The 55,741-nt window shown below is 71.2% G+C and carries 55 protein-coding genes (2 of these 55 running past the window's edge); 25 read left to right on the top strand and 30 right to left on the bottom strand.

Features of this window, described 5'->3' with window-relative positions:
• The 3 genes from ACFYX0_RS00265 to ACFYX0_RS00275 all read right to left on the bottom strand — a co-directional run.
• On the bottom strand, positions 1–167 hold the 5' end (the start) of the coding sequence (locus ACFYX0_RS00265) for an ABC transporter permease (protein WP_388964702.1). It extends 1,291 nt beyond the left edge of the window; only the first 167 of its 1,458 coding nucleotides appear in the window; it begins with the start codon at positions 165–167; its stop codon lies off the left edge, out of view.
• A gap of 204 nt (positions 168–371) precedes the next feature.
• On the bottom strand, positions 372–1,619 hold the full coding sequence (locus ACFYX0_RS00270; protein WP_388964705.1) for an Ig-like domain-containing protein: 1,248 nt from the start codon (positions 1,617–1,619) through the stop codon (positions 372–374).
• Positions 1,620–1,897: 278 nt separating this feature from the next.
• Positions 1,898–2,230, bottom strand: a complete 333-nt coding sequence (locus ACFYX0_RS00275; RefSeq protein WP_355919917.1) for a hypothetical protein — start codon at positions 2,228–2,230, stop codon at positions 1,898–1,900.
• Between the two features lie 109 nt (positions 2,231–2,339).
• On the opposite strand from ACFYX0_RS00275, the gene ACFYX0_RS00280 reads away from it, so the two are divergent.
• Positions 2,340–2,720 carry a hypothetical protein gene (locus ACFYX0_RS00280; RefSeq protein ID WP_388964708.1) on the top strand — a complete coding sequence of 127 codons (381 nt, stop codon included), beginning with the start codon at positions 2,340–2,342 and terminating at the stop codon, positions 2,718–2,720.
• 80 nt (positions 2,721–2,800) lie between these two features.
• Here the strand turns inward: ACFYX0_RS00280 and hutH are convergent, their stop codons facing one another.
• The 3 genes from hutH to ACFYX0_RS00295 form a co-directional block, all read right to left on the bottom strand.
• Positions 2,801–4,339 (bottom strand): histidine ammonia-lyase, encoded by a 1,539-nt coding sequence (gene hutH / locus ACFYX0_RS00285; RefSeq protein WP_388965295.1) that lies wholly within the window; start codon positions 4,337–4,339, stop codon positions 2,801–2,803.
• A gap of 103 nt (positions 4,340–4,442) precedes the next feature.
• Complete coding sequence (locus ACFYX0_RS00290; RefSeq protein WP_388964711.1) at positions 4,443–5,585, bottom strand: diguanylate cyclase domain-containing protein; 1,143 nt, start codon at positions 5,583–5,585, stop codon at positions 4,443–4,445.
• Positions 5,586–5,712: 127 nt separating this feature from the next.
• Positions 5,713–6,519: an enoyl-CoA hydratase-related protein gene (locus tag ACFYX0_RS00295; protein ID WP_355919925.1), complete on the bottom strand. Its 807-nt coding sequence runs from the start codon at positions 6,517–6,519 to the stop codon at positions 5,713–5,715.
• A gap of 230 nt (positions 6,520–6,749) precedes the next feature.
• On the opposite strand from ACFYX0_RS00295, the gene ACFYX0_RS00300 reads away from it, so the two are divergent.
• A complete protein-coding gene (locus ACFYX0_RS00300; RefSeq protein ID WP_388964714.1) occupies positions 6,750–7,343 on the top strand; it encodes a hypothetical protein in 594 nt (197 codons plus the stop codon).
• Positions 7,344–7,346: 3 nt separating this feature from the next.
• On the opposite strand, the gene ACFYX0_RS00305 is transcribed toward ACFYX0_RS00300, so the two are convergent.
• Together ACFYX0_RS00305 and ACFYX0_RS00310 are read right to left on the bottom strand one after the other, a co-directional pair.
• Positions 7,347–8,486, bottom strand: a complete 1,140-nt coding sequence (locus ACFYX0_RS00305) for an adenylate/guanylate cyclase domain-containing protein (protein WP_388964717.1) — start codon at positions 8,484–8,486, stop codon at positions 7,347–7,349.
• Positions 8,487–8,599: 113 nt separating this feature from the next.
• Positions 8,600–9,493 (bottom strand): biotin--[acetyl-CoA-carboxylase] ligase, encoded by an 894-nt coding sequence (locus ACFYX0_RS00310; protein ID WP_388964720.1) that lies wholly within the window; start codon positions 9,491–9,493, stop codon positions 8,600–8,602.
• 147 nt (positions 9,494–9,640) lie between these two features.
• On the opposite strand from ACFYX0_RS00310, the gene ACFYX0_RS00315 reads away from it, so the two are divergent.
• From ACFYX0_RS00315 to ACFYX0_RS00330, 4 genes are all read left to right on the top strand, one after another.
• Positions 9,641–11,233 carry an acyl-CoA carboxylase subunit beta gene (locus ACFYX0_RS00315; protein WP_355919938.1) on the top strand — a complete coding sequence of 531 codons (1,593 nt, stop codon included), beginning with the start codon at positions 9,641–9,643 and terminating at the stop codon, positions 11,231–11,233.
• Positions 11,234–11,257: 24 nt separating this feature from the next.
• Entirely contained in the window at positions 11,258–11,467 is a 210-nt protein-coding gene (locus ACFYX0_RS00320) for an acyl-CoA carboxylase epsilon subunit (protein ID WP_355919941.1), read from the top strand.
• A gap of 338 nt (positions 11,468–11,805) precedes the next feature.
• Positions 11,806–11,934: a morphogenic membrane protein MmpB gene (gene mmpB, locus ACFYX0_RS00325; protein ID WP_355919944.1), complete on the top strand. Its 129-nt coding sequence runs from the start codon at positions 11,806–11,808 to the stop codon at positions 11,932–11,934.
• A gap of 22 nt (positions 11,935–11,956) precedes the next feature.
• Positions 11,957–12,577, top strand: coding sequence for a Maf family protein (locus ACFYX0_RS00330; protein WP_388964722.1), 621 nt, complete (start codon positions 11,957–11,959; stop codon positions 12,575–12,577).
• 85 nt (positions 12,578–12,662) lie between these two features.
• Here ACFYX0_RS00330 and ACFYX0_RS00335 read toward each other — a convergent pair whose 3' ends face one another.
• A complete protein-coding gene (locus ACFYX0_RS00335) occupies positions 12,663–13,196 on the bottom strand; it encodes a hypothetical protein (protein ID WP_388964725.1) in 534 nt (177 codons plus the stop codon).
• 363 nt (positions 13,197–13,559) lie between these two features.
• On the opposite strand from ACFYX0_RS00335, the gene ACFYX0_RS00340 reads away from it, so the two are divergent.
• Positions 13,560–15,332 (top strand): biotin carboxylase N-terminal domain-containing protein, encoded by a 1,773-nt coding sequence (locus tag ACFYX0_RS00340; protein ID WP_355919953.1) that lies wholly within the window; start codon positions 13,560–13,562, stop codon positions 15,330–15,332.
• 136 nt (positions 15,333–15,468) lie between these two features.
• Here ACFYX0_RS00340 and ACFYX0_RS00345 read toward each other — a convergent pair whose 3' ends face one another.
• Both ACFYX0_RS00345 and ACFYX0_RS00350 read right to left on the bottom strand, forming a co-directional pair.
• Positions 15,469–16,434 carry a DeoR/GlpR family DNA-binding transcription regulator gene (locus tag ACFYX0_RS00345; protein ID WP_311701179.1) on the bottom strand — a complete coding sequence of 322 codons (966 nt, stop codon included), beginning with the start codon at positions 16,432–16,434 and terminating at the stop codon, positions 15,469–15,471.
• A 180-nt stretch (positions 16,435–16,614) separates the two neighbouring features.
• Positions 16,615–18,063, bottom strand: coding sequence for an NAD(P)H-quinone dehydrogenase (locus ACFYX0_RS00350; protein ID WP_388964727.1), 1,449 nt, complete (start codon positions 18,061–18,063; stop codon positions 16,615–16,617).
• A gap of 95 nt (positions 18,064–18,158) precedes the next feature.
• On the opposite strand from ACFYX0_RS00350, the gene ACFYX0_RS00355 reads away from it, so the two are divergent.
• From ACFYX0_RS00355 to ACFYX0_RS00370, 4 genes are all read left to right on the top strand, one after another.
• A complete protein-coding gene (locus ACFYX0_RS00355; protein WP_388964730.1) occupies positions 18,159–18,596 on the top strand; it encodes a gamma-glutamylcyclotransferase in 438 nt (145 codons plus the stop codon).
• 53 nt (positions 18,597–18,649) lie between these two features.
• A complete protein-coding gene (locus ACFYX0_RS00360; protein WP_311701182.1) occupies positions 18,650–18,937 on the top strand; it encodes a hypothetical protein in 288 nt (95 codons plus the stop codon).
• Between the two features lie 135 nt (positions 18,938–19,072).
• Entirely contained in the window at positions 19,073–19,897 is an 825-nt protein-coding gene (locus ACFYX0_RS00365; RefSeq protein ID WP_311701183.1) for a purine-nucleoside phosphorylase, read from the top strand.
• 229 nt (positions 19,898–20,126) lie between these two features.
• The gene (locus ACFYX0_RS00370) at positions 20,127–21,758 is read left to right on the top strand and encodes a phospho-sugar mutase (protein WP_388964731.1); all 1,632 of its coding nucleotides are present in this window, start codon (positions 20,127–20,129) and stop codon (positions 21,756–21,758) included.
• Positions 21,759–21,958: 200 nt separating this feature from the next.
• On the opposite strand, the gene ACFYX0_RS00375 is transcribed toward ACFYX0_RS00370, so the two are convergent.
• Complete coding sequence (locus tag ACFYX0_RS00375; protein WP_388964733.1) at positions 21,959–22,624, bottom strand: PH domain-containing protein; 666 nt, start codon at positions 22,622–22,624, stop codon at positions 21,959–21,961.
• A gap of 128 nt (positions 22,625–22,752) precedes the next feature.
• On the opposite strand from ACFYX0_RS00375, the gene deoC reads away from it, so the two are divergent.
• The 3 genes from deoC to ACFYX0_RS00390 are packed head-to-tail and all read left to right on the top strand — an operon-like array spanning position 22,753 to position 26,060.
• The gene (gene deoC, locus ACFYX0_RS00380; RefSeq protein ID WP_388965298.1) at positions 22,753–23,709 is read left to right on the top strand and encodes a deoxyribose-phosphate aldolase; all 957 of its coding nucleotides are present in this window, start codon (positions 22,753–22,755) and stop codon (positions 23,707–23,709) included.
• A 16-nt stretch (positions 23,710–23,725) separates the two neighbouring features.
• Positions 23,726–25,162, top strand: a complete 1,437-nt coding sequence (locus ACFYX0_RS00385) for an aldehyde dehydrogenase family protein (protein WP_388965301.1) — start codon at positions 23,726–23,728, stop codon at positions 25,160–25,162.
• The gene (locus ACFYX0_RS00390) at positions 25,155–26,060 is read left to right on the top strand and encodes an aldehyde dehydrogenase family protein (RefSeq protein ID WP_388964736.1); all 906 of its coding nucleotides are present in this window, start codon (positions 25,155–25,157) and stop codon (positions 26,058–26,060) included. The genes ACFYX0_RS00385 and ACFYX0_RS00390 overlap by 8 nt, the downstream gene beginning before the upstream one ends.
• A gap of 102 nt (positions 26,061–26,162) precedes the next feature.
• On the opposite strand, the gene ACFYX0_RS00395 is transcribed toward ACFYX0_RS00390, so the two are convergent.
• A complete protein-coding gene (locus ACFYX0_RS00395) occupies positions 26,163–26,561 on the bottom strand; it encodes a hypothetical protein (protein WP_388964739.1) in 399 nt (132 codons plus the stop codon).
• A 128-nt stretch (positions 26,562–26,689) separates the two neighbouring features.
• Here ACFYX0_RS00395 and ACFYX0_RS00400 point away from each other — a divergent pair, with 128 nt between their 5' ends.
• Positions 26,690–27,328 carry a uridine kinase gene (locus ACFYX0_RS00400; RefSeq protein WP_388964742.1) on the top strand — a complete coding sequence of 213 codons (639 nt, stop codon included), beginning with the start codon at positions 26,690–26,692 and terminating at the stop codon, positions 27,326–27,328.
• 207 nt (positions 27,329–27,535) lie between these two features.
• Here ACFYX0_RS00400 and ACFYX0_RS00405 read toward each other — a convergent pair whose 3' ends face one another.
• Positions 27,536–28,273 (bottom strand): SigE family RNA polymerase sigma factor, encoded by a 738-nt coding sequence (locus tag ACFYX0_RS00405; protein ID WP_355921422.1) that lies wholly within the window; start codon positions 28,271–28,273, stop codon positions 27,536–27,538.
• 262 nt (positions 28,274–28,535) lie between these two features.
• Between ACFYX0_RS00405 and afsQ1 the strand changes: the two genes are divergently transcribed.
• From afsQ1 to ACFYX0_RS00430, 5 genes are all read left to right on the top strand, one after another.
• Positions 28,536–29,213: a two-component system response regulator AfsQ1 gene (afsQ1, locus tag ACFYX0_RS00410; RefSeq protein ID WP_388964745.1), complete on the top strand. Its 678-nt coding sequence runs from the start codon at positions 28,536–28,538 to the stop codon at positions 29,211–29,213.
• A complete protein-coding gene (locus ACFYX0_RS00415; RefSeq protein WP_355921419.1) occupies positions 29,210–30,772 on the top strand; it encodes a HAMP domain-containing sensor histidine kinase in 1,563 nt (520 codons plus the stop codon). The genes afsQ1 and ACFYX0_RS00415 overlap by 4 nt, the downstream gene beginning before the upstream one ends.
• On the top strand, positions 30,769–31,383 hold the full coding sequence (locus ACFYX0_RS00420; RefSeq protein WP_388964748.1) for a hypothetical protein: 615 nt from the start codon (positions 30,769–30,771) through the stop codon (positions 31,381–31,383). The genes ACFYX0_RS00415 and ACFYX0_RS00420 overlap by 4 nt, the downstream gene beginning before the upstream one ends.
• A 94-nt stretch (positions 31,384–31,477) precedes the next feature.
• Positions 31,478–32,029 (top strand): VanZ family protein, encoded by a 552-nt coding sequence (locus tag ACFYX0_RS00425; protein WP_388964750.1) that lies wholly within the window; start codon positions 31,478–31,480, stop codon positions 32,027–32,029.
• A gap of 148 nt (positions 32,030–32,177) precedes the next feature.
• Positions 32,178–32,384: a PspC domain-containing protein gene (locus tag ACFYX0_RS00430; RefSeq protein ID WP_355921410.1), complete on the top strand. Its 207-nt coding sequence runs from the start codon at positions 32,178–32,180 to the stop codon at positions 32,382–32,384.
• A gap of 94 nt (positions 32,385–32,478) precedes the next feature.
• Here the strand turns inward: ACFYX0_RS00430 and ACFYX0_RS00435 are convergent, their stop codons facing one another.
• Positions 32,479–32,817: an ATP-binding protein gene (locus ACFYX0_RS00435; RefSeq protein WP_355921407.1), complete on the bottom strand. Its 339-nt coding sequence runs from the start codon at positions 32,815–32,817 to the stop codon at positions 32,479–32,481.
• A 131-nt stretch (positions 32,818–32,948) separates the two neighbouring features.
• Positions 32,949–34,103 carry an adenosine deaminase gene (locus ACFYX0_RS00440; protein ID WP_388964753.1) on the bottom strand — a complete coding sequence of 385 codons (1,155 nt, stop codon included), beginning with the start codon at positions 34,101–34,103 and terminating at the stop codon, positions 32,949–32,951.
• Positions 34,104–34,216: 113 nt separating this feature from the next.
• Here ACFYX0_RS00440 and ACFYX0_RS00445 point away from each other — a divergent pair, with 113 nt between their 5' ends.
• Positions 34,217–34,978: an alpha/beta hydrolase gene (locus tag ACFYX0_RS00445; RefSeq protein WP_355921401.1), complete on the top strand. Its 762-nt coding sequence runs from the start codon at positions 34,217–34,219 to the stop codon at positions 34,976–34,978.
• A 15-nt stretch (positions 34,979–34,993) separates the two neighbouring features.
• On the opposite strand, the gene ACFYX0_RS00450 is transcribed toward ACFYX0_RS00445, so the two are convergent.
• Positions 34,994–35,956: a LysR substrate-binding domain-containing protein gene (locus tag ACFYX0_RS00450; protein ID WP_311698211.1), complete on the bottom strand. Its 963-nt coding sequence runs from the start codon at positions 35,954–35,956 to the stop codon at positions 34,994–34,996.
• Positions 35,957–36,019: 63 nt separating this feature from the next.
• On the opposite strand from ACFYX0_RS00450, the gene ACFYX0_RS00455 reads away from it, so the two are divergent.
• The 3 genes from ACFYX0_RS00455 to ACFYX0_RS00465 all read left to right on the top strand — a co-directional run bounded on the left by ACFYX0_RS00455 (position 36,020) and on the right by ACFYX0_RS00465 (position 39,684).
• Positions 36,020–37,294 (top strand): MFS transporter, encoded by a 1,275-nt coding sequence (locus ACFYX0_RS00455; RefSeq protein WP_388964756.1) that lies wholly within the window; start codon positions 36,020–36,022, stop codon positions 37,292–37,294.
• Positions 37,295–37,412: 118 nt separating this feature from the next.
• Positions 37,413–38,558 carry a DNA polymerase III subunit beta gene (gene dnaN / locus ACFYX0_RS00460; protein ID WP_388964758.1) on the top strand — a complete coding sequence of 382 codons (1,146 nt, stop codon included), beginning with the start codon at positions 37,413–37,415 and terminating at the stop codon, positions 38,556–38,558.
• A 109-nt stretch (positions 38,559–38,667) separates the two neighbouring features.
• On the top strand, positions 38,668–39,684 hold the full coding sequence (locus ACFYX0_RS00465) for a sigma-70 family RNA polymerase sigma factor (RefSeq protein ID WP_388964761.1): 1,017 nt from the start codon (positions 38,668–38,670) through the stop codon (positions 39,682–39,684).
• Here ACFYX0_RS00465 and ACFYX0_RS00470 read toward each other — a convergent pair.
• The 10 genes from ACFYX0_RS00470 to ACFYX0_RS00515 form a co-directional block, all read right to left on the bottom strand.
• The gene (locus ACFYX0_RS00470; protein ID WP_388964764.1) at positions 39,577–39,963 is read right to left on the bottom strand and encodes an STAS domain-containing protein; all 387 of its coding nucleotides are present in this window, start codon (positions 39,961–39,963) and stop codon (positions 39,577–39,579) included. The genes ACFYX0_RS00465 and ACFYX0_RS00470 overlap by 108 nt on opposite strands.
• 24 nt (positions 39,964–39,987) lie before the next feature.
• Entirely contained in the window at positions 39,988–40,572 is a 585-nt protein-coding gene (locus ACFYX0_RS00475) for a Uma2 family endonuclease (protein ID WP_388964767.1), read from the bottom strand.
• 98 nt (positions 40,573–40,670) lie between these two features.
• The gene (locus ACFYX0_RS00480) at positions 40,671–41,954 is read right to left on the bottom strand and encodes a thymidine phosphorylase (protein WP_311698216.1); all 1,284 of its coding nucleotides are present in this window, start codon (positions 41,952–41,954) and stop codon (positions 40,671–40,673) included.
• Between the two features lie 73 nt (positions 41,955–42,027).
• Positions 42,028–42,429, bottom strand: a complete 402-nt coding sequence (locus ACFYX0_RS00485) for a cytidine deaminase (protein WP_355921384.1) — start codon at positions 42,427–42,429, stop codon at positions 42,028–42,030.
• Positions 42,426–43,688, bottom strand: a complete 1,263-nt coding sequence (locus ACFYX0_RS00490; protein ID WP_355921381.1) for an ABC transporter permease — start codon at positions 43,686–43,688, stop codon at positions 42,426–42,428. Before ACFYX0_RS00490 ends, ACFYX0_RS00485 begins: the two co-directional genes overlap by 4 nt.
• The gene (locus ACFYX0_RS00495) at positions 43,688–44,812 is read right to left on the bottom strand and encodes an ABC transporter permease (RefSeq protein ID WP_388964770.1); all 1,125 of its coding nucleotides are present in this window, start codon (positions 44,810–44,812) and stop codon (positions 43,688–43,690) included. The genes ACFYX0_RS00490 and ACFYX0_RS00495 overlap by 1 nt, the downstream gene beginning before the upstream one ends.
• Positions 44,809–46,491 (bottom strand): ABC transporter ATP-binding protein, encoded by a 1,683-nt coding sequence (locus ACFYX0_RS00500; protein WP_388965304.1) that lies wholly within the window; start codon positions 46,489–46,491, stop codon positions 44,809–44,811. Before ACFYX0_RS00500 ends, ACFYX0_RS00495 begins: the two co-directional genes overlap by 4 nt.
• Positions 46,492–46,703: 212 nt before the next feature.
• Positions 46,704–47,753 (bottom strand): BMP family protein, encoded by a 1,050-nt coding sequence (locus ACFYX0_RS00505; protein WP_388964773.1) that lies wholly within the window; start codon positions 47,751–47,753, stop codon positions 46,704–46,706.
• Positions 47,754–48,108: 355 nt separating this feature from the next.
• Complete coding sequence (locus ACFYX0_RS00510) at positions 48,109–49,143, bottom strand: BMP family ABC transporter substrate-binding protein (RefSeq protein WP_355921372.1); 1,035 nt, start codon at positions 49,141–49,143, stop codon at positions 48,109–48,111.
• 369 nt (positions 49,144–49,512) lie between these two features.
• Positions 49,513–50,733 (bottom strand): amidohydrolase, encoded by a 1,221-nt coding sequence (locus tag ACFYX0_RS00515; RefSeq protein WP_355921370.1) that lies wholly within the window; start codon positions 50,731–50,733, stop codon positions 49,513–49,515.
• Between the two features lie 515 nt (positions 50,734–51,248).
• Here ACFYX0_RS00515 and ACFYX0_RS00520 point away from each other — a divergent pair.
• On the top strand, positions 51,249–51,932 hold the full coding sequence (locus ACFYX0_RS00520; protein WP_388964775.1) for a class I SAM-dependent DNA methyltransferase: 684 nt from the start codon (positions 51,249–51,251) through the stop codon (positions 51,930–51,932).
• Between the two features lie 200 nt (positions 51,933–52,132).
• Here the strand turns inward: ACFYX0_RS00520 and pstB are convergent, their stop codons facing one another.
• The 3 genes from pstB to ACFYX0_RS00535 all read right to left on the bottom strand — a co-directional run.
• Positions 52,133–52,948 (bottom strand): phosphate ABC transporter ATP-binding protein PstB, encoded by an 816-nt coding sequence (pstB, locus tag ACFYX0_RS00525; protein WP_388965307.1) that lies wholly within the window; start codon positions 52,946–52,948, stop codon positions 52,133–52,135.
• Positions 52,949–53,019: 71 nt separating this feature from the next.
• On the bottom strand, positions 53,020–53,928 hold the full coding sequence (locus tag ACFYX0_RS00530) for a sortase domain-bontaining protein (protein ID WP_311698224.1): 909 nt from the start codon (positions 53,926–53,928) through the stop codon (positions 53,020–53,022).
• 94 nt (positions 53,929–54,022) lie between these two features.
• Positions 54,023–55,741, bottom strand: the 3' portion of a protein-coding gene (locus ACFYX0_RS00535) for an Ig-like domain repeat protein (RefSeq protein WP_388964778.1). Its footprint extends 276 nt past the window's final position; 1,719 of the gene's 1,995 nt are visible here — the last part of the coding sequence; its start codon lies beyond the right edge, outside the window — the gene reads right to left on this strand; the stop codon is at positions 54,023–54,025.

Genomic DNA, 55,741 nt, shown 5'->3' on the forward strand with positions numbered 1-55,741 from the left:
CCCAGCCCGTACAGCGACTGGAGCACCTTGTCCTGCGCCTTCCCCATGCCGGACGACACGGAGTTGACCACGATGACCAGGGCGATGCCCAGGGCGAGCCCGGAGGCGACGACGAAGGCCGCCTTTCTACGGCGGCGCAGTTCGCGCCTCAGGTAGGTGAAGAACATGGCGGCAAGCTAGGGATGCAGACTGATGAACCCATAAACCGGACATAAGAGAACGATGAGAAGCCCGTAGCGCGCCTCTAGTTGGTCCGCGCGGGACCCCGCGGACCCGTCCGCCGGTCCGTACCGGGGGGAGAACGGCGATGCCGCCGGCCGCCCGGGTGGGCGGCCTGCGGCATCGGCAGGGAGGTGTCGGCGGCCGGTGGGTCAGGCGGCGGAGCCGGCCTTCCACTGGTCCCAGCTCATGTTCCAGCCGTTGAGGCCGTTGTCCGGGGAGACCGTCTTGTCGCCGGTGTTGGAGACGACCACGACATCGCCGATGAGCGAGTGGTTGTAGAACCACGCGGCGGGCGTGTCCGGGTCGCTCGCGCCCTTCTTGTCCTGGAGGCCGACACAGCCGTGGCTGGTGTTGACGCTGCCGAAGACGGAGGGCGCGCCCCAGTAGTTGCCGTGGATGAAGGTGCCGGACGTGGTAAGGCGCATGGCGTGCGGCACGTCCTTGATGTCGTACTCGCCCTTGCCGTCGGAGTCCTTGAAGCCGACCGTCGCGCCGTTCATCCGGGTCTGGGTGAACTTCTCGGAGATCACCATCTGGCCCTGGTACGTGGTGTGGTCGGGCGCGCCCGCGGAGATCGGGATGGTCTTGACGGTCTTGCCGTCCTGCGTGATCTTCATCTCCTTGGTCTTCGCGTCGACGTAGGAGACCTGGTTGCGGCCGATCTTGAAGGTGACCGTCTTCTGCTGCACACCGTAGATGCCGCTCGTGCCCTCGACACCGTCGAGGTTGAGCTTCATCGTGACGGTGGAGCCTTCCTTCCAGTAGCTCTCGGGGCGGAAGTCGAGCCGGTTGGCGCCGAACCAGTGCCCGACGACCTCCTGCCCGCTGCTGGAGGTGACGGTGACCCCCTTCTGCACGGCCGCCTTGTTGGTGATGGCCTTGTCGAAGTTGATCGAGACCGGCATGCCCACGCCGACGGTGGAGCCGCTCTCCGGAGTGAAGTTGCCTATGAAGGAGTGGGCCGGGGCCACGGTCGTGAACGAGGCGTTCTCGTGGGCGTCGCGGCCCTCGGAGTCCGTGGCGGTCGCGGCGACCTTGTAGGTGGTCGCCCGGTCGAGCTGGCCGGTGGGCGCCCAGCTCTTCTTGTCGGCGGATATCTGGCCCGTGACGGGTGTGCCGGCCGCCGTGGTCATGGTGACCTGGGTCAGAGTGCCCTTGGTGACCGTCACCTTGGCCGCGTTGTTGATGGAGGCGTTGTCGGAGCCGTCGCCCGGCGTGATCTTGATCTGTGCCTGGGAGCTCTTCTGGGCGGCCGCCTCGTCGACCTTGGCCTGCGAGGTGGAGTCCCCGCCGCCGCTGGCCGCCTTGCTGCCCCCGCTGCAGGCGGTGAGCACCAGCATTCCGCCGAGCAGTGCGGACGCGGCCACCAGGCCCTTGCGCCGCTTACTGTTCGTCATCACACGCTTCTCCATCGTTGCCGAATCCCCAAAACCCCGTACTGGCCCCCGTAAGAACTTTCAACGCTACGGCCGGTTCGACCCGTTCCACATCCGGCCGATATGTGGTCCACACCACGTCTCCGCGTCTGCCCCACCCGTCCCCGGGCAACCCCGCGTCGTCTCCGGTCACGGCAGAGCGCCGCTGGCGACGACGGACCCCCGGGCGCCGGTTGCCGCCCGGGGGTCACGATTGTCCCAAGACTCATCCGTCGAGCCCGGCCCCTTGTCGGTGCGCGTCAGTACTCCTCCCCCTCGCCCTCGTCGTCCTCGTCGAGGACCCAGTCCGGCGAGTCCGGGTCGTAGTCGATCTGCTCGCTGCTCCAGGACGCCTGGGCCAGCTCCAGCCCCGGCACCGGGCCGAGCAGGTCGGCCGGGTCGACGAGGTACGCGAGCGCCTCGGCGGTGTCCTCCGTCACGGCGGTCTCGGTGTACATGCGCTCCGCCTCGGGCATGTCCGTGTCCTCGGCGGTTCGCTGCAACGCGGCCTTGGTGACGGCGTCGGGATCGGCGACCTCGACGATCAGCTCCACGCGGAGCCGGACAAAACGTGATGTCTCAGAAGTGCTCATGGCGGGAGCGTACGGCCCACGGGGGCCGCGACTTTCCCACGACCCGCGCCTTTCACTAGCATCGCTGTACACGGCCAATTCGCAAGCGCCTCAGGGGGATCGGTATTTCGTGTCCGCCGCACGTCGATCGTCGTCCACCGCACGCCGGACCTTGTTGACCGCCACAGCAGCGGGAACCCTGCTGGGTGCCCTGTGGTTCGTCCCGTCCGCCCACGCGACACCCACCGCACCCGATCACCACCCGGCGGTCTCCACGCGGGCGTCCACGGATCAGGACGCCACGAGGAACGTCCTGGCGGACGGCGCGACGGACACCGGCTTCGCGCGGACGGCCTCCACGGCGACGGACGAGACGGCGACCGGCACCCAACTCGCGGACACCGGAAGCGTGGACACCACGCCCTACGTGGTGGGCGGCGCCCTCTCCCTGTGCCTCGGCGCGGGCTTCGTGACGTACTCGGTGCGCCGCGAGCGCATGGAGGCCTGCTAGGGCCTGCCGGCTGAGAGGCCGAGGGGCCGCCGCCATCGGAATGGCGGCGGCCCCTCGGTCCCTGCTCAGGTCCCCGGCCCTCAGGCCAGCGGCCCGGTGACGCCTTCCACGGCCGTCACGAGCTGTCCCGCCCGCACGAAGGCGTCCGCCGCCGCGAGGTCCGGGGCCAGGAAGCGGTCCGGGCCCGGGCCCTCGGCGCCCGCCTCGCGCAGGGCCGCGATCGCCGCACGGCTGGCGGGGGCCGGGGTCAGCCCCTCGCGCAGTTCCACGGCGCGGGCCGCCGCGTACAGCTCGATGGCCAGCACCCGGGTCAGGTTGTCCACGGCGGTGCGCAGCTTGCGCGCCGCCGACCAGCCCATCGAGACATGGTCCTCCTGCATCGCGGAGGACGGGATCGAGTCGGCGGAGGCCGGCACGGCCAGCCGCTTCATCTCGCTGACCAGCGCCGCCTGCGTGTACTGAGCGATCATCAGACCGGAGTCGACCCCCGCGTCGTCCGCGAGGAACGGCGGCAGGCCGTGCGAGCGGTTCTTGTCCAGCAGCCGGTCGGTGCGGCGCTCCGCGATCGACGCGAGGTCCGCCGCCGCGATGGCCAGGAAGTCCAGCACGTACGCCACCGGGGCGCCGTGGAAGTTGCCGTTGGACTCCACGCGTCCGTCGGGCAGCACCACCGGGTTGTCCACCGCCGCCGCCAGCTCCCGCTCGGCGACCAGGCGGGCGTGCGCCAGGGTGTCCCGGCCGGCGCCCGCGACCTGCGGGGCGCACCGCACCGAGTAGGCGTCCTGGACCCGCGGCGCGTCGTCCTGGTGGTGGCCCGTCAGTTCCGAACCCTGGAGCACCGCCAGCATGTTGGCGGCCGAGGCGCCCTGACCGGGGTGCGGGCGGATGGCGTGCAGCTCCGGCGCGAGCACCTTGTCCGTGCCGAGCAGCGCCTCCAGCGAGAGCGCGGCCGTGACGTCGGCCGACTTGTACAGCGTCTCCAGGTCCGCCAGTGCCATGACCAGCATGCCGAGCATGCCGTCGGTGCCGTTCAGGAGCGCGAGGCCCTCCTTCTCGCGCAGCTCGACGGGCGTGATGCCGTGCTCGGCGAGGAGTTCGGCGGCCGGCCGTACGACGCCGTCGGGACCCTCGGCGTCACCCTCGCCCATCAGCGCGAGCGCACAGTGGGACAGCGGGGCCAGGTCGCCGGAGCAGCCGAGCGAGCCGTACTCGTGCACGACCGGGGTGATGCCGGCGTTGAGGAGGTCCGCCATGGTCTGCGCGACCTCGGGGCGCACCCCGGTGTGGCCGGAGCAGACGGTCTTCAGCCGCAGGAACATCAGGGCGCGCACGACCTCCCGCTCCACCCGCGGGCCCATCCCGGCCGCGTGCGAGCGGACGATGTTGCGCTGCAGCTGGGTGCGCAGCTCCTGGCTGATGTGCCGGGTCGCCAGGGCGCCGAAGCCGGTGCTGACCCCGTAGACCGGTTCCGGCTTCGCCGCCAGCGCGTCCACGATCTCGCGGGCCGCCGCGAGGGCCGTCAGGGCCTCCTGCGAGAGTTCGACCCTTGCGTCCGCCCGCGCCACGGCGAGCACATCGGACGCGGTCACGCCGGACGTCCCCACCACCACAGTGTGCATATCCATATTCAGGAGCGTACGCAGTGAATTCAGGGATGTCACTAGGGGTCGCGTCACGAGTGGATAGCGGGTTGACCCCTTACCGCCCGCTCCCGGGCGACCCTCAGTGACGACCGCGGATACGGCGGCGCTCCCCCGCCGCGGGAGGCGGTGCGTCGGCCAGGCGTACGACCGGGTCGTCGGGCCCCTCACGGCCCGCGACCACGGGCTTCGCGGCCCGCAGCGCCTTGGCGCGGTACTGGGCCGCGTCCGCGAGCCGGAACAGTCTGCGGGCCGAGTGGACCGGGCCGATCGCATCCTCCGTGGAGGCGACCCCGCAGGCGACGCCGTCGCCGAGCTCCAGCTCCGCGGCTCGGCGGCACACCTCGTCGGCGACCCGGACCACCTCGTCGGCCGGCGGGCCGACCGCGAGCAGACAGAACTCGTCGCCGCCGAGACGCGCGACGAGGGCGCCCGGCAGCATGGCGCCGCACAGCGACAGGACCGACCCGAAGCGCTCCAGGAGCCGGTCGCCCACGGCGTGGCCCTGGGTGTCGTTGACCCGCTTCAGCCCGTTCAGATCGCAGATGACGAGCGAGACCACATGTCCGTCGCCGCGGTGCCCCTCGATCGCCTCGTCGAGGCGCACATCGACGGCGCGGCGGTTGGCGAGGCCCGTGAGCGCGTCGGTGAAGGCGAGCCGGTGGGCCTCCTCCAGGCGCTCGGTCTGGGCGAGCCCGGCGGCGACCACGGAGGCGAGGACCGTCGCGAAGTCGGTGTCGGCGCGGTCGAAGACGGGGGCATCGGTCGCCCGGGCGACATACAGCTCGCCCCAGGCGCGGCCGTGCAGCACGACCGGCGCGACGACACAGCAGCCGCGACCGCGCCGGCGCAGGGCGGCGACCCGCTGGTGGGAGTACCCGGCGTGCCCGGTGGCGGCCAGTCCCCGGGCGCTCTCCACCCAGGCGCCGGGCCCGCCGCCGCCCGCCCAGCGCTCATGGAGGAACTCGGTGATCTCCGGGAACTGGTGCACCGGGTACGACTCGTCCTCGGGGAACTCCTCCTCCTCGGGCGCGCGGTCCCCGACGTTGACGAGGACCCGCAGCCGCCCGCCCTCCCGCTCCCACACGGAGAGCGCGGCGAAACTCCCGGAGAGGGCCCGGCACGCACCCAGTGCGGCGGCCCGCCAGGACTCCTGCGGGGTGTGCGCCGCCGCCATCCCCTGCGCCAGCGCCACCACGGCCCTCAGCCGGCTGTCCTCGACCACGACTCCAGGCTAGGGACGATCAGCACGACATGAGACATCAGTGCGGCGATCAGGGGTCCGGCCGCACCACGGCCGGTCCGCACCACGGACCGCCCCGTGCCCCTGCGCGACCCGCACGGCCTCGGTGCTACTCCCCCGGCCACTGCGGCGTGCGCTTCTCGTTGAAGGCGGCGACCCCCTCCGCGCGGTCCCCCGAGAACGCCACCGAACGCCACGCCGCGTCCTCGACCTCCAGCCCGGCCCGCAGGTCCAGGCCGTGGCCCAGCCGCAGGGCACGCTTCGCGGCACGCAGCCCCACCGGGGAGTTCGCGGCGATACGGGCCGCGAGGGCGAGCGCCTCCGTACGGTCCTGGCCCTCCGCGACCAGTTCGTCGATCAGCCCCAGCCCGCGCGCCTCGGCCCCCTGGAGCCGCCGCGCGGTGAAGATCAGCTCCGCCGCCCGGGCCGCGCCCACCCGGCGGGGCAGAAGCTGGGTGCCGCCGCCGCCCGGGATCACCCCGACCGAGACCTCGGGCAGCCCGACCACCGCCGTGGTGTCCGCCACGATCACGTCGCAGGACAGCGCCAGCTCGAAGCCGCCGCCCAGCGCGAACCCGTGCACCGCGGCGATCGTCGGCATCGGCAGCTCCAGGACCCCGGTGTACGCGGCGCGGGCGACCGGGCGCTGGCGCACCAGATCGGCGTCCGTGAAGGAGTTGCGCTCCTTCAGGTCCGCGCCCACGCAGAACGCCCGCTCGTGCGTCGACGTCAGCACGGTCACCCGGGCGTCCCGGTCGGCGGCGAGGTGCTCGCACGCCGCGGTGATCGAGCGCGCCATCTCCGTGGACACCGCGTTCATCGCCTTGGGCCGGTCCAGCGCCAGCTCCGCGACGTACCCGTGCCGCCGTACGACGACGTGCTCGCCGAACCGCCGCTCGTCCGCCTGCTCCGCCATGACACCCTCCCGGTTAACGCGGGTTAACTACCGACCGTCCGATCATGGCAGCCGAAGCGGTCCCGCGAAAGCCGCCGAGAGGCTTCACCGGGTCCGAGCCACCCAGCGCCACCCCACCTCTTTCGAGTGACATTCAGCCCTTCTCCGCCGCGCCTCCCACCGATCGGCACATAACCTGCCGACCGCCAGGGCGCATCGGGGGGAGCGCGGGCAGACCGGGGAGGACGAGCATGACGACGGACACGGCCACCGGCGAGACCACGACGCCCACCCCACCCGGGCCTCCGGGTCCCCTGCGGTGCCGCCCCGCGGGCCGGCACCGCAGGCCACGCCCCCGGCGGACGGCGCTCGCGATCGGCGGATTCGCCCTCGCCGCCGGGGTCCTGAGCCTCGTACGCCTCGCTCCGGAGGGGGTGACGGGCTCGGGCGGGACCGCCGAGGCCGAACCCCGTATCGACACCACCGACACGGCCGCCACGGTGGGAACGGCGCCGCGCAGGAGCGCGGACCACCCCACCACGACCGCCGTCATACGGGCGGCGGGCGCGAGCCCGTCCGCGACGGCCGCCGGCCGCACCTCCGCCGGACCGTCCTCCTCGGCGACCACCGCCGCCGATCCTCCGACCGGCATCCCGGAGGCACCCTGGACGCCGACGGCCTCCCGTACACCCGGCTCCCCGGCGACCCCGCTACCCACCGAGCCGCGGCCCGCCCCGTCCACGACGGCTCCCGCCGAGACGCCCACCCCCACGCAGAACCCCGCGGGCGTGTGCCTCCCGATAGTGGCGCTGTGTGTCAACGGGCTGCCGTTGCTGGGGGGTTGATCCCTACGGCGTCCCCTCGCGGCGGGTCAGCAGCCACGGTTCGATCACTCCGAGGCCACGCACGGGGCGCTGCCACATCGGCTGGAGCGCGAAGCGGTACAGGGGCGGCTCCTCGCCTTCCTTCTCCGCCGCGGCGGCGGCCTCGGCGGCCTCCGTCTCCGAGGCCGGCGCCTCGCTCGTGCGGATCAGCTCCTCCGCGAACGCGCCGTCGACCAGGACCGCGTCCCGGGGTGCTATGGAGGTGAGCCGGCTGGCCAGGTTCACCGTCGTACCGAAGACATCGCCCATCCGCGTGGTCACCGTGCCGAAGGCGATGCCCACGCGCAGTTCCGGCATCGTCTCGTCGTTGGCCATCGTCTCGATGAGACGAATGGCGATCTCCGCGGCCGTACCGGCGTCGTCCGCCGCGTACAGCACCTCGTCGCCCAGCGTCTTGATGAGCCGGCCGCCGTGCGCGGCCACCAGGTCGGCCGCGGTCGTCTCGAACGCCTCGACGAGCTCGCCCAGTTCCTCCTCCTCCAGGCGGCGGGTCAGCCGCGTGAAGCCGACGAGGTCCGCGAAACCGACCGCGAGACGGCGGTCGACCATCTCCTCGTCGTCGGCGGCTTGAACGACCCGCCCGGTCGCGGCGGCGAGCTGGCGCCGCCAGACATAGATGAGGAACTCCTCCAGCTCCGGCAGCAGCAGCTCGATCAGTGGGTAGGTGACCTCGGTCCGGGTCATGCCCGGCTCCGGGGGCTCGGTGAGCCCCTCCAGGAAGGAGTCGATCTGCCACTCGGCCAGCCGGGCGGTGGTCTGCCCGGTGGAACGGGCCACCTGCACCGCCATCGCCTCGCTCAGCAGCCCCGCCTCGACCAGACCGGCCAGGCGGCGCAGGGCCAGCACATCGGCCTCCGTGAGCGCCTTGGCCTGCCCTATGTCGGCGAAGCCCATCGCCCGCCAGAAGCGGGACGCCAGCTCCATGGAGACGCCCGCGCTCCGGGCCGCCTGGAAGGGGGTGTACCGGCGCTCGGCCCCCAGGATGAGCTGCTCCAGACGGAGCGCCAGGGGGTTCTCCTCGGGCTCGGCGTGCGCGTCCCGCCCCGGTCCACCGTCGGGGGCGGGGTGTACGCCCGTGCCCGAGCCCGCGTCGTCGACGGTCACGCGTGCTGCCCTTCCGATCTGCCACGGCCAGGTATCGACCGCGGTCAACTCTACGGCAGGTGTGCGGTAGCTCACTCCTCCAGGAACAGCCGCCGCCGGGGACTCGCCGGTGCTCACGCCGGGCGCAGATGCACGATGTCCCCCGCTCCCACCGGCTCCTGCACCCCGTCCCGTGTCGCCAGCACCAGCCGGCCGTCGCTGTCGATCGCCACCGCCTCACCGGTGATGGAGCGGTCGCCGGGCAGCTCGGCGCGGACGAGACGGCCCAGGGTGGCACTCCCGGCCGCGTACGTCTCCTGCAGACCGCAGGCCGCCGGATCGCCCTCCGCCGCGCGCCACCGCCCGTACCAGTCCTCCAGGGAGCGCAGCACGGCGCGCAGCAGCGGGTCGCGGTCCGCCGCGCGGGCCCCCGCGAGCGCCAGCGAGCCCGCGGTGGGCACCGGCAGCTCGTTCTCACGCAGCGTGACGTTGATGCCGATGCCGACGATGACCCCGTCCTCGCCCGCGCGCTCCGCCAGGATCCCGCCGGCCTTGCGCTCCTCGTCACCCACGGTCACCAGCAGGTCGTTGGGCCACTTGAGTGCCGTGTCGACGCCCGCGGCCCGGGCGAGGCCCGTCGCGACGGCGACCCCGGCGAGCAGCGGCAGCCAGCCCCAGCGGGCCACCGGCACGCCGACGGGCCTGAGCAGGACCGAGAAGAACAGGCCGGAGCGGGCCGGGGCCGACCAGGTGCGGTCGAGGCGCCCGCGCCCCGCGTTCTGCTCCTCGGCGACCAGCACGGCGCCCTCGGCGGCCCGGCCGGCCGCGGTGAGGGCCACGAGGTCGGTGTTGGTGGACCCGGTGCGCTGCACCACCTCCACCCCGGACCACAGCCCGCCCTCGCGCACCAGCGCCCGGCGCAGCGCGACGGCGTTCAGGGGCGGCCGCTCCAGGTCGGACCAGCGGCCGCCACCGCCTGCGGCGTCGTTCCCGGGACGGTTCTCGTCTGAGGCATCTCGAGGCATCATGCAAGCCACCCTAGGTGTGGTAAACGCCGCACTGCCGATCGGTAGGCACCCCACTACGCTACGGATGAGTAACCGTTCGTTCTTCTGAGCATTCTCGTAGCACCTCACCCTCACGTCCCCACTGAGCAGGCAGGGAGCCGCATCCCGATGTCCGAGCCGGAAGAGATCGACATTCACACCACCGCGGGCAAGCTGGCTGATCTCCAGCGCCGCGTCCAGGAGGCGACGCACGCCGGCTCGGAGCGCGCCGTCGAGAAACAGCACGCCAAGGGCAAGCTGACGGCCCGTGAGCGGATCGAGCTGCTGCTGGACGAGGACTCGTTCATCGAGCTGGACGAGTTCGCCCGGCACCGCTCGACCAACTTCGGGCTGGAGAAGAACCGCCCGTACGGGGATGGCGTCGTGACCGGCTACGGCACCGTGGACGGCCGGCCCGTCGCGGTGTTCTCCCAGGACTTCACCGTCTTCGGCGGGGCGCTGGGCGAGGTCTACGGCCAGAAGATCGTCAAGGTCATGGACTTCGCCCTGAAGACCGGCTGCCCGGTCATCGGCATCAACGACTCCGGCGGCGCCCGCATCCAGGAGGGCGTCGCGTCCCTGGGCGCGTACGGCGAGATCTTCCGCCGCAACACCCACGCCTCCGGAGTGATCCCGCAGATCAGCCTGGTGGTCGGACCCTGTGCGGGCGGCGCGGTCTACTCCCCCGCGATCACCGACTTCACGGTGATGGTCGACCAGACCTCGCACATGTTCATCACCGGCCCGGACGTCATCAAGACGGTGACCGGCGAGGACGTCGGGTTCGAGGAGCTGGGCGGCGCCCGTACCCACAACACCGCCTCCGGCGTGGCGCACCACATGGCCGGGGACGAGAAGGACGCGATCGAGTACGTCAAGCAGCTGCTGTCGTACCTGCCGTCCAACAACCTGTCCGAGCCCCCGGTCTTCCCGGAGGAGGCGGACCTCACGGTCACCGACGAGGACCGCGAGCTGGACGTGGTCGTGCCGGACAGCGCCAACCAGCCGTACGACATGCACACGGTCATCGAGCACATCCTGGACGACGGCGAGTTCTTCGAGACGCAGGCGCTGTTCGCGCCGAACATCGTCACCGGCTTCGGACGGGTCGAGGGCCACCCCGTGGGCATCGTCGCCAACCAGCCGATGCAGTTCGCCGGCTGCCTCGACATCGACGCGAGCGAGAAGGCGGCACGCTTCGTGCGCACGTGCGACGCCTTCAACGTGCCCGTGATCACCTTCGTCGACGTGCCCGGCTTCCTGCCCGGCGTCGACCAGGAGCACACCGGCATCATCCGCCGCGGCGCCAAGCTGATCTTCGCCTACGCCGAGGCCACCGTCCCGCTGATCACCGTGATCACCCGTAAGGCGTTCGGCGGCGCGTACGACGTCATGGGCTCCAAGCACCTGGGCGCCGACGTGAACCTGGCCTGGCCGACCGCCCAGATCGCGGTGATGGGCGCGCAGGGCGCGGTCAACATCCTGCACCGCCGCACCATCGCCGAGGCGGAGGCCTCGGGAGAGGGTGAGGCGACCCGCGCCCGGCTGATCCAGGAGTACGAGGACACCCTCCTCAACCCCTACGTCGCGGCCGAGCGCGGCTACATCGACGCGGTGATCAGGCCGTCCGACACCCGTCGCCATGTCGTGCGGGCGCTGCGCCAGCTGCGCACCAAGCGGGAGTCCCTGCCCCCGAAGAAGCACGGCAACATCCCCCTGTAAACCCCGGGACCCTTGGGAGCGGACATGACGATCAAGGTCGTACGGGGCAATCCGACCCCGGAGGAGTTGGCCGCCGCACTGGCGGTGGTCCGAGCCCGCGCCGCGGCGGCGGCCTCCATACCGCCCGGCGTGGCGCGGCACAGGGACTCCTGGGCCGACCCGGCCCGCATCGCTGCCCACCCGGTGCCCCAGCCGGGCCCGACGGCGTGGAGCCGCACCTACTGGCCGGGCTAGTGCTGCGACCGGAAAGGTTCACCGGCTCGCGACGCCCGGCACGGCACCTCGCCGCGTTGTCGCATCGCCCGAGTACATCCAGTACTCGGGCGATGCTCCGCCTTTGCGATGCTCCCCCACTGCCTGAAAGGCGTGGGGGCACCCCCAGCACCGGACGCCGCGAGCTGTCCGGCAAACCTTTCCGGCCACAGCACTAGGCCGCATCTGCCGGCCGGGCGGCTCGCTGGCCGGCCGGACCCCCGGCCGGGCGGCTCGCTGGCCGGCCGGACCCCCGGCCGGCCGAAGTTGAGTACGCGTACTCAGGCGCCCGGACGCACGCCGGACGCACGATCGAAGGCATGCTGTGGTCCGACCCCGAGAACGAGCCGCCGAAGGAACTGCGCGACATGCAGAACATGTTGCGGCGGCTCGGGGTCCTGATGGCGCTGGCCAGCCTGCTGGCGATGATCGTCATCGGCATCCGGTGATACACGCCGATACGCTGAGCGCATGACCGATCAGTCCCGCCGCCGTCTGGTGCTCGCATCCCAGTCCCCTGCCCGCCTCGGACTGCTCCGGCAGGCCGGGCTCGACCCCGAGGTCATCGTCAGCGGGGTCGACGAGGACGCCGTCACCGCCCCCACCCCCGCGGAACTCGCCCTCGCCCTCGCCGAGGCCAAGGCGTCCGTCGTCGCGGCGAAGCCCGAGGTGAAGGGCGCGCTGGTGATCGGCTGCGACTCGGTGCTCGACCTGGACGGTGAGGCCCTCGGCAAGCCCGCGGACGCCGAGGAGGCGATGGCGCGCTGGAAGTCGATGCGCGGCCGGGCGGGCACCCTCCAGACCGGCCACTGCGTCTACGACACGATCAGCGGCCGGTACGCGTCCGCCACCGCCTCCACCGTCGTCCGCTTCGGCGAGCCGACGGACGAGGAGATCGCCGCGTACGTGGCCTCCGGCGAACCCCTCTACGTGGCGGGGGCCTTCACTCTCGACGGCCGTTCGGCGCCCTTCATCGACGGGATCGACGGCGACCACGGCAACGTCATCGGCATCTCGCTGCCCCTGGTCCGCCGGCTGCTGGCCGAACTGGGCGTCGGGATCACCGAGTTGTGGGCGCCGCGGGAGAAGTGAGCGAGCGCCCGCCACGCGGGCCCGGCTTGGGCGCAGGCCTCAGGGCGTGACGGGCGCGAACCTCAGGGCGTGACAGGCGCAGGCCTCAGGGCGTGACGGGCGCGGGTCCGCCGCTCTCCGGCGCCGGTCCGCCCTGCCCCGCCGCCTCCCCCGGAGCGCTCTTGCCGTCCCCGGGACCGCCCTCCCCGGGCCGTGGGCCGGCCTGCCCCTGGCGGCCGTCCGTCGCGCCCGGGCGGTCGTACGTCATGAGGGTGAGCAGTATCAGCCCGAACACGACCATCAGGAACGCGAACGCGCCCCAGCCGACCAGCCCCACCGTGAACGCGGCGAGCACGGCGTGCACCACGGCGGCGCTGATCAGCACGATGCGCCAGAACCCGGACGGGGCGCGGCCGCGCACCGCCACCAGCAGGGCGGCGACCCCGCACAGCGCGAAGTACAGACCGAAGACGATGCCGCCCGCCTTCGACGACGCGGACATCGCATCCGGGTCGAGCCCCGCGAGCGACATGTTCTGCCGGTCCACCACCGTGCCCAGGAACCAGTTCAGCAGCCCGATGCCGAACGCCTCCAGAACGAGGACCACCGCCACGATCCATGCCACCGGTCTGCGGACCACCGGCCCCCACCCACCTTCGAGCGCGCTGCGTGTTACTCCGAGTACCTTCGAGACATCGCGAACGCTACTAACGGGTAAACCAGGGGACAAGAGGTCCGACGGGGGCAAAGTTTCGTTGGGCCATTAGTAGGGACTCCACAAAGAAACACGACCGGCGGCAGGACTACTTCATAGAGACCTTGACCACACCGGAGGGCTAGGGTTTTCCGGTGGATTCCCATGTCCGGCGGTGCGACAAGGGATTTCACAGGTTGAGTGAGCCTGGTTTCACGCTCCGTGTGGGCAAGCTCACCACTGGGGACGGGTCGAAACGTCGTGTCGGCAGTCCCTAAACTCGGCTTGTTTCAAGGAGAGGGAGCCATCGTGCGCAAGGTGTTGATCGCCAACCGTGGCGAAATCGCTGTCCGTGTCGCCCGGGCCTGCCGTGACGCCGGGATCGCGAGCGTGGCCGTGTACGCCGACCCGGACCGGGACGCCCTGCACGTCCGCGCGGCGGACGAGGCGTTCGCCCTGGGCGGTGACACCCCCGCCAGCAGCTACCTGGACATCGAGAAGGTCCTCCAGGCCGCGAAGGACTCCGGAGCGGACGCCGTCCACCCCGGTTACGGCTTCCTCTCCGAGAACGCCCACTTCGCCCAGGCCGTCCTGGACGCCGGGCTGATCTGGATCGGTCCCCCGCCGCAGGCCATCCGCGACCTCGGCGACAAGGTCGCGGCCCGGCACATCGCCCAGCGCGCCGGCGCCCCGCTGGTCGCCGGTACGCCCGACCCGGTGTCCGGCGCCGACGAGGTCGTCGCGTTCGCCGAGGAGCACGGCCTGCCCATCGCCATCAAGGCCGCCTTCGGCGGTGGCGGACGCGGTCTGAAGGTCGCCCGCACCCTCGAAGAGGTCCCCGAGCTGTACGAGTCCGCGGTCCGCGAGGCGGTGGCCGCCTTCGGCCGCGGCGAGTGCTTCGTCGAGCGCTACCTCGACCGGCCCCGCCATGTGGAGACCCAGTGCCTGGCCGACAGCCACGGCAACGTGGTCGTCGTCTCCACCCGTGACTGCTCGCTGCAGCGCCGCCACCAGAAGCTCGTCGAGGAGGCCCCGGCCCCCTTCCTGAGCCAGGCGCAGATGGACGAGCTGTACGGAGCGTCGAAGGCCATCCTCAAGGAGGCCGGCTACGTCGGCGCGGGCACCGTCGAGTTCCTCGTCGGCAACGACGGCACGATCTCCTTCCTGGAGGTCAACACCCGACTGCAGGTCGAGCACCCGGTCACCGAGGAGGTCGCCGGCATCGACCTGGTCCGCGAGATGTTCCGCATCGCCGACGGCGAGGAGCTGGGCTACGGCGACCCCGAACTGCGCGGTCACTCCTTCGAGTTCCGTATCAACGGCGAGGACCCGGGCCGCAACTTCCTGCCCGCCCCCGGCACGGTGACCCGCTTCGCCCCGCCGTCGGGCCCCGGTGTCCGTCTGGACGCGGGCGTGGAGTCCGGCAGCGTCATCGGCCCGGCGTGGGACTCGCTGCTGGCCAAGCTGATCGTCACGGGCCGCACCCGCAAGGAGGCGCTGGAGCGTGCCTCCCGCGCCCTGGAGGAGTTCCAGGTCGAGGGCATGGCGACGGCCATCCCGTTCCACCGCGCGGTGGTCAAGGACCCGGCGTTCGCCCCCGAACTGACCGGCTCCGACGCGCCGTTCACGGTGCACACCCGGTGGATCGAGACCGAGTTCGTCAACGAGATCAAGCCCTTCACGGCGGTCGCCGACGCGGACGCCGACGAGGAGCCGGGTCGCGAGACGGTCGTGGTCGAGGTGGGCGGCAAGCGCCTGGAGGTGTCGCTGCCCTCGTCGCTCGGCATGTCCCTGGCCCGCACGGGCCTGGCGGCCGGTGCCAAGCCCAAGCGCCGCGCGGCCAAGAAGTCCGGTCCGGTGGCCTCCGGTGACGCTCTCGCCTCCCCGATGCAGGGCACGATCGTCAAGGTCGCCGTCGAGGAGGGCCAGGAGGTCAAGGAGGGCGACCTGGTCGTCGTCCTCGAGGCGATGAAGATGGAGCAGCCCCTGAACGCGCACCGGGCGGGCACCATCAAGGGCCTCACCGCCGAGGTCGGCGCGTCCGTCACCTCCGGCGCCCTGATCTGCGAGATCAAGGACTGACCACCGGTACGACAGACGGGAGCGCCCGGCGGCCGGTTGTCCGGCCTGCCGGGCGCTCCCGTCTGTCGGCCGCCGCGGCGGCCGCTCGGTCGGCTCTGGACGGCTGAGGGCGCGGTGGAACGCGAGCCCCTAGGTCCTAGCGGCGGCGCAGATCCGCGACCCGTGGCCGCTCTCCCGCCGGCGGCTCTCCGAGGACCGTCGCGCTGCGCAACTGCGGGCCGCCCCCGGCGACCTGGCCCCGGCGGGGCCCGGGAAGGGCCACGTCACGCCGTGGCTGACGGCCCGCCGGGGCCGTGTCGCCCCCCGGGGAACCGCCTCCTGACGCCCCGGCGACCGCGATCTGCACACCCTGATCGGCCAGGGCCTGCAACTCGGTGGCCGCGCGGTCGTCGTGCGGGGGCGGCTCGTCCGTCACCAACCGGGTGATCAGGTCCGTCGGCACGGTCTGGAACATCGTGTCCGTACCGAGCTTGGTGTGGTCGGCGAGGACGACGACCTCCGCGGCCGCCTGCACCAGCGCACGGTCGACGGACGCCGACAGCATGTTGGACGTGGACAGCCCGCGCTCGGCGGTGAGCCCGCTCCCGGACAGAAAGGCCTTGGAGACCCTCAGGCCCTGGAGCGACTGCTCGGCACCGCTGCCGACGAGGGCGTAGTTGGAACCGCGCAGGGTGCCGCCGGTCATCACGACCTCCACGCGATTGGCATGGGCCAGCGCCTGGGCCACCAGCAGGGAGTTGGTGACGACGGTCAGCCCGGGTACCCGCGCGAGCCGGCGCGCCAGCTCCTGCGTGGTGGTCCCGGCCCCCACCACGATGGCCTCGCCCTCCTGCACGAGGCCCGCGGCGAGGTCGGCGATGGCGGTCTTCTCGGCGGTCGCGAGATGGGACTTCTGCGGAAAGCCGGACTCCCGCGTGAACCCGCCCGGCAGTACCGCACCGCCGTGCCGGCGGTCGAGGAGTCCTTCTGCCTCCAGCGCGCGCACGTCCCGCCGTACGGTCACTTCGGAGGTCTGGACGACGCGGGCGAGCTCACGGAGCGACACGGCACCGTTCGCTCGCACCATTTCGAGGATCAATTGGCGACGTTCTGCAGCGAACACGAAACTGACAGTAACCCCAACGACCGTCTGCTTTCAGCAGTTTGCGCCGAATAACAGAAGTTGTTCGCACGACAGGGCGGAAAGTGGTATACGCGCCCACTCCCGACACCCCTGCCGTATGTGTCGTCGACGATCCCCGTGTCCAGGGCCTGTGACCTGCGGTCACGCCATGAACGGCCGTCAGGCTTCGATGCCCGCCCTCCGGGTGTGCAACTGCCGTGCCACCTCGGCAATCGAGCCCGACAGGGACGGGTACACGGTGAAGGCGTTCGCGATCTGTTCGACCGTCAGATTGTTGTCGACCGCGATCGAGATGGGATGGATCAGTTCCGACGCGCGCGGTGCGACGACCACGCCGCCCACGACGATCCCGGTGCCGGGCCGACTGAAGATCTTGACGAAACCGTCCCGGATGCCCTGCATCTTGGCGCGCGGGTTGCGCAGCAGAGGCAGCTTGACCACCCGGGCGTCGATCTTGCCCGCGTCCACATCGGCCTGCGTGTAGCCGACGGTGGCGATCTCGGGGTCGGTGAAGACGTTCGAGGAGACGGTCTTCAGGTTGAGCGGGGCCACCGCGTCGCCGAGGAAGTGGTACATGGCGATGCGCCCCTGCATGGCGGCGACCGACGCGAGGGCGAAGACGCCGGTGACGTCACCGGCGGCGTACACGCCGGGAGCCGTCGTACGGGAGACCTTGTCGGTCCATATGTGACCGGACTCGCGCAGCTTGACGCCGGCCTCCTCCAGGCCCATCCCGCTGCTGTTGGGTATCGCGCCGACCGCCATGAGGCAGTGCGAACCGGTGATCACGCGGCCGTCGGCGAGCGTGACCTCGACCCGGTCGCCGACCCGCTTGGCGGACTGCGCACGCGAGCGGGCCATGACGTTCATGCCCCGGCGCCGGAAGACGTCCTCCAGGACGGCTGCGGCGTCGGGGTCCTCACCGGGCAGCACACGGTCGCGTGAGGAGACGAGGGTGACCTTGGAGCCGAGCGCCTGGTAGGCACCGGCGAACTCGGCACCGGTGACACCGGATCCGACGACGACGAGTTCCTCGGGCAGCTCGTCGAGGTCGTAGACCTGGGTCCAGTTGAGGATGCGCTCCCCGTCCGGCTGGGCGTCGGGCAGCTCGCGCGGGTGACCGCCGGTGGCGATGAGCACGGCGTCGGCGGTGAGGGTCTCCTCGCTGCCGTCCGCGGCCCGCACGACGACCTTGCGCGACCCGTCCAGGGCCTGCATGCCCTCCAGCCGGCCGCGGCCGCGCATGACGCGGGCGCCGGCCCGCGTGACGGACGCGGTGATGTCGTGGGACTGGGCGAGCGCGAGGCGCTTCACCCGTCGGTTGACCTTCCCGAGGTCGACGCCGACGACCCGGGCCGCCTGCTCCAGGGGCGGGGTGTCGTCCGCGACGATGATGCCCAGCTCCTGGTACGACGAGTCGAAGGTGGTCATCACCTCGGCCGTCGCGATGAGGGTCTTCGACGGCACACAGTCGGTCAGCACCGACGCCCCGCCCAGACCGTCGCAGTCGACGACGGTCACCTCCGCGCCGAGCTGAGCGGCCACCAGAGCCGCTTCGTATCCGCCGGGTCCGCCACCGATGATCACGATCCGAGTCACGTACCCCATTGTCCCGCACGTTCGGGGTACGTCTCCTCCGGGGGCGGCCGCTGGTACTTCTGTTACAGAAGTGGCCGTCGAGACGCTGTCGTACCCTCGTCTCCATGTCGCTCTACGCCGCGTACGCCGGCAACCTCGACGCGCGGCTGATGACCCGCCGCGCACCCCATTCGCCGATGCGCGCCACCGGCTGGCTGGACGGCTGGCGGCTGACCTTCGGGGGCGAGCACATGGGCTGGGAGGGCGCCCTCGCGACGATCGTCGAGGACCCGCTGTCGCAGGTCTTCGTCGCGCTGTACGACATCGCGCCCATGGACGAGGACTCCCTGGACCGCTGGGAGGGCGTGGGCCTCGAGATATACCGCCGGCTACGGGTCCGCGTGCACACACTGGAGGGCGAGGAGACGGCTTGGGCCTACGTCCTGAACGGCTACGAGGGCGGCCTTCCGTCGGCCCGCTACCTGGGCGAGGTCGCGGACGCGGCGGAGTCGGCCGGAGCGCCACACGATTACGTGATGGAGCTGCGCAAGCGGCCCTGCTGACCAGGCCCCGTACCTACACTCGAGTGCAGCGGACGCATGAACGGGAGAGCGCCATGACCGGCGGCACGCGCACCTACCAGGTCTTCTACACCGAGCAGGCCGCCACGGTCCGTGACCGCCTCGACGACCGGCAGCGGGCCGCGTTCGACAAGGGCATCGCCGTACTGGCCCGCGACCCCTTCCTCCCCGCGTCCCGCGCCATAAGCTCCACGGGTGACGACCGCACGGTCCGGCTCACCCAAAACATCCTGGTCGAGTACACGATCAGCCTGGGCCGCCTGCTGGTCTTCATCGTCGAGGTCTTCAACGACAAGGACGTCGTCATCGCGGACGAGGACTGACCGGCCCCCCACCACCGGTTTCCCGGCCCCGATCTCCCTTGATCCTCTCTTCGTGGGAAACGACAAGACAACGATCGCATTCCCGTGACCTCCGTCATCTACGCGCGTAGGCCGGAACCGGCTACCCTCTTGCGCGTGAACGCATCTCTTCTTCCGGACGACATCCAGGGCGACCCCTACGCCGCCGCCGACACCGCCGCCGCGCGCCTGCGGGAGCTCACCGGTGCCGAGACCCACGACGTCGCCCTCGTGATGGGCTCCGGCTGGGCGCCGGCCGTCGATGCCCTCGGCGAGGCCGAGGCCGAATTCCCCGTCACCGAGCTGCCCGGCTTCCCGCCGCCGGCCGTCGAGGGACACGGCGGCAAGATCCGCTCGTACAAGCTCGGCGACAAGCGCGCCCTGGTCTTCCTTGGCCGCACGCACTACTACGAGGGTCGCGGCGTGGCCGCCGTCGCGCACGGCGTCCGCACCGCCGTCGCCGCCGGCGCCAAGACGATCGTCCTCACCAACGGGTGCGGCGGACTGCGCGAGACCATGCGCCCCGGTCAGCCGGTCCTGATCAGCGACCACATCAACCTGACGGCGACCTCCCCGATCGTCGGCGCCAACTTCGTCGACCTGACCGACCTGTACTCGCAGCGCCTGCGCACCCTGTGCAAGGAGATCGACCCCTCCCTCGAAGAGGGCGTCTACGCGCAGTTCACCGGCCCGCACTACGAGACGCCGGCGGAGATCCGCATGGCCCGCACCATCGGCGCGGACCTGGTGGGCATGTCCACGGTTCTCGAGGCGATCGCCGCACGCGAGGCGGGGGCCGAGGTCCTCGGCATCTCCCTGGTCACGAACCTGGCCGCCGGTATGACGGGCGAGCCGCTGAACCACGAGGAGGTCCTCCAGGCGGGCCGCGACAGCGCCGCGCGCATGGGGACCCTGCTCGCCCAGGTGCTGAACCGCCTGTAGGACACCACCGGCACCACCGGCCGTCCCCGGGCCCGCCCACCGGGCCCGGGCGGGAAGACGATGCGGCACACCACCCCCGCCCGGCCGCCGCCCCCCGGCGGCGCGCAACCGGGCGGGGGCACCCGTCCTCACCGGCCGGCACCCCGTGGGCTCTCCGGCGTTTCCGGCCGGCCCGCGCGGGCGATGCCACCCATGCCCCCACTGACACACAACGAGAGGTTGACCCGACGTGCACGACGAACTCATCGCACGGGCCCAGGCGTGGCTGGCCGAGGACCCCGACGCGGAGACCCGTGAGGAACTCGCCAAGCTCATCGACGCCGGGGACCACGCCGAGCTCGCCGCACGCTTCGGCGGCACCCTCCAGTTCGGCACCGCCGGCCTCCGCGGCGAACTGGGCGCCGGCCCCATGCGCATGAACCGCTCCGTGGTCATCCGCGCCGCCGCCGGTCTCGCCGCGTACCTGAAGTCCAAGGGCCAGGGCGACGGGCTCGTGGTCATCGGCTACGACGCCCGCCACAAGTCCGCCGACTTCGCCCGCGACACCGCGGCCGTCATGACGGGCGCGGGCCTGCGCGCGGCCGTCCTGCCCCGCCCGCTGCCCACCCCCGTGCTCGCCTTCGCCATCCGGCACCTCGGCGCGGTCGCCGGCGTGGAGGTCACCGCCAGCCACAACCCGCCCCGCGACAACGGCTACAAGGTCTACCTCGGCGACGGCTCCCAGATCGTGCCCCCGGCCGACGCCGAGATCGCGGCCGAGATCGACGCAGTCACCACCCTCACCGCCGTCCCGCGCCCCGACTCCGGCTGGGAGGTGCTGGACGACAGCGTCCTCGACGCCTATCTGGCCCGTACGGACGCCGTCCTGTCCGCCGGTTCCCCGCGCACCGCCCGCACGGTCTACACGGCGATGCACGGCGTGGGCAAGGACGTCCTCCTCGCCGCGTTCGCCCGCGCCGGTTTCCCCGCTCCGGTGCTGGTCGCCGAACAGGCCGAGCCCGACCCGGACTTCCCGACCGTCGCCTTCCCCAACCCGGAAGAGCCCGGCGCCATGGACCTCGCCTTCGCGCAGGCCCGTGAGACGGATCCCGACCTCGTGATCGCCAACGACCCCGACGCCGACCGCTGCGCCGTCGCCGTCAAGGACGGTGCCGACTGGCGCATGCTGCGCGGCGACGAGGTCGGCGCCCTGCTCGCCACGCACCTGGTCCACCGCGGGGTCAGCGGCACGTTCGCCGAGTCGATCGTCTCCTCGTCCCTCCTCGGCCGTATCGCCGAGAAGGCGGGCCTGCCCTACGAGGAGACCCTCACCGGCTTCAAGTGGATCGCCCGCGTGGACGGTCTGCGCTACGGCTACGAGGAGGCGCTCGGCTACTGCGTCGACCCCGACGGCGTCCGCGACAAGGACGGCATCACGGCCGCGCTCCTGATCACCGAGTTGGCCTCCGTGCTCAAGGCCGAGGGCCGCACCCTGCTGGACCTGCTCGACGACATCGCCGTCGACCACGGGCTGCACGCCACGGACCAGCTCTCGGTGCGCGTCGAGGACCTGTCGATCATCGCGAACGCGATGCGGCGCCTGCGCGAGCAGCCCCCGACCCGGCTCGCGGACCTGCCCGTCACCCGCTCCGAGGACCTCACCCAGGGCACGGACCTGCTCCCGCCCACCGACGGCCTGCGCTACACGCTCGACGGCGCCCGCGTGATCGTCCGCCCGAGCGGCACGGAACCGAAGCTGAAGTGCTACCTGGAGGTCGTGGTCCCGGTCGCCTCACACGCGGACCTCCCCACGGCCCGCACCAAGGCCAGGGCCCTCCTGACCTCGATCAAGCAGGACCTGTCGACGGCAGCCGGCATCTGACGGCCGCCTGCTCCGGTAGGACAACCCCCGCGTGCGCGGCCGTTGAGGCTGCGGGCGCGGGGGTTGTTCGTCGCTGGGGGTACCGGGGGTGGTGGTTGCCCGGGGGTGGGCTGTTGGTGGCCGGTGGCGGTGAGGTGACCGTGGGGCCGCCCTCTTCTTGGCCAGCAACAGCCCACCCCCCGGGCCACCACCACCCCCGCTCACCCCACAGCCAGCAGGATCCCCAGAAGCACCGCCCCCGCCACCGCCGGGCCGATCACCTCGTAGGCCCAGCGGACCGTCGGCTCGCCCTGGGCGCGCTCCGAGTTCAGGTGGGTCTCGGCGAGCTCGCGGAGGTCGTCCATGGCCTTGTCGGCGCCCGCGCGCGGGGGCTCGCTCGAGGCAGCCGGCGGCTGCGGTGAGAAGGAGCCCAGGCGGCCCCGGCCGCCCGGCCCCGCGGTGGCCCTGCTCTGCTGCCGGGCCGCCTTCTTGCGCCCCCGCAGGGACACGGGCACCGCCCAGAGCTGGTACTTGGTCCCGGCGCTGGTGATGGCCTCGTTGGAGTAGCCGGAGCGGAGTGCCGCGACCGTGCCCCAGGGGAGCACGATGACGCGGAAGGGGTTGCGGATGCGCAGCCGCTCGTCGTTCGCGAAGACGGCCGGGCGCATGGTGAAGGCGATGACCAGCGGGATCAGCAGGAGCATGGCGGCAAGCGCCAGCCACGGGGTGTGGCCGTGCCCCTTGACCACCGCGTCGATGCCGAGCCAGAGGATGATGGCGAGCAGCAGCACGCCGGCCGCGATGCCACCGGAGGACCGGTGGACCCGGTCCTGGAACTCGGAGGCCGAGGGGTCCGGCGTGGGTGGCTGGCGGTCAGGGGTCGTCATGGCCCCGATTGTGCCCGACGCGCGTGCGGAAGCTCGTACCTAGGTGCCGGTACCGGGTGACGAAGGCAACCTCGACCGCCCGGGGGGTGTACAGAAGCTACGCGCGTAGATATGCTCATCTGGTGACCATGCCCACCCATGCCCCAGCACACTCGCTCTCAGGCGTCACCGCGTCCGACAGCACGCTGCGCCGCTTCCTCCACGGGCTGCCCGGCGTCGACGCGGTCGGCCTGGAGGCGCGCGCCGCCTCACTTGGCACCCGTTCCATCAAGACCACCGCGAAGGCGTACGCCATCGACCTCGCCATCTCGATGGTCGACCTGACGACGCTGGAAGGCGCGGACACACCGGGCAAGATCCGGGCGCTCGGCGCCAAGGCGGTCCACCCCGACCCCACTGACCGTACGACCCCCACGACCGCCGCCGTCTGCGTCTACCCCGACATGGTGGCCGTGGCCAAGGAGGCCGTCGCGGGCTCCGGCGTCAAGATCGCGTCCGTCGCCACCGCCTTCCCGGCGGGCCGTGTCGCGCTGGACGTGAAGCTGGCCGACGTGCGTCAGGCCGTGGCCGCGGGCGCCGACGAGATCGACATGGTCATCGACCGCGGAGCGTTCCTCGCGGGCAGGTACCTGAAGGTGTACGACGAGATCGTCGCCGTGAAGGAGGCTTGCGGGACGAGCGCCCGACTGAAGGTGATCTTCGAGACGGGCGAGCTGTCCACGTACGACAACATCCGGCGGGCCAGCTGGCTCGGCATGCTGGCGGGCGCGGACTTCATCAAGACCTCGACCGGCAAGGTCGCCGTCAACGCGACCCCGGCCAACACCCTCCTCATGCTGGAGGCCGCCCGCGACTTCCGCGCCCAGACCGGTGTCCAGGTCGGCGTGAAGCCCGCCGGCGGCATCCGCACCAGCAAGGACGCCATCAAGTTCCTGGTCCTCGTCAACGAGACGGCCGGCACGGACTGGCTGGACAACCACTGGTTCCGCTTCGGCGCCTCCTCGCTCCTGAACGATCTGCTGATGCAGCGTCAGAAGCTGGCCACCGGCCGCTACTCCGGCCCCGACTACGTGACGGTGGACTGAGACCCTCATGGAAAACGTGTCATCCGCATTCGAGTACGCCCCGGCGCCCGAGTCCCGCTCGGTCGTCGACATCGCGCCCTCCTACGGCCTGTTCATCGATGGTGAGTTCACCGAGGCGGCCGACGGCAGGGTCTTCAAGACGATCAGCCCGTCCTCCGAGGAGGTCCTCTCCGAGGTCGCCCAGGCGAGCGAGGCCGACGTCGACCGCGCGGTCAAGGCCGCCCGCAAGGCCTTCGAGAAGTGGTCGGCGCTGCCCGGCTCCGAGCGCGCCAAGTACCTGTTCCGCATCGCCCGCATCATCCAGGAGCGCAGCCGCGAGCTGGCCGTCCTGGAGACGCTGGACAACGGCAAGCCGATCAAGGAGACCCGCGACGCCGACCTCCCCCTGGTCGCCGCGCACTTCTTCTACTACGCCGGCTGGGCCGACAAGCTGGAGCACGCGGGCTTCGGCCGCAACCCGCGGCCCCTGGGCGTCGCGGGCCAGGTCATCCCCTGGAACTTCCCGCTGCTGATGCTGGCGTGGAAGATCGCCCCGGCGCTCGCGACCGGCAACACGGTCGTCCTGAAGCCCGCCGAGACCACCCCCCTGTCCGCCCTGTTCTTCGCGGACATCTGCCGCCAGGCGGGCCTGCCCAAGGGTGTCGTCAACATCCTTCCGGGCTACGGCGACACGGGCGCCGCGCTCGTCGCCCACCCGGACGTGAACAAGGTCGCCTTCACCGGCTCCACGGCCGTCGGCAAGCAGATCGCGCGCACGGTCGCGGGCACGAAGAAGAAGGTCACCCTCGAACTGGGCGGCAAGGGCGCCAACATCGTCTTCGACGACGCCCCGATCGACCAGGCCGTCGAGGGCATCGTGAGCGGCATCTTCTTCAACCAGGGCCAGGTCTGCTGCGCGGGCTCCCGCCTCCTGGTCCAGGAGTCGATCCAGGACGAGCTGCTGGACTCCCTGAAGCGCCGGCTGTCGACGCTCCGCCTCGGCGACCCGCTCGACAAGAACACCGACATCGGCGCGATCAACTCCGCCGAGCAGCTGGCCCGGATCACCGCGCTCGCCGACCAGGGCGAGGCGGAGGGCGCCGAGCGCTGGTCCCCGGCCTGCGAACTCCCCTCCTCCGGCTACTGGTTCGCCCCGACGCTCTTCACCAACGTCACCCAGGCGCACACCATCGCCCGTGACGAGATCTTCGGCCCGGTGCTCTCGGTCCTCACCTTCCGCACCCCGGACGAGGCCGTCGCCAAGGCGAACAACACCCAGTACGGCCTGTCCGCCGGCATCTGGACAGAGAAGGGCTCCAGGATCCTGGCCGTCGCGAACAAGCTGCGCGCGGGTGTCGTCTGGTCCAACACGTTCAACAAGTTCGACCCGACCTCGCCGTTCGGCGGTTACAAGGAGTCGGGCTTCGGCCGCGAGGGCGGCCGCCACGGCCTGGAGGCGTACCTCGATGTCTGAGAAGACCGAGAAGACCGAGCAGCGGCTGTCGGTCTTCAAGACCTACAAGCTGTACGTCGGCGGGAAGTTCCCGCGTTCCGAGAGCGGCCGGGTGTACGAGGTGACGGACTCCAAGGGCAACTGGCTGGCGAACGCCCCGCAGTCCTCCCGCAAGGACGCCCGTGACGCCGTGGTCGCCGCGCGCAAGGCGTTCGGCGGCTGGTCGGGCGCGACGGCGTACAACCGTGGCCAGGTCCTCTACCGCATCGCCGAGATGCTGGAGGGCCGGCGCGAGCAGTTCGTACGCGAAGTGGCCGACGCGGAGGGCCTGTCGAAGGCGAAGGCTGCGGCGGTCGTCGACGCGGCGATCGACCGCTGGGTCTGGTACGCGGGCTGGACCGACAAGATCGCCCAGGTGGTCGGCGGCGGCAACCCGGTCGCGGGCCCGTTCTTCAACCTGTCCAGCCCCGAACCGACGGGTGTGGTCACGGTCCTCGCGCCGCAGGAGTCGTCCTTCCTGGGCCTGATCTCGGTGATCGCCCCGGTGATCGCGACCGGCAACACCGCCGTCGTGATCGCGAGCGAGAAGTCCCCGCTCCCGGCGCTTTCGCTCGGCGAGGTGCTGGCCACCTCCGATCTGCCCGGCGGGGTCGTCAACGTCCTCTCCGGCCTTACGGCGGAGATCGCGGCGCCGCTCGCCGCGCACCAGGACGTCAACGCGATCGACCTCGCGGGTGCCGACGAGGACCTGGCGAAGGAGCTGGAGATCGCGGCGGCGGACAACCTGAAGCGCGTTCTTCGTCCACAGGCTGTGGATTACTTCGAGACTCCGGGCATCGAGCGCCTGACGGCCTTCCTGGAGACGAAGACGGTCTGGCACCCGACGGGTTCGCTGGGCGCGTCCGGCTCGTCGTACTGACACCGGCCCGAAGAGCGAGCAGCGCCTCGACAGCAGAGCCGCGCCTCCCCGCCGTCCCGGGGAGGCGCGGCTCTGCGCCGTCCGGCCGTCCTCGAAGGAGGCTCAGTGCACCGCGTGGAGGACCTGTCCGACGACCGGCACGTCGCCGAGCGACCGCGCCTCGGCCACCGGACGGGTCAGGCCCTGCGAGGACAACGGCTTGAAGTCGGCGACCTGCGTGGCCAGGCCGTTGTCCAGCGGGTCCACGCCCGTGCCCGCCAGCGGGTTGGGCTTGAGGTTCGCGAGCGGCCCGGTGACCTGGCCCAGGACTCCGGTCAGCTCCGGCAGCGCCTGCCGGCCCGTCTGGTCGAGCGACACGGGACGGGTGCGCATCACATCGAGAACCGGGGCGCTGTCCGCCGACGCCGCTGCCGCGCCCGCCCCCAGCGCGGCACCCGCGGTCGCGATGAGGACGAGAGCGCGCCGAGCGGTCGGGTTCTTGGGGGAGGCGTGTCGTGCCATGGCTGCTGCCACCTTTTCACTGCGTCGAGTAATGCTGTCGACACGCAGGGTAGTTGAGGTGTGATGTGCGCTCCAAGGTCGACCCGCGGGGTCGGCACGGTGTACGGAATGCGTCAGACTGGTGTCTCGTGAGTCTCCATCCTCCGGCCCCCGCCCGCGTCGTGCTGCTGTGCGGCCCCTCCGGCTCCGGCAAGTCCCTTGTCGCCGAACTGTCCGGGCTGCCCGTCCTGCGCCTCGACGACTTCTACAAGGAGGGCGACGATCCGACGCTGCCCCTGGTGGAGGGGAGTTCGGACATCGACTGGGACCATCCGCAGTCGTGGGACGAGGACGTCGCGGTCGCGGCCATCGCCGAACTGTGCGCCACGGGCCGTACGAGGGTGCCCGTGTACGACATCGCGCTGAGCGCCCGTACGGGCGAGGAGGCGCTGGAGATCGACCGTACGCCGGTGTTCATCGCGGAGGGCATCTTCGCCGCCGAGGTCGTGGAGCGCTGCCGTGAACTGGGCCTGCTCGCCGACGCGCTGTGCCTGACCCGCGGGCCCCTCACCACGTTCCGCCGCCGTTTCCTGCGCGATCTCAAGGAGGGCCGCAAGTCGGTCCCGTTCCTGCTGCGCCGCGGCTGGCGGCTGATGCGCGCGGAGCGGTCGATCGTCGCCCGGCAGACGGCCCTCGGCGCGTACGCCTGCGACCGGGACGAGGCGCTGTGCCGACTCACCGCGGCGGCGGCCGGCCACCGTACCCCGGCCAAGGCCACGGCGGCCTAGACCTCGTACGACAGACCCCACCCGCACCACGAGAAGCGGGGCCGGACGGACCCCCCGGCCCTCCGGTCCCGCTCTCTTGTGCTCCCCCGTGTTCCCCCGTGCTCTCGCGGTTCCCCCCGGTACCGCTCCCCCGTTGCTCCCCCGCGATGACACTCCCCCGTGTCACGCGGCGGACTTTCCCCCGTGGTCCCCGTGTCCCCCCGTCCCTCAGGCGACAAGCTCCCCGAAGGACTCCTCCAGGTCCCGGCCGAAGCTCAGGACCTCGTCGTCGCGCAGCCGGCGGAGCGACCGCCAGATGCTGGACTTCACCGTTCCGACGCTGATGTCGAGGATCTCCGCGATCTCCGGGTCCGTGCGGCCCTCGTAGTAGCGCAGGACCAGCATGGTGCGCTGGAGTTCCGGCAGCCGGGCGAGCGCCTGCCACAGGACGGCGCGCAGCTCCGTGCCGCGCATCGCGTCCGTGTCGCCGGCGGTCTCCGGCAGCTCCTCGGTCGGATACTCGTTCAGCTTGCGGCGGCGCCACGCGCTGATGTGCAGATTGGTCATCGTCCGCCGCAGATAGCCCCCCACGGCGGCCTTGTCGCTGATCCGGTCCCACGCCCGGTACGTCGAGAACAGCGCGCTCTGCAGCAGGTCCTCGGCCTCGAAGCGGTCACCGGTCAGGTGGTAGGCGGTGGCGTACAGGGAGGCGCGGCGCTCCTCGACATAGGCGGTGAACTCCGCCTCCGTCACGGAGCGACGCTCCCCCGATGCCTCCCCGTACGCAGCTCCCCCGTGAGCTTCCCCCGTGTGCGCGTCAACCACCGTCATGTACGCGGTGTGCTGACGTCCGGCGCCGCGAGCGCACCCCCGCCCGCTCACGACACCGGACTTCTCCGTGTGCCGGGTCACGTCGTGGAGACGCGTGACCACTGCGCCCGTGCTGGTGCTGTGCAGCGTGTTCATCCCGCGCCCCCCGTCGTGGAGTCCCGTACTTCCGTGCGGCCTTGCTTGTGTCGAAAAGCTTGCCCGGGCCACTTCATGGCCGTGTCCGCCGACTGTCACAGACCTGTCACAGGGCCCCTCCCCAGCCGTGGCACAGCGCCGTCACAGAGGAGAGCCGTACGGCTACGCAGCCGCACCGCCGCCCCGCGTCCCGGGCATCCCAGGGCAGGAGGGGCGCTCCAGCAGTCGAAAGACAGCCGCAGCATGGGCCAGAATGGCCCCCGTGCCTTCCCTGTTGCTGATCGAGGACGACGACGCCATCCGAACGGCCCTGGAGCTCTCACTGACGCGCCAGGGACACCGTGTGGCCACCGCTGCCACCGGAGAGGACGGCCTGAAGCTGCTGCGTGAGCAGCGGCCGGACCTGATCGTGCTGGACGTCATGCTGCCCGGCATTGACGGTTTCGAGGTGTGCCGGCGCATCCGGCGCACCGACCAGCTGCCGATCATCCTGCTGACCGCGCGCAGCGACGACATCGACGTCGTGGTCGGGCTGGAGTCCGGCGCCGACGACTATGTCGTCAAGCCGGTGCAGGGCCGGGTCCTCGACGCCCGGATCCGGGCGGTGCTGCGGCGCGGCGAGCGGGAGTCCAGCGACTCGGCGACGTTCGGCAACGTCGTCATCGACCGGTCGGCGATGACGGTCACCAAGAACGGCGAGGATCTGCAACTCACCCCGACCGAGCTGCGGTTGCTGCTGGAGCTGAGCCGGCGGCCGGGACAGGCGCTGTCCCGGCAGCAGCTGTTGCGTCTGGTGTGGGAGCACGACTACCTGGGCGACTCGCGGCTCGTCGACGCGTGCGTCCAGCGCCTGCGCGCCAAGGTCGAGGACGTGCCGTCGTCCCCCACGCTGATCCGTACGGTCCGTGGTGTCGGCTACCGGCTGGACACCCCTCAGTGACCGATCCGCACAGGGGACTCCGCGGCTGGGCCGCGGCACGCAGGGCCGTACAGTCACGCCTGCGCTTCACCAGCCTCCGACTGCGCCTGGTCGTGGTCTTCGGTCTCGTCGCGCTGACCGCCGCGGTGTCGGCCTCCGCCATCGCGTACTGGCTCAACCGCGAGGCCGTGCTCACCCGCACCCAGGACGCGGTGCTGCGCGACTTCCAGCAGGAGATGCAGAACCGGGCGAGTTCGCTGCCGGTGCACCCCACCCGGGACCAGTTGCAGCACACCGCCGGACAGATGGCGAACAGCAGCCAGCGCTTCAGCGTGCTGCTGATCGCGCAGGACGAGCACGGCAAGACCGTGACCGGCAACTCCGACCTGGACACCTTCACGCTTCAGGACGTGCCCGCCTCGCTGCGCAAAGCCGTCGACAAGCAGCAGAAGTCGTCCGGCGGCAAGGACACCTACCACCTGTACTGGCAGCGGGTCATCGAGGACGACAAGCCGTATCTGGTGGGCGGCGCCAAGGTGATAGGCGGCGGCCCGACCGGCTACATGCTCAAGTCCCTGGAGCCGGAGGCGAAGGACCTCAACTCGCTGGCCTGGTCGCTCGGTATCGCCACCGGTCTGGCGCTGATCGGCTCGGCGCTGCTCGCGCAGGCCGCCGCCACGACCGTGCTGAAGCCGGTGCACCGCCTCGGCATCGCGGCCCGGCGCCTGGGAGAGGGCAAGCTGGACACCCGGCTGCGGGTGTCGGGGACCGACGAACTGGCCGAGCTGTCCCGGACGTTCAACCGTGCCGCCGAGTCCCTGGAGAAGACGGTCGCGGACATGAGCGCCCGTGAGGAGGCGTCCCGGCGCTTCGTCGCCGACATGTCGCACGAGCTGCGTACGCCGCTCACCGCGATCACGGCCGTCACCGAGGTCCTGGAGGAGGAGCTGGACGCGGAGTCGGGCGGTATCGATCCCATGATCGAGCCGGCCGTGCGGCTGGTGGTCAGCGAGACCCGGCGGCTGAACGACCTCGTCGAGAACCTGATGGAGGTCACCCGGTTCGACGCCGGTACGGCCCGGCTGGTCCTGGACTACGTGGACATCGCCGACCAGATCACCGCGTGCATCGACGCCCGCGCCTGGCTGGACGCCGTCGAGCTGGACGCCGAGCGCGGCCTCATGTCCCGTCTCGACCCGCGCCGGCTCGACGTGATCCTGGCGAACCTGATCGGCAACGCGCTCAAGCACGGCGGATCACCGGTCCGGGTGTCCGTGCGCGAGGAGGGCGAGGAGCTGGTCATCAGCGTGCGGGACCACGGTCCGGGCATCCCGGAGGACGTCCTGCCGCATGTCTTCGACCGCTTCTACAAGGCGAGCGCCTCGCGCCCGCGCTCCGAGGGCAGCGGTCTCGGCCTGTCCATCGCGATGGAGAACGCGCACATCCACGGCGGGGAGATCACCGCCGCCAACTCCCCCGAGGGCGGGGCGGTGTTCACGCTGCGGCTGCCGCGTGACGCGTCGCCGCTGGTCGAGGAGGAGCTGCGGAACGGCAACGGCACCAAGGGGAACGCCCGATGAGCATACGAGGCGGACGTCCCTGGATCGCCACCGCGCTGCTGGCCACGCTGCTGTCCGGCTGCGGCATCCGCGCCACCCAGGTGCCGACGGACTTCGGTCCCGCACCGTCCCGGATGCCCTGCGCACTGTCCGGCACGGACGCGTCGGCGCAGGCGGGCCGCGGCATTCCGGTCCAGGTGTTCCTGCTGTGCGCCGCGCAGCTGGTGACCGTGGACCGTTTCGTACGCATCCCGGACGGCACCGCGGAGGCGGAGCGCCGGGTGCTGGTCGCACAGGGGCTGCTCGACCAGCTCGCCGTGCAGCCGTCGCCCGCGGAGAGGCAGGCGGGGTACACGACGGACGTGACCGAGAGGATCAAGGTCAGCGGTCCGCGCGGCAAGGACCCGTCGGACACGTTCCGGCTGAGCGCCCGCCCCGAGGGCCTCTCCTCGTACGCTCTCGGCCAGATCGTCTGTACGTTCGCCGACTCGGAGGCGACCACCGCCGACGACGGCAGTGTCATGCTCGGCGGCCCGGACGCCCAGCCGCTGCGCCGCTACCAGTGCACGGCCGACGTGCGCTCCCGTCCCGGCTCCGTGGCACCGCCGTCGACGGGGGTCTCCGACGGGTGAGCCGTGGGGGCGCCGACGACGCCGGTGCCCCCCGGGTCGACGGCAAAAATGCGTCAGGGGAACCGATCCCGTACGGCGTGGCGTCTAGGGGGGCGTGCAGCGTCAAGGCTCAGACGGCGGCAGTGCCGTGTTCCGCATCCGTGTGGCTGGGGGTGTTCTCCTCGCCGCGCATCTGGCCCTTGTCGCCTGGCTCACGCTGCGCCCGCTGGACGTGCCCTGGGTGAGTCCCGCCAATCTGCATCCGCTGGCCGGCATCAGAGCCGATCTGGCGCTGGGCTGGCCCGAGGCCGCCCGCCGGATCGGCAGGGGGCTCGCGCTGCTCGCGCCGCTCGGGGTGCTGCTGCCGATGGCCGGCGGCCGGCTCTCCGGATCGCCGTTCGCCTCGATGGTGCGTACGGTCGCCACGGGCACCCTGATCTCGCTGGGCATCGAACTGGCGCAGACGGGCGTGCCCGGTCAGGTCGCCGACATCGACTCGATCCTGCTGAACACCGTCGGGGTGGCGCTGGCCCATGTGCTCGTCGTGCCCGCGGCCCGGGCCCGGCTCCGCCGCCGGGCCGAGTCACGGCGGCGGGCCGCCCACCCTCGGGAGGAGCCGGCTCAGGGGCGGACCCCGACGATTCCCAGGGTCGGGATGGCTCCCTAGAGTGAGGCTTCTCCCGCTTCGTCCTCGTAGCGTGGAACACGTCGGAACAACGTCGAGGTCATCGGACGAGCCGAGAACTTCACCTCCGACCGGACGTCCCGGCAGCCGCCGGGAGCCGCTTCCCGCCACGGTTCGCGAAGGAGCCACCATGACCGCCATTTCCCGCCCCACCCACGGACGGATGATCGGCGGAGTGTGCGCAGCGCTGGCACGGCGCTTCGGCACCTCCGCGACCACGATGCGGGTGATCTTCCTGCTGTCGTGTCTGCTGCCCGGCCCGCAGTTCCTGCTCTACATAGCCCTGTGGATCCTGTTCCCGTCGGAGGACAAAGCGGGCGCCCACACGGCCTGGTGACGAGAGGCGGTCCGGTCCGCCGGACGCGCATGACGCCGATGGGCGGCCCCCGGTACGAGGGGGCCGCCCATAGGCGTCACGGGGTGCGGTCGTGTCAGGCCAGCGGGATGCCGTTCAGCGGCAGGCCCTGCACGGGCAGCGGCTTGACGGGCAGCCCGCCGAGGAGTCCGCCGACCGGCACGACCGGTCCGCCGGTCACGGCCCGCTGCACGGCGGGCACGGCGGTGCCGAGGGCGCGCTGTCCCTGACCGAGCACCTCACCGGCGCCGGGCACGACCCCGGTGACGTGGTCCAGCGGCACCGCCTGGGTCGCGGTGTCCGGCACGGCGATGTCCGGCCCGGCCGGGGCCGCGCTCGCGACGCCCGCGCCCGCGGCGGCGAAGGCGGCACCGAGAGCGGCGACCCCGAGGGTTTTGGCAGCAGACTGCTTCATGATGAATGCGTCCTTGGATCCGGTGACGGGGGTATGAGCGGTCCCGAAACCGTAAGCACGTGAAACCGGGCTCCGCAAACGCCCCCGAACGCACGGATCCTTGCCGTCCGGCCGCCGGAAATCGGGTCCCGTCAGCCCTCGTTGACCGGGGAAGCGCTGGTGGAGGCGGTCTGCCGGAACAGCCATTCGGACTTCAACTCGGCATAACCCGGCTTGATGACGTCATTGATCATCGCCAGCCGTTCGTCGAAAGGAATGAATGCCGACTTCATGGCATTGACCGCGAACCACTGGAGATCGTCGAGCGTATAACCGAAAGCCTCGACCAGATGCTCGCATTCCCGGCTCATGCTGGTCCCCGACATCAGACGGTTGTCCGTGTTCACCGTGACACGGAAGTGCAGCCGTCGCAGCAGCCCGATGGGGTGGTCGGCGTAGGAGTCGGCGGCTCCGGTCTGAAGGTTGGAACTGGGGCACAGCTCCAGCGGGATGCGCTTGTCGCGTACGTACGAGGCGAGGCGTCCGAGCTGCACCGAGCCGTCCCCGAGGACCTCGATGTCGTCGATGATGCGCACTCCGTGCCCGAGCCGGTCGGCGCCGCACCACTGCAGCGCCTGCCAGATGGACGGCAGCCCGAAGGCCTCCCCTGCGTGGATGGTGAAGTGGTTGTTCTCCCGCTTCAGGTACTCGAAGGCGTCGAGGTGGCGGGTGGGCGGGTAGCCGGCCTCGGCGCCGGCGATGTCGAAGCCCACCACGCCCAGATCGCGGTAGCGGTTGGCCAGTTCGGCGATCTCCAGGGCGCGGGCCGCGTGGCGCATGGCGGTGAGCAGGGCGCCGACGCGGATGCGGTGGCCGTTCTCCTTGGCGCGCCGCTCGCCCTCCCGGAAGCCCTCGTTGACCGCCTCGACGACCTCCTCCAGGGTGAGCCCGCCCTCCAGGTGCTGCTCGGGGGCGTAGCGCACCTCGGCGTAGACGACCCCGTCCTCGGCGAGGTCCTCGGCGCACTCGGCGGCCACCCGCACCAGCGCGTCCCGGGTCTGCATCACGCCGACAGTGTGGGAGAAGGTCTCCAGGTACCGCGCCAGGGAACCGGAGTCGGCGGCCTCGCGGAACCAGATGCCGAGCTTGTCAGGGTCCGTCTCGGGCAGGTGTGAGTAGCCTGTCTCGCGGGCGAGTTCGACGACCGTGCCGGGGCGCAGACCGCCGTCGAGGTGATCGTGCAGCAGGACCTTGGGCGCCCGGCGGATCTGATCCCAGCTCGGGGTGTTCTGGTGCTGGCTCGTCATTTCCGCACCATACGCCCTACGCGCGTAGAGCATGCGGGAGCGCGAGACGTCGATACGCAACGGTGACCCGCAGGACGGGTCGCGTACACCGTCGCTTCTGACACTGTTCTGTCATGGCACACCAAGCGACGCCGGTTCGCAGAGCCCGGCTGGGGAGGGCGCTCGGCCCGGAGCCGACGACCGTGAGCGGCGCGGTGCTGCTGCTCCCGGGCTGCGACGAGACCTCGGCCCGCAGGCCGTCCGCCCTGCTCGCGACCGCCTCCGTCCACACGCTGGGGCGCCGGCTGGCCCGGGCCGGGTACGGCGAGGGTCTGATCACGCACGTGGTGCACTACCGCTACCGCGGGTGGAACGGCAGCGAGGCGCACCCGGCGCAGGACGCCGCATGGGCCGCCGACGAGATCGTACGACGCCATGGGGATGTGCCGGTGTGTCTCGTCGGCGTGGGCATGGGAGGCCGTGCGGCGCTGCACGCGGCGGGGCACTCGGCGGTCGTCTCCGCGCTCGCGATGTCGCCCTGGCTGCCCGAGGAGGACATGGCCGCGTCGCCCGAACCGGTGAAGCAACTCGTGGGCCGGCGCGTGCTGATCGTCCACGGCACGAACGACGAGCGCACGGACCCGGAGCTGTCCTTCCGGCTGGCGGCACGCTCGAAGAAGGCCAACCGTGACATCTGCCGCTTCGAAGTGCACACGGACGGGCACGGGTTGCGTCAGTACCGCTCGGAAGTGCACGCACTCGCCGAGGACTTCGTGATGGGCACGCTGTTCGGGCGGCACTTCTCCCGCCCGGTGGAGGACGCCCTCGCGGCTCCCCCGCCCATCGGGTTGCGGATGCCGCTCGCGGCCGGGTTCGGGCGGTCGTTGCGCAAGTGAGGGCGGTGGCCCCGCTCAGTCGGGCAGCAGCCGTCCCCTCCTGGACAGCAGGAACTTCTTGAAGGCCGCCACCGGTGGCGTGTCGACATGCCCCTCCAGCCATGCGACACCGATCTCCCGCACCGCCCGGGGCGCCGTGACCGTGAGCTCGACGACGCCCGGCCGCGGCACCGTCGGCGGCGGCAGCAGCGCGACGCCCAGCCCCGCCGCGACCAGACCCCGCAGGGTCTCGGCCTCCTCGCCCTCGAAGGCGACCCGCGGCTTGAACCCGGCCTCGCGGCACACGTCGTCGGTTATGCGGCGCAGGCCGTAGCCCGGTTCCAGGGTCACGAAGGTCTCGTCCGCGGCCTCCGCGAGACGGATGCGCCGGCGGCCCGCGAGCCGGTGGTCGGCCGGCACGACGAGCCGCAGCTTCTGCTCGTCGAGGCGGCGCGCGACCAGATCGGGCGCGTCGGGCACCGGCGAGGTCAGACACAGGTCCAGCTCCCCGGCGCGCAGCTTCTCCAGCATCGCCTCGCCGTAGTTCTGCACCAGGCTGAAGCGCACCCGCGGATGGTCGGCGCGGAAGGCGTGGAGCAGACCGGGGACGGTCTCGGCGCCCATCGTGTGCAGAAAGCCGAAGGCGACCTTGCCGGTGGCCGGGTCGGCGTCCGCGCGCACCTCCTCGGCGGCCCGTTCGATCTCCGCGAGAGCCCGCTCGACCGACGCGAGGAAGGTCCGCCCGGCGGGGGTGAGGGCGACCGTGCGACCGCGCCGGGCGAACAGTTCGACGCCCAGGTCCTTCTCGAGGCGTACGAGGGCGCGGGACAGGGTGGACTGGGGGACCTGCATCTCCTGCGCGGCCCGCGTCACATGCTCGGTCCGGGCGACACCCGCGAAGTGCGCCAGGCGCGGCGCCAACAGCGCGACAATGTCTTCTGTGTCACTTGTGTCACTGGACGGTGACAGGCGTCCGGCTGACCTCTGCTGATGCACCATGGGATCGATTATCGCGTTTCTGTGCATTGGACGGATGAATCGTCGCGTCCGTACGGTCGAGACATGCCTGCCGCCGATACCGGGGCGTCCACCACCATCGTGGGCGCCGACACCGTGACAGCCCCCACCGACACCACCCGGCTGACCCCGGGCGGCCCCGGCTATCGCCGGATGAGCCTCGCCCTCTTCCTCGCCGGCGTCGCGACCTTCGCTCTCCTCTACTCCACGCAGGCCCTGCTGCCGCTCGTCTCCCGCGACTTCGGCGCGACGGCGAGCGCGGCGAGCTGGACGGTGTCGTGCGCCACCGGCGGACTGGCGCTGTTCGTCATCCCCATGAGCGCGCTCTCCGAGCGGTTCGGACGGCGCACGCTGATGACGGCGTCGCTGGCCGTCGCGACGGCGGTGGGACTGCTGGTCCCGTTCGCCCCGTCGCTCGGCGTGCTCGTCGCGCTGCGCGCGGTCCAGGGCGCGGCGCTGGCCGGACTGCCCGCGTCGGCGACCGCGTACCTCGCCGAGGAGGTCACGCCCAAGGCGCTGATCACGGCGATCGGCCTGTTCGTGGCCGGCAACAGCGTCGGCGGGATGAGCGGCCGGGTCATCACCGGCTGGGTCGCGCAGGAGTGGGGCTGGCGGGTCTCCGTCGGCACGATCGGAGTGATCTCGGTGGCCTGCGCGGTGGCCTTCCGGCTGCTGCTGCCGGAGCCGAGGCACTTCACATCGGGTTCGCTGCGGCCGCGGGTGCTGGCCCGCACGGTCCGCGACCACCTGGCCAACCCGCTGCTTCGCCGGCTCTACGCGATCGGCGCGCTGTTCATGACGGTGTTCGGCGGTGTCTACACCGTGATCGGCTACCGCCTGACGGAGCAGCCGTTCGGGCTGCCGCAGGGCATCATCGGCTCGATCTTCCTGGTGTATCTCGTGGGCACGGTGTCGGCGTCGACGGCCGGCCGTCTGGTGAGCCGGCTGGGCCGCCGCGGGGCGCTCTATCTGGCGGCCGGCACCACGACGGCGGGCCTGCTGCTGTCCCTGGCCTCCACCCTCCTGCTGGTCCTGCTGGGCCTGGTCCTGATCACGGCGGGCTTCTTCGCGGGCCACGCGGTGGCGTCGTCGGCGGTCAGCCACACGGCACAGCGGGGCCGCGCACAGGCGTCGGCGCTGTATCAGTCGACGTACTACCTCGGCTCCAGCACCGGCAGCACGGTCGGCGCGATGGCGTTCCACTCGGCCGGCTGGTCCGGGACGGTGGGCATGGGCGTGCTGGCGGTCCTCGGCGTCGTGACGATCACGGTGTTCGGGTCCCGCGCGGCCCGCGCCGAACGACGGCTCGCCGCGGCCTGAGTCCGGGCCCGGCCCCGATGCGGAGCCGGGCTCGTTCCGCGTTCCCCCTGGTCGGCGCCGATTGTCAGCGGCCGCGTATAGCGTCCGCGGTCAACTGGGCCGAGCAGGGGGTTTGTTCATGGAGTTCCGGATCGACCGCAGGGACCTCGCCGAGGCCGTGGCGTGGGCGGGCCGGGTGCTGCCCGCGCGGACGCCGGTGCCGGTGCTGGGCGGGCTGCTGCTGGAGGCGACGGCGGGGCGGCTGACCGTGTCGGGGTTCGACTTCGAGACGGCCGCACGCATCGAGACCGAGGCGGAGACGGCGGCGGACGGGCAGGTGCTCGTCCTGGGCCGCCGGCTGCTGGACATCTGCCGGGTGCTGCCGGAGGGTCCGGTGAGCTGCGTGCTGGAGGGGACGCGGTTCACGGTCGAGGCGGGCGGTACGCGCTTCGGGCTGTCGACGCTGCCGCGCGAGGAGTACCCGCCGCTGCCGGTGTCCCCCGAGCCGTACGGAAGCGTGGACGCCGCCGCCTTCGCGACCGCCGTGGGGCAGGTCGCCGTGGCCGCGGGCCGCGACGACACCCTTCCCGCACTCACCGGTGTGCAACTGCGTCTGGACGGCGACACGATGACGCTGTCCTCGTCCGACCGGTACCGGTATGCCGTACGACGACTGGGGTGGCAGCCGGAGGCCGTGGCGTCCGGCGGCACGGCGGAGGCGCTGCTGTCCGCCCGCCGGCTGCTCGACGTCGCGCGGTCGCCGACCCGGTCCGGGCGGGTGCGGATCGGTCTGGCCCCGTCGGGCGGGGGGCTGATCGGCTTCGAGGACGGCGGCATGCGGACGGCGGTTCGGCTGCTGGACGGCCGGCTGCCGGGGTACGGGTCGCTGTTCGCCATGGCGGGGGCGGCGGTCGCCGAGGTGGAGTGCGGGGCGCTGGCGGAAGCGGTGCGACGGGTCGCGGTGGTGGCGGAGGCGAACAGTCCGGTGCGGCTGGACTTCACGGCCGGCGGATCCGTGCTGCTGAGGGCCGGATACGGGGACGACGTCGCCGCGCAGCAGCTGCCGGCCGGGCTGCACGGGGCCGCCGGGATGTCCGTGGCCTTCAACCCGGCGTATCTGCTGGACGCGCTGGCCTCCTTCGAGTCGCCGCGGGTGCGGATGGAGCTGCTGGGGCCGGGACAGCGGGCGCTGCTCACGGGGGTGACGGCCGAGGGCTCCGCCGTCGCGGAGGGGGCGGAGCCGGACCACCGCCATCTGCTCATGTCCGTCAAGCAGCTCGTCTGAGCTGGGGCTTCGCGCACTCCGGGGGCCGTTGTCAGTGGGCTGGGGTAGCTTCCGAAGGGCTGGGGCGCAAAGGTGCGCCACAGGTAAGGCCACGTGGGGTGGGTGGACCATGAGTGAGAGTACGGCGCCGGTTGACGAACTCGACGACCTCGACATCCGGCTGGAGAAGCACCGGACCGAGCTGACGGGGTACTGCTATCGCATGCTCGGCTCGTCCTTCGAGGCCGAGGACGCGGTGCAGGACACGATGGTCCGCGCCTGGCGGAGCTACGAGAAGTTCGAGGGCCGCTCCTCGCTCCGCTCCTGGCTGTACCGGATCGCGACGAACGTCTGCCTGGACATGCTGAGCGCCGGCAACCGGCGTGCCCGCCCGATGGACCTGACCGAGTCCACGCCCCTCGCCCAGGCCGCCCTCTCCCCGCGCCCGGACAGCACGTGGCTGGAGCCGATGCCCGACGCGCGCGTCCTGCCGACGACCGGTGACCCGGCGGAGGCGGCGGTCGCCAAGGAGTCGGTCCGGCTGGCCTTCATGGCGGCTCTTCAGCAACTGCCCGCCAAGCAGCGCGCGGTGCTCATCCTGCGCGAGGTGCTGGCCTGGCGGGCGAGCGAGGTGGCCGAGCTGCTCGACACCTCGGTCGCCTCGGTCAACAGCGCGTTGCAGCGGGCGCGGGCGACGCTGGCGGAGCGCGCGGGCGAGGGCGCGGACGCCGCCGTCTCGGACCCCCTGGACGCGGAGCAGCAGCAGCTCCTGGAGCGCTATGTGGCGGCCTTCGAGGGGTACGACATGGCGGCGCTGACGGCCCTGCTGCACGAGGACGCGGTGATGACGATGCCGCCGTTCGACCTGTGGCTGCGCGGCACGCGGGACATCACCGGTTTCATGACCACGCTCGGCTCCGCCTGCGCGGGCTCCCGCCTGGTGCCGGTCGCGGTCAACGGCCTGCCGGGCTTCGCCCAGTACAAGCCGGACCCGGACACGGGCGCCTTCACGGCCTGGGCGGTCCAGGTCCTGGAGATATCAGAGGGCAGGATCACCGGGTTCCACTGCTTCCTCGACACCAAGCGCTGGTTCCCCCTGTTCGGCCTGCCCCTCCAGCTCGATGGGGAGGCCGGCGAGGTCGAGTAGCGCGCGCAGGGCGGGGGCCGGGTGGCGCAACCGGATGCGTCCGCCGGCCCGGCGGGCGGCAAGCTGGAGGCGGGCGAGCGCGTCGACGGTCGCGAGCGCCGGTGGGCCCGTCCGGGACGCGTCGCACACCACGACCTCGGCCACGCCGGACACCAGCAGCGCCCGCACGTCCTCGCACAGCGCCGCCACCTCGTCCCGGCCGAGGGAGACGGGCAGATGCAGCACTGCCGGTGTTGTCGCGTCCACGTTCGGTAGACGGCAGCGGCACGCGGAAGTCATCGGCGGACGGGCGCGGCGGCGTGACTAGTCGGCAGGGAAAAGGCTCGTGTCGAGAGTGAGGTCGAAGGGAGCCGGCAGCGTGATGGTGTCGCCGAACTTGACGGCGGACAGAACCTGGTAGACGTCGCCCTTGGGCTCGCCGTAGAGCGTCACCGTGGGAACGCCGGGGGCCCAGCGGTCGACGAGAAGGTAGAGCGGGATGCCCGCGGTCGCGTTCGCGGCGGGCTTGCTGACGCGGTCGTGGCGAGCGTTGGACCTGGAGGTCACCTCGATGACGAGTTCGGCCAGGGCGGCCGGGATGTGGGTGTCCGTCTCCACGTGCTCCTGTACCGGCGCCACCACAAGGTCCGGGACGAGCATGCCCAAGCGCGACGGCACGGCAATCGCCAGTGTCTGGAAGACCTCCCACTCGTCAGGGATCACGGAGAGCAGGCGGCGATGGATTCGCGCGGCGATGACGTTGTGGCTGTACGAGGGAGCGGGTGACACGGTGACGACCCCTTCGATGATCTCCACCTTGCTGCCCTCGGGCCATTCCACCTCCTCCCAGAACTGGACGAGGTCGTCCCAGCTCTGCTCGGGGTCCTGGCTCACGGTGAGTGCGCTCATGGCGGTGTCTCCCTATCGGTGCGTCACCGATGCCAGCATGCCGAACGGGACCGGTGCAGGTCCACCGGTCCCGTTCACCCGAACGATGAAAGTCCAGGTCAGGCGATACGTTCCAGCACCACCGGCGAGGCGGTGAAGGGCGTGTCCGGGGTCGCCACGTCGTAGGCGCCCTCGAGCGACTGCAGGGCGTATTCGAAGCGCTCGGGGGTGTCCGTGTGCAGGGTCAGCAGCGGCTGGCCGGCCGTCACGGTGTCGCCCGGCTTGGCGTGCATCTCGATGCCCGCCGCGGCCTGCACCGGGTCCTCCTTGCGGGCGCGGCCCGCGCCGAGGCGCCAGGCGGCGACACCGATGCCGTAGGCGTCGAGCCGGGTCAGGACGCCCGACGACGGGGCCTTCACCACGTGCTGTTCCTTCGACGTCGGCAGCGTCGCGTCCGGGTCGCCGCCCTGGGCCGCGATCATCCGGCGCCAGACGTCCATGGCCGAGCCGTCGGCCAGCGCCTTCGCCGGGTCCGCGTCCTTCACGCCCGCCGCGTCCAGCATCTCGCGCGCCAGGGCGATCGTCAGCTCCACCACGTCCGCCGGACCGCCGCCCGCCAGGACCTCGACCGACTCACGGACCTCCAGCGCGTTGCCCGCCGTCAGGCCCAGCGGCGTGGACATGTCGGTGAGCAGCGCCACCGTCTTCACACCGTGGTCCGTGCCGAGGCCGACCATCGTGGAGGCCAGCTCGCGGGCGTCCTCGATCGTCTTCATGAAGGCACCCGAGCCGACCTTGACGTCCAGGACCAGCGAGCCCGTGCCCTCCGCGATCTTCTTCGACATGATCGAGGAGGCGATCAGCGGGATCGCCTCGACCGTGCCGGTGACGTCGCGCAGCGCGTAGAGCTTCTTGTCGGCCGGGGCCAGACCGTCGCCCGCCGCGCAGATCACCGCGCCCGTCGTGTCGAGGACGTGCAGCATCTCCTCGTTCGACAGCAGGGCACGCCAGCCGGGGATCGACTCCAGCTTGTCCAGGGTGCCGCCGGTGTGGCCGAGGCCGCGGCCGGACAGCTGCGGGACGGCCGCGCCGCAGGCGGCGACGAGCGGCGCCAGGGGGAGGGTGATCTTGTCGCCGACGCCACCGGTCGAGTGCTTGTCGGCCGTCGGACGGGACAGCGACGAGAAGTCCATGCGCTCGCCGGAGGCGATCATCGCGGCGGTCCAGCGGGCGATCTCACGGCGGTTCATGCCGTTGAGCAGGATGGCCATCGCGAGTGCGGACATCTGCTCGTCGGCGACCTCGCCCCGCGTGTACGCGTCGATGACCCAGTCGATCTGCTCATCGCTCAGCTCACCGCGGTCCCGCTTGGTGCGGATGACGGAGATGGCGTCCATGGCCATGGTTTCCTTCCGAAGGTCCGAAGGTGTGCGGCCCCCTGAGCCGGGGGTTCCGACTCGGGGGGCCGCACGGGAGTTACTTGGTGAGATGGTCCGGGCCGAACGCCTGGGGAAGCATCTCCGACAGCGGCAGGATGCCCGCCGGGGTCTCCAGGAGCAGATCCGGGCCGCCGAACTCGTACAACAGCTGGCGGCAGCGGCCGCACGGCACGAGGATGTCGCCCTTGCCGTCGACGCACGTGAAGTGCGTCAGCCGGCCGCCCCCGGTGTTCTGCAACTGGGAGACGAGTCCGCACTCCGCGCACAGGCCGAGGCCGTAGGAGGCGTTCTCGACATTACAGCCGGTGACGACACGTCCGTCGTCGACCAGCGCCGCTACACCGACCGGGTAGCCCGAGTAGGGGGCGTACGCGCGGGCCATCGCCGTGCGCGCCTGCTCCCGCAGGGCTTCCCAGTCGACCGTGGCGGGTTGGGTCACTTGCCTTGTCCCTTCCGGTACGGCATACCGTCCGCCTTCGGCATCCGCAGGCTCTGCGCGGACAGCGACAGGACCAGCAGGGTGACGATGTACGGGGTCGCGGTCACGAGCTGCGCGGGGACGTCGCTCGTGGTGGAGTACCAGACGAAGAGCAGCGCCGCGGCCACGGCGGTGATGACCGCGGGGACGTACCGCTTCCGCCAGGCGAGGTAGGCGGCGCCCACCACGACCAGGATGCCCAGCAGCAGGATCAGGGCGTGCACGTTGGTGGTGCCGCCGCGCAGGTTCAGGCTGTCGGTGTAACCGAACAGACCCGCACCGAGGGCGAGGCCGCCCGGCATCCAGTTACCGAAGATCATCGCGGCGAGACCGATGTAGCCGCGGCCGGCGGTCTGGCCGTCCAGGTACACGTTGGACGCCACGATCGACAGGAACGCGCCGCCGAGGCCCGCGAAGCCACCGGAGATGATCACGGCGATGTACTTGTACTTGTACACGTTGACGCCGAGGGACTCCGCCGCCACCGGGTTCTCACCGCAGGAGCGCAGCCGCAGACCGAAGGCCGTGCGCCACAGCACCCACCAGGTGAAGGGGACCAGGGCCACCGCGATCACGGTGAGCGGGGACAGGTCGGTGACCAGACCGCCGATCAGGCCCGCGATGTCGGAGACCAGGAACCAGTGCTTCTGGTTGAGCGTGTCCAGAGCGCTGGACAGGCCCGGGATGTCGAACGTGCCGAGCGAGTCGATCGGCGGGGACTGCTTGGAGGAGCCCTGGGGCGCGTTCTCGAAGGTGAACTTCGAGAGGTAGCGGGTGGTGCCGAGGGCCAGGATGTTGATCGCCACACCGGAGACGATGTGGTTCACGTTGAAGGTGACGGTGGCGATGGCGTGCAGGAGGGCACCGAGCGCACCGCCGATGATGCCGAAGAGGACACCGACCCACGGGCCCCACTGGTAGCCGGCCCAGGCACCGAACCAGGTGCCGAGGATCATCATGCCCTCGAGGCCGATGTTGACGACGCCGGAGCGCTCGGCCCACAGGCCGCCGAGGCCCGCGAGACCGATCGGGACGGCCAGGCGCAGTGCCGTGGACATCTGGCCGGTCGAGGTGATGCCGTCCGCGCCCGTGATCAGGCGGACGACGGAGGTGAGGACCAGTACACCGGCGACGATCAGCAGGAGTACCGGGAGTGACATTCGGCGGCTGCCCTTGCCGGGCTGCTGCGCCTTCGGCTTGGCGACGGTCGCGGTGGTCATCAGGCAGCCACCTCCTTCTTGTGCGAGTTGTTGAGGGCCTGGGCGGCCAGCTCCGCGCCGACCCGCTTCTGCTGGCGGCGCAGGCCCCACTGGCGTACGGCCTCGTACGAGATGACGACCGCGAAGACGATCAGGCCCTGCATGATCGTGGCGATCTCCTTCTCGTACGCCACCGGGGTCGCGTAGTCGAGGGCGGGGGACGCCTTGTCCAGGAAGGCGATCAGCAGGGCGGCGACGGCGATGCCGGCCGGGTTGTTGCGGCCGAGGAGGGCGATGGTGATGCCGGTGAAGCCGAGGCCCGTCGGGAAGCTCAGGCTGTAGGTGTGGGCGTCGCCGAGCAGCAGCGGCAGGCCGGACAGGCCCGCGACCGCGCCGGAGATCAGCATCGCGGTGAGGACCATCCGCTTGGCGTCGACACCGGAGGCCGCGGCGGCGGTCTCGGAGGCACCGGTGGCGCGCAGGTCGAAGCCGAAGCGGGTGCGGTTGAGGACCAGCCAGTACAGGACGCCCGCGATGACCGCGAGGAAGACCAGGCCGTAGATCTCGCCGACGTCGGAGCCCATGTTGATGCCCGGGAACCAGCCGGACTTCTTCATGATGCCGGTCGTCATGTTGTTGCCGACCTGCACGCCCCACATGTTGGAGAGGGTGAGGTAGCCGATGACGCTGGTGGCGATGGCGTTGAGCATGATCGTCGCGACGACCTCGCTCACACCCCGGGTGGTCTTCAGCAGGCCCGCGATACCGGACCAGAAGGCGCCGGTGAACATGGCGACCAGCATGAGCACCGGGATCTGCAGGAAGGACGGCAGCGCGAGGTGCGCGCCGACGACGGCGGTCATCATCGCGGCCAGGCGGTACTGGCCGTCGACGCCGATGTTGAACAGGTTCATGCGGAAGCCGATGGCCACCGCGAGCGCCGCCAGGTAGTACATCGACGCCTGGTTGAGGATGAGCACTTGGACGTCGGAGTACGCCGCCTGCTCGATCATCAGCCGGTACGGCTCGAACGGGCTCTTGCCCGAGGCGATCAGCACGACCGAGGTGAGCAGGATCGCCGAGACGAGCGCGATGACCGGGCCGGCCACCGCGAGGAGCACCCGCTCCTTGTCGAACTTCTTCATCGGGCGTCGTCCTCCGGGCCGGCGTCTGCGTCGCCTTCAGTGGCGTTGTCTACGTGTTCCAGGTGACCGGACGCGGCACCCGTCATGGCCGAGCCCAGTTCCTCCGGAGTGATGGTCGCGGGGTCGGCGTCGGCGACCAGCCGGCCGTTGTAGATCACCCGCAGGGTGTCGGAGAGGCCGATCAGCTCGTCCAGGTCGGCGGAGATCAGCAGCACGGCCAGACCCTCGTGGCGGGCCGCGCGGATGTGGTCCCAGATCGCGGCCTGCGCGCCGACGTCCACGCCGCGGGTGGGGTGGGCGGCGATCAGGAACTTCGGCGCGTGGCTCATCTCGCGGCCGACGATCAGCTTCTGCTGGTTGCCGCCGGAGAGGGAGGCGGCGGTGACGTCGATGCCGGGCGTGCGGACGTCGTACTCCTTGACGATCCGCCGGGTGTCCTCCTGTGCGCCCTTGGGGTCGAGCCAGAAGCCCTTGGCGTTGGGGCGCTCGGTGACGTGGCCGAGGATGCGGTTCTCCCACAGGGGGGCTTCGAGGAGAAGGCCGTGGCGGTGCCGGTCCTCTGGGATGTAGCCGACGCCCTGCTCGCGGCGCTTGCGGGTGGGCCAGCCGGTGATGTCGTCGCCGAGGAAGGCGATGGAACCGGAGTCGGCGTTCTTGAGGCCGATCAGCGCCTCGATCAGCTCGGTCTGGCCGTTGCCCTCGACACCGGCGATGCCCATGACCTCGCCGGCGTGGATGGTGAAGGTGATGTCGTCGAGGACGCGGCGGACACCCGCGGCGCTCTCGGCCGTCGTCTCGGTGAGCAGGCCGGTGGAGGCGGGCTCGGCGAGCTCGCCGAGCGAGGGGCCGCCGCCCGCGCGGATGGTGAGGCCCTTGACCTCGATCACCGGCCGGTCCGTCACGGTCGACTCGGCGGTCTCCGGGGTGGGCAGCTCGCTGCCGACCATCAGCTCGGCGAGCTGGCGGGGGGTCGTCTCGGAGGGCACGGCGGTTCCGACCGTCGTGCCGCGCCGTATGACGGTGATGTCGTCGGCGACCGACAGGACCTCGCCCAGCTTGTGGGAGATGAAGATGACGGACAGGCCCTCGGACTTCAGCTCGCGCAGGTTGTCGAAGAGTGCGTCGACCTCCTGCGGCACGAGCACGGCGGTCGGCTCGTCGAGGATGAGGGTCTTGGCGCCGCGGTAGAGGACCTTGAGGATCTCGACGCGCTGGCGGTCGGCGACACCGAGGTCCTCGACCAGGACGTCGGGGCGTACGCCGAGGCCGTAGCGCTCGGAGATCTCCTTGATCTTCTTACGGGCGCCGCCGCCGATGCCGTACAGCTTCTCGCTGCCGAGGACCACGTTCTCCAGGACCGTGAGGTTGTCGGCGAGCATGAAGTGCTGGTGGACCATGCCGATGCCGCGCGCGATGGCGTCACCGGGGCTGTTGAAGGCCACCTGCTCGCCGTCGACGGTGATCGTGCCCTCGTCCGGCTTCTGCATGCCGTAGAGGATCTTCATCAGCGTCGACTTGCCGGCACCGTTCTCACCGACGAGGGCATGCACGGTGCCCTTGCGGACGGACAGGTGGATGTCGTGGTTGGCGACGACACCGGGGAATCGTTTGGTGATCCCCGCCAGCTCGACCGCGGTGGTGGACGGTGCGGTGAGCGGAGGGCTGCTGGACGCGTCGATGGCGCACTCTCCTTGGGAAAGGGGCCATCTACGCGCGTAGCGCCCCTGCTTTAAATAGTGCTCGGACCTGATCACTTTCGATCCGTTCCGAGCATTCTGCCGCGCGAACGGGGCGCGAGTCGGTCATCCTCCCCGCGCCCCGTTTCGTGACCGTAACGCTGCCACTACAGCGTCTTTTTAGCCATGCTTCCGGGCCGGCCGCGATCCTCGGGTCAGGAGGTCTTGACCTTGATCGAGCCGTCCTTGATGCCCTGCTCGGCCTTCTTCAGGGCGGCCTGCAGCTTGGCGTTGTTCTTGAAGACGGGGTTGGAGTCGGCGAGGCCGACGCCGGCGTTGGAGAGGCTGCCACGGATGTCGCCGGTCAGCGGCTTCTTGTCCTGGATGACCGACTTGGCGAGGTCGAAGACCGCACCCTCGACGTTCTTGAGGGCCGAGGTCAGGATGTAGTCCTTGTACTTGGCCAGGGCGGTCTGGTTGTACTGGTCGGAGTCGACACCGATGGCCCAGACCTTGTGCGCGGCGGCCGCCTTGATGACGCCCTGCCCGGACAGGCCGGCGGCGGCGTAGACCACGTCGGCACCGGAGCCGATCTGGCCCTCGGCGGCGGCCTCGCCCTTGTCGGGGCTGGAGAAGCCACCCTCCTGGGCGGTCTGGGTCAGGTACTGGGCCTTGACCGTGATGCCCTTCTTGGTGTCCTTGACGCCCTGCTCGAAGCCCGCTTCGAACTTGTGGATGAGCGGGACGTCCACGCCGCCGATGAAGCCCACGGTGTTGGACTTGGTGGTCAGGGCGGCGGTGACACCGGCCAGGTACGAGGACTGCTCCTCGTGGAAGACCATGTCGGCGACGTTCTTCGCCTGGATCTCGTTGTCGTCGATGATCCCGAAGGTGATGTTCGGGAACTTCGCGGCGGCCTCCTTGACGGCGGGCGCGTAGGCGAAGCCGACGCCGATCACCGGGTTGTAGCCCGACTTGGCCAGCGTCTCCAGGCGCTGCAACTTGTCCGCGTCCGACTCGCCGTCCTGCGGCTCGATGTCCCGGCCTGTGGCGCCGAACTGCTTGTTGGCCTTCTCGAAACCGGCGTACGCGGCGTCGTTGAAGGACTGGTCGCCCTTGCCGCCGACGTCGTACGCGAGACCAATACCCTTGGACTGGCCCTTCCCGCCGGCGGACTCACTGGACGAGCTGCCACAGGCGGAAACGGTGACAGCGAGGGCTGCGGTCGCAACCCCGGCTACGGCGATACGGGACACCCGGCGCATGGAACGTGACTCCTTTGTGCAAGCGCCCATACCAGGCGCTGGTTCCGCGGCAGCGTAACGCGCGTAGACCAGACGGAAAACCCCTTCTGTCCGGTCCGTTATCGAGATGTGGCCACGGTCTCAGGGACAGGTTACGGAGAGCGCCGGGACCCTTGCGTGAGGCGAGGAAACCGGTGTGGGCGGGGCCACAGAGCCCTCCGGGGCTGAGGTCGACCCCTGTGGCGCAGGGGGTGTTTTCCGGCCACTGATGCCAGCGTGGCCAGTGTGCCTCAGGGGGGCAGACGCACGGAACCCACCCCGTACGCGGGGTGGGTTCCGGTGTCCGGGCGTCAGGCCGTCGGCCTGGTCGCCGGCGTCACTGCGTGGCGACGGTGACCTTGCCGTCGATGATGTCCTGCTTGGCCTTCTCGACCGCCGCGACGACGTCCTTCATGGCCTGGTACTTCGGGTTGGAGTCCGCGAAGCCGACACCGCCCGACTTGAGGTCACCGCGCTGCTCGCCGTTCAGCGGCTTGCCGTCGACGACCGACTTGGTCAGGTCGTAGACCGCGCCACCGACGTTCTTCAGGGCCGAGCCGAGGATGTAGTCCTTGTACTTGGCCAGCGCGCTCTGCTGGTACTGGTCGGAGTCGACGCCGATCGCCCACACCTTGTGCGCGGCGGCGGCCTGGATCACGCCCTGGCCCGACAGGCCCGCCGCCTGGTAGAGCACGTCTGCGCCCGCCTCGATCTGTCCGTTCGCCGCGTCCTTGCCCTTGTCGGGGCTGGCGAAGCCGCCCTCCTGGGGCGTCTGGGTCAGATACTGCGACTCGATCTTGATCTTCGGGTTGATCGACTGGGCGCCCTGGACGAAGCCCGCCTTGAACTTGTGGATCAGCGGGATGTCCACGCCGCCGATGAACCCGATGTGGTTCTTCTTGGTGGCCTTCGCGGCGGCGACACCGGCCAGGTACGAGGACTGCTCCTCGTGGAAGACCATGTCGGCGACGTTGCTCGCCTTGTCCGTGTCGTCGTCGATGATGCCGAAGGTGATCTTCGGGTACTTGGCCGCGACCTCCTTGACGGCGGGCCCGTAGACGAAGCCGACGCCGATGATCGGGTTGTAGCCGGCCTTCGCGAGCTGCTCCAGACGCTGCACCTTGTCAGCGTCGGTCTCGTTGTCGCTCGGCTCGACGTCCCGGCCGCCGATCTTCAACTCCTTCTCGGCCTTCTGGAAACCGGCGAACGCGGCGTCGTTGAAGGACTGGTCGCCCTTGCCGCCGATGTCGTAGGCCAGGCCTATGCCCTTGCCCGAGTAGCCGGACGAGTTCTTGCCACCCGAGGTGCCGGTGGACTCGCTGCTGGACTTGCCGCAACCGGCGGCGGCGAGGGCGATGACCGCGACGGCCACCGCAGCTTGGGAGAACCTCGTCCTCCGAGAGATCAGACGCACAGCAAAGCACCCCTTCATCCCCACGGCACCGTCACCGGTCCGTTTCCCCAATGCGCCGCCACCGCAGCGATTTCGGCGCACAGTAACGCGCGTAGAAGGGGAGGGGAACGGGGTTTCTCGTGGCCGTTATCGATTCGTGCCGACATCCGGGCGCGTTTCGGCGCCGCCCGTTACGGGCGGGTCACGCAGGCGGGCAAAAGGGACGAAGAAGGGGGTGAAGGGGACGGCTGCTCTCGGCCATCAGGGAGGACGGGGAGGAGGAGGACGCGGCCCACGGCGAGCGAGCTGGGCGCCCCCGCGCTCTCATGGGGGCGCCCAGTGCTGCGTCTAGCGCTCCGCGTCCAGCAGTGCCGCCGCCGTGAACAGTTCCACCCCGACCGTGATCGCGTGCTCGTCCACGTCGAAGTCGCCCTGGTGGAGGTCACGGACGGTGCGCTCGCCCGGCCGGCGGACGCCGAGGCGGGCCATGGCGCCGGGTACATGCTCCAGATACCAGGAGAAGTCCTCGCCGCCGAGGCTCTGCTGGGTGTCCTCGACGGAGTGGACACCGCGACGCGCGGCCATGGCGTCGTGCAGGAGTTCGGTGACCGTCATGTCGTTGACGACCGGCGGCACTCCGCGCACGTAGTTGATCTCGGACTTGGCCTTGTAGAGGTTCGCGATCTCGTCGATCGCCGCATGGACGACGTCGGGCGCGTGCCGCCAGGTGTCGAGATCCAGGCAGCGCACGGTCCCGGCCAGCTCGGCGTGTTGCGGGATGACGTTGCACGCGTGCCCGGACTCGATGCGTCCCCAGGTGACCGAGAGCCCGCTGCGCGCGTCGACGCGGCGCGCGACCAGGCCCGGCACGTCCGCCGCGACCCGCGCGACGGCCGTGACCAGGTCGGTGGTCAGGTGCGGGCGCGCGGTGTGGCCGCCCGCGCCTGCGAGCGTGACCTCCAGCCGGTCGCACGCGGAGGTGATGGGGCCGTGGCGCAGCCCGATGCGGCCCGCGTCGACCTTCGGGTCGCAGTGCACGGCGATGATCCGTCCGACCCCGTCGAGCGCACCGGCGGCGATCACGTCGGTGGCGCCGCCCGGGAGGACCTCCTCGGCGGGCTGGAAGATCAGCCGGACCGGCCGCGGCAGCCCGCCCTCGCGGTGCAGCTCGGCCAGGACGAGTCCCGCCCCGAGCACGACCGTGGTGTGCACGTCGTGTCCGCAGGCGTGGGCGCGGTCGGGCACGGTGGAGCGGTAGGCGCAGTCGGTCTTGGTGTCGGGGATCGGGAGCGCGTCGATGTCGCCGCGCAGCGCGAGGATCGGACGTACGCCGTCCGGCTCGCCGATGTCACAGATGAGCCCGGTGCCGGCGGGAAGCACACGTGGCGCGAGTCCCGCCTGCTCAAGGCGGGACTTGATCGCGGCGGTCGTGCGGAACTCCTGGTTGCCCAGTTCCGGGTGCATGTGCAGGTCGCGGCGGAAGGCCACGAGTTCGGCACGCAGCAACTCGGGCAGGGCGCCGGGGAGCAGGCTGTCCCCGGGGTGATCGGCCTCGGACTCTCGGGACATCAATTGGTTCACCCTTTGAAGGGTAGGGCGATCGGGCGGTCGTTCTCCCCACGATCAACAAAACTTCATACCGTCAGGGGAAGAAAAACGGGCCGCGCGTCGCATAGCCGACGGTGACGATGGGTAAACTCGCCCGTCTTTCCGGACGATGGGATCCTTGGGGAGGCCGTGAGCGGGTCCGCCGGGGTGACCGCGGAGCCGTCCGGCGCCGCCGACGGCGCCCGGTGATCCCTGCCCGGGACCGCTCCTGTGTCCGAGCGTCCCGCCGGGGCAACGCTCGAAGAGCCCGATCCGTTCCCCTCCGCCAGGGGTGTCACGTCGGCCTCTCCTCTCCGGTGACCGCGGCACTCCGCCGGGCCTCCGTCTTCTCCGGGTACCCCGCCGCGCCGCCGTCTCCCGCCCCGCTCTCTCTTCCGCCGGGCTTCGCGAAGGCCTCCCCCTCCCCCGGTGACAAGCGGATGAACCCTGGGAAGCAGCCCCCGGCGCGCCCGCGCCAGTGGGTAGCGTCCGTGAACGTGAACGCCGAGGAACCGGATTTCCTGCGCACCGCCCGGGCGTCGTACGACGCCATGGCCCCCGACTACGCCGCCCACGTGCCCGACGGCCTGCTGACCCGGCCCCTGGACCGGGCCCTGGTGACCGCCTTCGCGGACCTCGTACGGGACAACGGCCCCGCGCCCGTCGCCGACCTCGGCTGCGGACTGGGGCATGTCACGGCGCGGTTGGACGCCCTCGGCGTCCCCGTGTTCGGCGTCGATCTGTCACCGCGCATGGTGTCCCTGGCCCGCCGCGCCCACCCGGGGCTGCGGTTCCATGTGGGCACGGTGACGGCCCTTGATCTGCCGCCGGAGACGCTGGGCGGCATCGCCGCGCTCGACGTGGTCGGCCATGTGCCGACCGGGCATCTGTCGACGGTGTTCACCGAGTTCCAGCGGATCCTGGTGCCCGGCGGCCAGGTACTGCTGGGATTCCGGGCGGGCACGGACGACCGCACCCGCCTCACCGAGCGCTTCGGGCACGGCATCGAACTGGACCACTACTGGCATGCCCCGGAGACGATCACCGGGCAGCTCGCCGAGGCCGGTCTGCTCGTCCACGCGCGGACGCTGCTCGACCCGGACGAGGACGATAAGCGGGACCGGGTGTTCCTGCTGGTACGCAAGCCGTCGGCCGGCCGGCCGCAGCGGTCCGGCGCGTAGTCGGCGGTCCGGCGCGTAGCCCACGGACCGCCGGATAGCCCACGGACCGCCGCGTAGTCCGACGGTCCGGCGCGTAGTCGGCAGTCCGCCGCATAGTCCACGGACCGCCGGATAGTCCGACGGTCCGCCGCGCAGTCCGACGGTCCGCCGGTCCGAGGGCCCGAGGGTCCGCCGAACCCCCCGCCCGCCCCGCCCGCCCGTCAGCCGAAGCGCCCCGCCACGTAGTCCGCCGTCCGCTGGTCCTCCGGGGTGCCGAAGATCTTGTCGGTCGGGCCGTGCTCGACGATGCCGCCGGGGGTGCCCTGCTCGGCGAGGAAGAAGGCGCACTGGTCGGAGACGCGGGCCGCCTGCTGCATGTTGTGGGTGACGATCACGACCGTCACCTGGCCGACCAGTTCCTGGATCGTCTCCTCCACGCGGCGGGTGGAGGTGGGGTCGAGCGCCGAGCACGGCTCGTCCATGAGCAGCACCTGGGGCCGTACGGCCAGGGCGCGGGCGATGCACAGACGCTGCTGCTGGCCACCGGAGAGCGCGCCGCCGGGCTGGCGCAGGCGGTCCCTGACCTCCTTCCACAGACCGGCGCGGGTCAGGGACTCCTCGACCAGCTCGTCCTTGGTGCGGCGGCCGACGCGGGTGCCGGTCAGGCGCAGGCCCGCCACCACGTTGTCGTAGATCGACATGGCGGGGAACGGGTTGGGCTTCTGGAAGACCATGCCGATCCGGCGCCGGGCGTCGGTCAGCCGTCGCTCGGGGGCGTAGATGTCCTCGCCCTCGAAGAGCACCTCGCCCGCGAACGCCGCGGCGGGGATCAGCTCGTGCATGCGGTTGAGCGTGCGCAGGAAGGTGGACTTGCCGCAGCCGGAGGGACCGATCAGGGCCGTGACCCGGCCGGCGGGCATGGTCAGCGACACCCGGCTCAGCACCTGGTGGTTGCCGAACCAGGCGGACACCGCCCGGGCTTCGAGGGTCGCGGGGGCAGGGGCCGCGGGGGAGGGAGCCGCGGGTACGGGCGGCAGGACGGCGGTCTCGGTCAGGGTGTCGGTCACGTCGGGTACCTCGGTTCGTGGCGGGCCGGCCGGTGCGGCGGTCACAGCAGGTTGGGCAGCAGTTCGGTGGTGTGCGTGGCGACCTGGAGGCCCAGCACCGCGACGACGGGGGCGAAGACGATCCATGTCTGGTGGCGGCCCCAGCGGTGCCAGGCCCACACGGCGGCGACGGATGCGAGCAGCAGCGCCTGAAGCCACATCACCAGCGGCCACGGCACCCCGGAGGGGCCGGCCAGCGGTTCCTCGGCGGCCGGCAGGGTGCCGGAGCGGATCACGGCCGCCGGGGTCTGGAAGGGCGCGGAGACCAGATCGGCGTCCACGCGCAGGACGCCGCTGGGCATGTACTTCGGGCCGGTGGCCGTGACCAGCACCAGCCGGCCCTTGCCCGAGGCCACGGGGGCGGGCGCCGGATCGCCGGCCCGGCGTACGCCGAGCACCTGGTAGGTCGCCTTGCCCTGGCCGGTGACCACCGTGAACCTGGTGCCTTCGCTCAGCCCGGCCAGCCCTCCGAACGGGCCGCCGTACGCCGCCGCCCGGCCCATCAGCACGCTGGTGCCCGCCTGTCCGGGCATGGGGGTGTCCCGGCGGTGCCCGGGGCCGTCGGTCAGGACCGTGGAGTCGGTGCCCTCGAGGACGACCTGGCTCATGCCCAGGGCGGGGATGTCGATGAGCGCGACCGGGGTGCCGGGCGCCAGCAGTTGGCCCGTCTGGTCGGTCTGGGCCACCGGTGCGGTGCCCAGGGCCAGTTGGCTGCGCAGCTCGTCGAACGCGGCGTGCTGCGCGGAGTGTTCCTGGATCCCGCTGACCAGCAGCACCTGGACGGTGATGCCGAGCAGCAGGGCGGCGAGGCTGAGCAGCCCGCCGCGGGCGAGGTGACGGACGGCGGTGACGCTGCGAACGCGCGTCCGGAGCGCGGCCGGTGCGAGCGTGGTCGGTACGGCGACGGTCACGGCGGCCCGCCTCCTTCGCTGGTCGTGGGGTGGTTTCGGGTTTCGGGTACGGCCGGGGAGACCGCCGCGATGACGGTCTCCCCGACGCGTGGGATCAGCTGGACTTGATGGTGAAGTTCGCGCCGTTCTTCGAGTTCACCGTCGAGGAGCCGGTGTAGAAGGCGTGCATGGTGTGCTTGCCACGGCTCAGCTTGGGCAGGGTGACAATCACCTTGCCGCCGCTCAGCGTGCCGGTGGCGATGACCCGGGCGCCCTCGTAGATGCGGACCGTGCCGCCCGGGGTGGTGCCGGTCGCGGTCACCTTCACCGTGACCTTGGCGCGGCTGGTGTGGCTGACCGTGGTGGGCGCGCTGGTGGAGACCGACGGCGTCGCCTTGGTGATCTTCAGCGAGACGGTCGTCGAGGACGCGTTGAGGTTGGTGGCGCCGCCGTAGAAGACGCTCAGCGTGTGGGTGGCGACCTTGAGGTGGTTCGACAGGCCGAGGGTGACCTTGCCGGAGCCGTCCAGGTTGCCGGTGGCCAGCGTGGTGTTGCCGTCCTTGACCGTCACCTTGCCGGTGGGGGCGACACCGTGCGAGCCGGCGACCGTGACGGTGACCTTCGGGGTCTTGCCGTACTCGGTGGTGGCGGTGACCGCCTTGGTGGTGCTCGCGTACTTGACCGCGCCGGACCAGGTGGCGGGGGTGCCCGCACCGTTGAGGTTCGCGGCGGTGACCGAGGCGGTGTAGCTGCCGTTGGCCAGACCGGAGAAGGTGTACGACAGGGTGCCGGCCGGGAGGTCCTTGACGGCCACGACGGCGCCGTCCGAACCGGTCAGCGTGACGCGGTAGTCGGTCAGCGGCAGGCCGGTGGCGGCCGGGGCGGACCAGGTCAGCTTGAGGCTCGCGTCGCCGGCGGTGGCCCGCAGGGCGGGCGCGGCGGGCATCGAGGCGTCGACGCCCGACTCCTCCAGGCCGCCGAGCTTGGCGTGCTTGGCCGGGTTGATCGAGCCGTTGTACGACTCGTTCATGAAGCCGAAGTCGGCGATGACCTGCTCGGCGCTGTCGGAGGCGAGCACCGCGGTGTGGCTGCCGCTGGTGACGAAGACGTCGTAGAGCGCCTTGTCGAAGAAGATGCTGGTCGGGTCGATCGCCCGGCTCGGGACGACGTTGTAGACGTCGCGGCCGAAGGTGGCGTTCTCGAAGTAGCCGTCGACCGGGGTGAGCTTGCCGTTGACCGTCGTCACCGGGCTGGTGGCACCGGTGTCGCCGGGCAGCTGCACGGCCGCCAGGTGGCCGCCCGCCGCGGCCGCGTCCTTGCTGAAGTCGGGGGAGACCCCGTTGTTCTGGGCGATCCAGCTGCCCACGGAGAACGGGACGAGCGCGCCGTCCTCGGTGAGCGCGGCGTCGCCCTGGTTCTCCTGGACGGTCGGGATGTTCGGGGAGAGCGTCGCGTCGGTGAGGCCGATCGCGGAGAGGAAGAACTTGCGGGTGCCGGAGCCGCTCTGCGGGATCTTCGGGTGCACGGTCTGGCCGTTCACCGTGGTGAGCGTGCCGGAGTAGATGTCGTGCAGCTGGTCCACCGTCAGGGTGTCCAGGGCCGAGCCCTTGACCGCGACGCCGACCGCGTCCCGGGCGAACGGGATGTAGGTGAACGCGGTGCCGGAGGTGCTCGGGCCGCTGGAGGAGCGGGCGAAGTCGACCTGGCCCTGGATGCCGACGCCGGAGCTGTCCGGGAACTTGTCGCCGGTCAGCGACTCGCTCAGGGCGAGGCGGCCCTTGCCGGAGCCGTTCGGGCGCAGGAAGGACGGGCCGTTCGTGCGGGTCTGGATCTG

This window comes from Streptomyces sp. NPDC002573 (genome assembly GCF_042889625.1).
Lineage (GTDB): Bacteria > Actinomycetota > Actinomycetes > Streptomycetales > Streptomycetaceae > Streptomyces > Streptomyces gibsoniae.

Bases quoted from the DNA above. Each gene is read 5' to 3' on its own strand.
- ACFYX0_RS00310 (WP_388964720.1), bottom strand. From the start codon at position 9,493: ATGATGCCTCGAGATGCCTCAGACGAGAACCGTCCCGGGAACGACGCC.
- ACFYX0_RS00295 (WP_355919925.1), bottom strand. From the start codon at position 6,519: ATGGCGGAGCAGGCGGACGAGCGGCGGTTCGGCGAGCACGTCGTCGTA.
- ACFYX0_RS00420 (WP_388964748.1), top strand. From the start codon at position 30,769: ATGAGCATACGAGGCGGACGTCCCTGGATCGCCACCGCGCTGCTGGCC.
- ACFYX0_RS00480 (WP_311698216.1), bottom strand. From the start codon at position 41,954: ATGGCCATGGACGCCATCTCCGTCATCCGCACCAAGCGGGACCGCGGT.
- deoC (WP_388965298.1), top strand. From the start codon at position 22,753: ATGCCCACCCATGCCCCAGCACACTCGCTCTCAGGCGTCACCGCGTCC.
- ACFYX0_RS00465 (WP_388964761.1), top strand. From the start codon at position 38,668: ATGAGTGAGAGTACGGCGCCGGTTGACGAACTCGACGACCTCGACATC.
- ACFYX0_RS00450 (WP_311698211.1), bottom strand. From the start codon at position 35,956: ATGGTGCATCAGCAGAGGTCAGCCGGACGCCTGTCACCGTCCAGTGAC.
- ACFYX0_RS00475 (WP_388964767.1), bottom strand. From the start codon at position 40,572: ATGAGCGCACTCACCGTGAGCCAGGACCCCGAGCAGAGCTGGGACGAC.
- ACFYX0_RS00440 (WP_388964753.1), bottom strand. From the start codon at position 34,103: ATGACGAGCCAGCACCAGAACACCCCGAGCTGGGATCAGATCCGCCGG.
- ACFYX0_RS00455 (WP_388964756.1), top strand. From the start codon at position 36,020: ATGCCTGCCGCCGATACCGGGGCGTCCACCACCATCGTGGGCGCCGAC.
- mmpB (WP_355919944.1), top strand. From the start codon at position 11,806: ATGCTGTGGTCCGACCCCGAGAACGAGCCGCCGAAGGAACTGCGCGAC.
- dnaN (WP_388964758.1), top strand. From the start codon at position 37,413: ATGGAGTTCCGGATCGACCGCAGGGACCTCGCCGAGGCCGTGGCGTGG.
- ACFYX0_RS00470 (WP_388964764.1), bottom strand. From the start codon at position 39,963: ATGACTTCCGCGTGCCGCTGCCGTCTACCGAACGTGGACGCGACAACA.
- ACFYX0_RS00390 (WP_388964736.1), top strand. From the start codon at position 25,155: ATGTCTGAGAAGACCGAGAAGACCGAGCAGCGGCTGTCGGTCTTCAAG.
- ACFYX0_RS00505 (WP_388964773.1), bottom strand. From the start codon at position 47,753: ATGCGCCGGGTGTCCCGTATCGCCGTAGCCGGGGTTGCGACCGCAGCC.
- ACFYX0_RS00350 (WP_388964727.1), bottom strand. From the start codon at position 18,063: ATGGGGTACGTGACTCGGATCGTGATCATCGGTGGCGGACCCGGCGGA.
- ACFYX0_RS00315 (WP_355919938.1), top strand. From the start codon at position 9,641: ATGTCCGAGCCGGAAGAGATCGACATTCACACCACCGCGGGCAAGCTG.
- ACFYX0_RS00270 (WP_388964705.1), bottom strand. From the start codon at position 1,619: ATGACGAACAGTAAGCGGCGCAAGGGCCTGGTGGCCGCGTCCGCACTG.
- ACFYX0_RS00395 (WP_388964739.1), bottom strand. From the start codon at position 26,561: ATGGCACGACACGCCTCCCCCAAGAACCCGACCGCTCGGCGCGCTCTC.
- ACFYX0_RS00430 (WP_355921410.1), top strand. From the start codon at position 32,178: ATGACCGCCATTTCCCGCCCCACCCACGGACGGATGATCGGCGGAGTG.
- ACFYX0_RS00300 (WP_388964714.1), top strand. From the start codon at position 6,750: ATGACGACGGACACGGCCACCGGCGAGACCACGACGCCCACCCCACCC.
- ACFYX0_RS00515 (WP_355921370.1), bottom strand. From the start codon at position 50,733: ATGTCCCGAGAGTCCGAGGCCGATCACCCCGGGGACAGCCTGCTCCCC.
- hutH (WP_388965295.1), bottom strand. From the start codon at position 4,339: ATGCACACTGTGGTGGTGGGGACGTCCGGCGTGACCGCGTCCGATGTG.
- ACFYX0_RS00355 (WP_388964730.1), top strand. From the start codon at position 18,159: ATGTCGCTCTACGCCGCGTACGCCGGCAACCTCGACGCGCGGCTGATG.
- ACFYX0_RS00375 (WP_388964733.1), bottom strand. From the start codon at position 22,624: ATGACGACCCCTGACCGCCAGCCACCCACGCCGGACCCCTCGGCCTCC.
- ACFYX0_RS00495 (WP_388964770.1), bottom strand. From the start codon at position 44,812: ATGAAGAAGTTCGACAAGGAGCGGGTGCTCCTCGCGGTGGCCGGCCCG.
- ACFYX0_RS00360 (WP_311701182.1), top strand. From the start codon at position 18,650: ATGACCGGCGGCACGCGCACCTACCAGGTCTTCTACACCGAGCAGGCC.
- ACFYX0_RS00435 (WP_355921407.1), bottom strand. From the start codon at position 32,817: ATGAAGCAGTCTGCTGCCAAAACCCTCGGGGTCGCCGCTCTCGGTGCC.
- ACFYX0_RS00320 (WP_355919941.1), top strand. From the start codon at position 11,258: ATGACGATCAAGGTCGTACGGGGCAATCCGACCCCGGAGGAGTTGGCC.
- ACFYX0_RS00490 (WP_355921381.1), bottom strand. From the start codon at position 43,688: ATGACCACCGCGACCGTCGCCAAGCCGAAGGCGCAGCAGCCCGGCAAG.
- ACFYX0_RS00275 (WP_355919917.1), bottom strand. From the start codon at position 2,230: ATGAGCACTTCTGAGACATCACGTTTTGTCCGGCTCCGCGTGGAGCTG.
- ACFYX0_RS00445 (WP_355921401.1), top strand. From the start codon at position 34,217: ATGGCACACCAAGCGACGCCGGTTCGCAGAGCCCGGCTGGGGAGGGCG.
- ACFYX0_RS00405 (WP_355921422.1), bottom strand. From the start codon at position 28,273: ATGAACACGCTGCACAGCACCAGCACGGGCGCAGTGGTCACGCGTCTC.
- ACFYX0_RS00330 (WP_388964722.1), top strand. From the start codon at position 11,957: ATGACCGATCAGTCCCGCCGCCGTCTGGTGCTCGCATCCCAGTCCCCT.